Origin of the sequence: Bacteroides sp. OM05-10AA (genome assembly GCF_003439055.1) — a bacterium.
Classification (GTDB): Bacteria; Bacteroidota; Bacteroidia; order Bacteroidales; family Bacteroidaceae; genus Bacteroides; species Bacteroides intestinigallinarum.
In genome coordinates this window covers 1-49299 of record NZ_QSUR01000041.1, presented here as the reverse complement: position 1 = coordinate 49299, position 49299 = coordinate 1, and the positions used below count along the sequence as shown (strand labels likewise).

Genomic DNA, 49299 nt, shown 5'->3' with positions numbered 1-49299 from the left:
CCGGTGAAATAAAAAAGAGATTACCACCAAATTTGACGAAGAACCTGATTTAGCAATTTCATTTCTCATATTCTCATAAAATTTAATTAATATTCTACTAATCAACAACATATAATATGAGAAATACTTTTCAACAAGGTATTTCTCATATTATTTTGCCTGAAAAGTCGTAAATAACCGGTATTTCTCATACTTATCATCATTCATTTCTCATACCGGAACTGATATTCAATAAACGGAAGCATATACCTTCTTTTTACTTTCATCACAGACTTCCTTTGTCCCATATATTGTGGGAAGAGATTCCCTAGCTGGAGGGAAAAGATTCCCTCATTTTGTGGGAAAGTATTCCCACATTTTATGAGAATACTTTCCCACAATATATGGGACTACCGGAACTAATAGATATCCTTAACCTAGATCATAGTATTCTATGTATTCGTCAAATTGAGGTGATTCAACAACTCCTCTTTTGCGAAAAAGTCCTTGTATGTATTCCTGTTCCTTCGGTTTTATCAATCGTTCTTTGTTGCAGCAACGGTAATAAACAGTCTTGCCGAAATAGGAAATCATCTGTCGTTTAATAATGTTGGCATCAGCAAGCGGCACACGGTCCAATATATGTTTCATTCCCCGTGCAAAAAGCAAAGGCTTTTCATCAATAAAGTAAGTGCAGTCTCCGCCATCGGAAGTGATATGTTCGGGATTGATAACCGTTACAGCAGCCCGTTCTTTCGGCATCCGGAGAGTTACTTGTCGACGCAGACATTTGTCCGCACGCAAACAATGTCCATTCAAGCAATGAGCGAAGCTGACGGGCATAGAATTGTAATCGAAATCTGTTTTCATGTGTGTTATGTTTAGTGGAAAAACAACCCATTCTTTTGATAAGCAGTCACAAATGTATGAAAATTGCTTGATGGCAGGAAATAAATATAACATTTAATTAATTATAGGCAGTTATATACTAGCTGACACCGTATAAGAAAAAGTTATAGCTCGTAGAAATACGAGCTTTTTTATTAATATTTAAAAATTAAAGATTATGGAAAAGAAAGAAGAATTATTAGAAAGATTAGTGAATGAAATTGCAGCGCAAAATAAACTTATTGCGCTGCAAATTGCAAAATCAATGGGAATAGAAAATTTTCATTTTCTAAATGAAGATGAACAACTAAATAGAATTAATAAGAAGGCTAATTCTATATTAAAAATTGTTCATTCATAGAAATATCCCATTTTAATAAGCAACTCTCTTATATCCTCGTGGTTTTCATCTATAATGATAAAATTTTCTTCATCAAATACTATTTTACATTTATTGTAGGGTTGAGGTATAATATAGCGGATTTGGTCTATATTTACGTATGACATAGCATGAATGTTCTGTCCCTTGTCGAATACAGGAAGTGTAATAAATTTGCTCATATTCTTTTGATTTTAAGTTAGTACTCCTGCAAAATTACTGTTTATAGCTTATAAACGGTAATAGTTCTGTATGTTCTGTAAGGATGTTTTTTAGCATCCTTACAGACTAATTTATGGAAAATATGTGGCATATTGCTTGCATATATCGCTGAAATTTAGTATATTTGAATAGCTAAAAAATTGACATTATGAAAACGGAATTTACCCTTTTAACTCTATCTGAAAACTTTCCCGATGAAGAAAGTTGCATCAGATATTTTGAGAAGATGCGATGGGGAGATGAAGTCATTTCGCCTTATGACAGCAATTCTAAGGTTTATAAATGTGGTAATGGTAAATATAAATGCAAGAATACCGGAAGATACTTTGATGTCAAAACTGGTACTGCATTTGCAAATACAAAGTTGCCTATGCAAGTTTGGTTTTACGCCATGATGCTATGTTTGTCTCATAAAAGGGGCATTTCGTCTTGTCAATTAGCGAGAGATTTAGGTATAACTCAAAAAACAGCGTGGAAGATGCTCCATAAGATTAGACAATACATGGCGATGGAGAATAACCATACTTTATCCGGTGAGGTTGAAATTGATGAAGCGTTTGTAGGAGGAAAAAACAAGAACAGGCATAAGGATAAGAAAGTAGAGAAATGTCAAGGACGTAGCTATAAGGATAAAGTTCCTGTATTTGGAATACTTGAAAGAGGTGGTAAGGTTATTGCCAAAGTTGTTCCCAATACACAAGCTAAGACTATAGTTCCGATTATCAAAGAAAAAGTTGAATTAGGTAGTGTTGTTTATACTGATGGTTGGGATTACAGTGGACTACATGGGAAGTATGTACAAAGGTCAGTAGATCATGAAAAACATTTCTATGGTACGACCTATGTTACCGATGAAGGTGAGATTATCGTTGTTAGTACGAACGGTATCGAAAATGTATGGTCACATTTCAAAAGAATGATATTTGGAATATACTATCATGTAAGCAAGAAATATATGCAGAGGTATATTGATGAATATATTTTTCGATTTAACACTCGGAATTATAGCGATTCTCAAAGATTTAATTTACTTTTGCGCAACGTGGCTTAATTATGGGAAAGAAAAAGAAACAAGAAATAGATCTAAGTAACATTAAAACAGTGAGGTTAGAGATTAACTTTTCTGTTCCTAAAGAACAGTTCGATGAACTGCTCCGAAAGATGGCACACATTGCGGAAGAGAAAATACCGGATCAAGTCGAAGAAAAGAAAGAGGAAGATAAGACGAAAAAGAAGAAGGACTAACAGTTTGTAATTTATGAAGTTATTCTTATATTTGCAGCGTATCATCGAATAGATGGTACGCTTTTTATGTATATAATAGCTCAATCGTCCCTGAATCACCACCTCGAGAATGAACGAGTTATATATTACACACGTTGAGGAATCCGCATAGACGCAGATTTCTTGCTCGGTGTGTAATGGCTTGTGGTGAGCCAAGGGACGTGGAGCAATTATCTGCGTCTTTTCATATACTGGCGTATGGTTATTGCTAATAGACTGGAAACATTATTATTTAGTATTAACCAATAAACACGCAAATGTTATGAAGAAATTGAAATTATTTTCTCTTTTAATGCTATTAGTACTTAGTGCTTGTCAGCAAATGACTGTGGAACAAAAAATTGAGAAACAATTCAAAATGTATGTAAAAGAAAATTTTGACACCCCTTCATCTCTGAAAGAAATAGTATCTATTAAATTGCACAACATTATAAGCATGGATAGTATAGTTCAAGAAGCAATAGAGACTATAAATATTAGTGATGTTGTTGATTCAATCTCTCCATTGATAACAGATAATGATTTCATAGAATACTTAAAATTCATTGAACCTCATAATCCTAATTTTAGACTTAAAATAGAAGAAATGAAAAATGCTTTGAGAAATCTAAAAGCATTTGATAACTTAGCATATTCAACTACTAAACTTACTCTAAAAACAGAGCTTAAAGATTCTATTGAAAGTGATACAGTCTATACATATAAGATTAAATATAGAGTAAAAACAAAAGATGAAACAAACCTAGAAGAGCTATATGCTGTTGTGGATAAACGCAATAATATAAAGGTTTGCGAATCTTTTGAAATATCTAATGCTTTCCCTGCTAAGATGAAAAAAATCAGTGATAATGTAAACACTTTAAATAGCAAATCAAATGATAAATTTGTGCTAGAACAAGATTTAGCAGACATATTGGAAGCTATTAGAGAAAAGGATTATTAGTAACTAAATTCAAAAAAAGTATGAAACAGAAGTATAAAAATGAAAAATAATTGCTATCTTAGCAGTCGAAAAAGAAACAGACTCTTCCCAGTTATAGCCGACTAGGAAGAGTTTTTTTATAACTAAAAGTTATAACGACAGGGCTAGGTGTTGAGTCGTATATAACTGCCTAATTATATTGATTAAATCCATATATTTGTCTCCAACATCAACACAGGAACTTATACAACTATATCTCTCCTGCTAAACTATAAAACAGAATAATCATGAAAACAAAACATTTACTTGGAGCGCTACTATCATTTCTTTATACCATTTTTCTTTTTAGTTGCGGTAATGACGATGAAAAAGAAATATATCCTTTATCTTTCGAAAAAGAATATTATGAACGCCCCTTGCTAAGAGCAGCCGATATTATGATTAGAGGCGGAAACAGAGACTACACTGTAACTGTCGAAAAAACTGAAATTTTAAGTATAGATGTAGATTTATCCAGTTCAATAGGAATGGGGAGTTTAAAAATCTACCCTAAAAAGAAAGGAGAAACAAAAGTAAGCGTAAAAGACAACATCACCAACGAAACTGTCGATTTAAAAATTAAAATTACAGACGGATATCTGGCGTATTCAATAAAAGAAAGCAATCATCCGGCACTTTCCAATGGTATTGCGATCTATCTGATCAACAATGAAGCAAAAGACTGTTATTTCTTCCGTTATATTTACGCTCAACACAAACTATCCCCTACTCCGATAGCCAAAGGAACATACGATTTTTCAGTCAAATTAGAAAATGGCTCCGGCAACTCATCACCTACGTATGCCATACCTTATTTAACATTAAATTATGCATCCGATGAACAAGGGAATTTCACAGATGCATCAATCTCTCCCACCCTTCACAAATTAAGATTTGAACTATTTGATGGAGTTACAAACGCAAATGCTGTTGTCAATCTTATACAAAGATATTTAAAGGTAGATTGGGAGCAACTTATTAACAATGCTCCTACTAGAAGTGACTATTTGATCATACCATCGCTGAAGACAACAATAGATAACACGGATTATACCATTATAGGCACTCTTGATACCCGTCCGGAAATACCAGAAAATATTTTAGAGTGACCCATAAAAGATATGAGGCGGAAAATAATGCAAAGCATAGAACGTATGAAAAAATAGCGTATATTTGCGGGCAAAAAATACAAAATGACTACTTACAAGCTTCGCATATTACCGCTATTTTTACTTGTTATTGGGCTTACAACGCTTACTTCAAGCTGCAAAAAGAAAGACATGTCACTGAAATTGAACAAGCCGCACAACATTCGTGGCGTTGCCAGTTACAAACGTTCTTTCCCTGATTTGAACGATGCACATCTGGAAGTCGCTAAAAAGATAGGTATCAGCCCGCTGGCAGACCGAGAGGAAGCGGAAGCAATGAAAGAAAAGCTGACTCATATCACTGATAATGAATTTTATGCAGTGGATTCATTGACACATTCCATTCCCTACCTCGTTCCACGTGCCAGCGCATTGCTCGATACAATCGGCTCCAACTTCCTCGATTCATTGGCTGCCAAAGGTCTGAATCCCAACCAGGTAATCATCACCTCCGTACTACGTACTGAAAACGATGTGAAACGTCTCCGCCGTCGCAATGGAAATGCCTCCGCCAACTCGGCACATTGTTTCGGAGCTACTTTTGATGTTAGTTGGAAACGTTTTAAGAAAGTGGAAGATAAAGACGGTCGCCCTATGCAGGACGTGAGTGCCGACACACTGAAGCTTGTTCTATCCGAAGTTTTAAGAGATCTACGACAAGCTGAAAAATGCTATATCAAATACGAACTGAAACAAGGTTGTTTCCATATTACTGCCCGATAAACGGAAGATGAATGTAAATTGCAGTAAAATTCACCTCTAAACAATCAGAGAATCCAAAACGTTTGATTAAATTTGCAGAAATTTTTCTTTAATACGACTTAATGATAGAGAAACTGATTGTTCTTGAGGACATTGATCCGGTTATTTTTTACGGCGTAAACAACGCCAACATACAGTTAATTAAAGCTTTATATCCAAAGCTACGCATAGTTGCCCGAGGCAATGTCATCAAAGTGCTGGGCGACGAGGAAGAAATGTGTGCCTTCGAAGAAAATATCACCAAACTTGAAAAGTACTGCGCCGAATATAATTCACTGAAAGAAGAAGTTATCATTGACATTATAAAAGGAAATGCGCCGCAAGCGGAACAGACAGGAAACGTGATTGTGTTCAGCGTCACGGGAAAACCTATCATCCCCCGAAGCGAAAACCAGTTGAAACTGGTAGAAGGATTCGCCAAGAATGATATGGTATTCGCCATCGGTCCGGCAGGTTCGGGAAAGACATACACCGCTATCGCTCTCGCCGTACGTGCATTGAAGAATAAAGAAATCAAAAAAATTATCCTTAGCCGCCCCGCCGTAGAAGCCGGAGAAAAGCTTGGTTTCCTGCCCGGCGACATGAAAGATAAGATCGACCCATACCTGCAACCTTTATACGATGCCCTGCAAGATATGATACCTGCTGCCAAGTTAAAGGAATACATGGAATTGAACATTATCCAAATTGCCCCGTTAGCCTTTATGCGCGGACGCACGCTGAATGATGCGGTCGTCATTTTGGACGAAGCCCAGAATACCACCACACAGCAAATCAAAATGTTCCTCACCCGTATGGGTATGAACACCAAGATGATCGTGACGGGAGACATGACACAGATTGACCTCCCCGCTTCACAAACATCGGGATTGGTGCAAGCTCTCCGCATCTTGAAGGGAGTGAAAGGTATCAGTTTTGTTGAACTGAATAAAAAAGATATCGTACGCCATAAACTGGTGGAACGTATCGTGGATGCTTACGAAAAATTCGACAAAGAAGCGAAAGCCGAACGGGAGAAACGGAAAAACGAACAACTGGTTATCAACGGCGAACGTCCGGTGAAACTAGCCAAAGACTAATCGTCTTTAGATTCGGAATCCTATTGCGACTTGTTATTTGTAACTTGTAATTTGTAATTATAATAAAGACAATGAAAGCATTAACAAAAACAGATTTCAACTTTCCGGGACAGAAAAGCGTGTACCACGGAAAAGTGCGCGATGTGTACAACATCAACGGCGAAAAACTCGTCATGGTAGCAACCGACCGTATTTCGGCCTTTGACGTAGTACTTCCTGAAGGTATTCCTTACAAAGGACAAATGCTGAACCAGATTGCAGCTAAATTCCTCGATGCCACTACTGACATCTGTCCGAACTGGAAAATGGCTACTCCGGACCCAATGGTAACGGTAGGCGTATTGTGTGAAGGTTTTCCGGTAGAAATGATTGTACGCGGTTACCTGTGTGGTAGCGCATGGCGTACTTACAAAAGCGGTGTACGCGAAATTTGCGGCGTGAAGTTGCCGGACGGAATGCGCGAAAACCAGAAATTCCCGGAACCCATCGTTACTCCGACTACGAAAGCTGAAATGGGATTGCACGACGAAGACATCTCTAAGGAAGAAATCCTGAAACAAGGACTGGCTACTCCGGAAGAGTATGAAATTCTCGAAAAATATACATTAGCTCTCTTCAAACGCGGTACTGAAATCGCAGCAGAGCGCGGACTGATCCTCGTAGATACAAAATACGAATTCGGTAAGCACAATGGCACTATCTACCTGATGGACGAAATCCACACTCCGGATTCAAGCCGCTATTTCTACTCTGAAGGTTATCAGGAACGTTTCGAAAAAGGCGAACCGCAGAAACAACTTTCTAAAGAATTCGTTCGTGAATGGTTGATGGAAAACGGTTTCCAGGGCAAAGACGGTCAGAAAGTACCGGAAATGACTCCGGCTATCGTACAAAGCATCAGTGACCGTTACATCGAATTGTTTGAAAACATCACCGGTGAGAAATTTGTGAAAGAAGATACTAGCAATATCGCTGAACGTATATTCAAAAACGTCGAAACTTTTTTGAATAGCTGATAAGCGATAAATGACAGATAATAAATGATAGTTGATAGATGATAAATGATAGTTAATATGCAGCTTATCGCATATAACTATTAACTCTGTCATCTTCCAACTATCATTTATCATCTATCAACTATCAACTATCATTTATCAACTATCAACTAAAAAATGGATTACCCGCAACAACATATCAAGCCTTACGACGAAGAAGGAAAAAAGACCGAGCAAGTGGAACGTATGTTCGACAACATCGCACATGCCTACGACAAGCTGAACCATACCTTATCTTTAGGTATCGACCGCAGCTGGCGCAAAAAAGCTATTGCCTGGTTACGCCCTTTTCAACCGCAGCGAATGATGGATGTAGCGACCGGTACAGGGGATTTTGCCATCCTCGCCTGCCGCAAACTGCAACCTGCCGAACTAATCGGCACGGACATCTCGGAAGGTATGATGAATGTGGGACGTGAAAAAGTAAAAAAGGAAGGACTGTCGGATAAAATATCTTTTGCCCGAGAGGACTGCACTTCACTCTCTTTTGCCGACAATGATTTTGACGCTATTACTGTAGCTTTCGGTATCCGCAACTTCGAAGACCTCGACAAAGGGCTCTCCGAGATGTGCCGCGTACTGAAACCGGGCGGTCATCTTGTAATTCTGGAACTTACCACTCCGGACCGCTTCCCGATGAAACAACTGTTTTCCATCTACTCTAAAGTCGTCATTCCATTATTGGGCAAGCTTCTCTCCAAAGACAACAGTGCCTACCACTATCTGCCGGACACGATCAAAGTATTTCCTCAAGGGGAAGTCATGAAAGGAGTCATCGCACGAGCCGGATTTAGCGAAGTCAACTTCAAACGGCTGACCTTTGGCATTTGCACTCTTTATACCGCGACAAAATAACCTAATAAATTAACCTTATGAAAACAACAAAATCAATTGGACTATTTCTACTCTGCATTTTTTGTTGTATCAATTTCACCTCTTGTGATCCGGCAAACAACGGAGAAGATGATCTAATATGGGATTTCTCTCCCATAGTTCTTTACATTTCAGTACAGGATGCTCAAGGCAATGACTTACTGAATCCACTCACCAAAGGCTCTATTGCCAACCAAGGAATAAAAGCGATCTACAAAGGGGAGACTTACGAAAAAGATGCTCCGCTAAACGAACGCACCAGAGCTTATATGGCCTATTTCACAGGCCTGCAAACAGGAGTAAGCAAAGACGGAAAATATTATCTGACTTTCGGAGAATTCAATGGCGACCATACATTCGACAATGAGAAAGTAGAAATAGACTGGAATGATGGAAAAGAACCATCTGTCATCACTTTTTCCAGTAAACTGACCTGGAAATCAAAGAAAGAACCCGTATTCGACCGGAAATTCTGCCTGAACGGACAAGAAATTGACCAGAAGCAAGGTTTCGTAATTACCAGAACCCCCTCTCAATCTGAACAGAAATTCGATATCGTTGCCGTAGAATATGGCATAGATGTAGAAACGGACGAAATTAAAGAAAAAATAAAAGCCGATTTAGAGAGTAAATCTCCCTATACCAATGAAGAATCATACAGTATATCTATTCAGGAAAAGAACTCAGGTACATATACATTACTCAACTCTGATGGCTTTCCTATAACAAAAAAGGAATTCGCAATCGAAGAAGCAGAAGCTCACGGTATGTATGGAATAACAACTGAAATAGCCAAAACTTGCAGACTTATTCCTCCTGACGACCAAATATACAACCATATAAAATTGAAATTAGGCATTGACGGCGAGAAGTCATCTAACACTTTCAATATCTTTATCGGCCGCCCTTATAATTTCTGGATATACGAAGATTTGACGGAATACTATAAAGACAAATACCCTGACGGTAAAGTAAAAGAAATAGTACGTCTCCTAAAAAGTAAACCCAATAACCCAACTAAGCAATAAATGATTATGGAAAAATATGGTTTAATCGGCTACCCTCTGCGACATTCTTTTTCTATCGGATACTTTAATGAGAAATTCAAATCCGAAGGTATCAATGCAGAGTATGTGAATTTTGAAATTCCCAGCATTAATAACTTCATGGAAGTTATCGAAGAGAATCCCAATTTATGCGGGCTTAATGTGACTATCCCCTACAAAGAACAAGTGATTCCTTTTTTGGATGAACTCGACCGTGATACCGCAAAGATAGGTGCAGTGAATGTCATTAAAATCATCCGCCAGCAGAAAGGAAAAGTCAAACTGGTTGGCTACAACTCCGACATCATCGGATTTACTCAATCCATTCAACCTTTATTGCAGCCTCATCACCAAAAAGCATTGATTCTGGGTACTGGCGGAGCTTCCAAAGCCGTCTACCACGGGCTGAAAAACCTGGGTATTGAAAGTATATTCGTATCACGTACCCACAAAGCCGATGATATGCTGACTTATGAGGAGCTGACTCCCGAAATTATGGCAGAATATACAATCATCGTCAACTGTACTCCCGTAGGTATGTTTCCTAAGGTAGATTTCTGCCCTAATATTCCTTATGAGCTACTGACTCCAAACCATTTGCTCTACGATTTGTTATATAATCCGAATGTTACGCTGTTCATGAAAAAAGGAGAAGCACAAGGGGCTGTTGTTAAAAACGGTCTGGAAATGCTGCTGCTCCAGGCATTTGCCGCATGGGAGATATGGCATAAATAAGGATTAGAGAGAGTTTTTATGAGGAGAAAAGTTGTATATAGCATCATTATTATCATGCTGGCATTGACCGGCTGCACCATCGGAGGAAGTTTTTATATGTTAAACTTTTCATTGACTCCGAATGCCAAGATTTTGTCTAAAGATGCTGACTCTTATCCCTTCATGTATAGAAACTACCCTTTCCTGCGTCCATGGGTGGACAGCCTGAAACAAGTGGATGCATTGAAAGATACTTTCATCATCAATCCGCACGGAATACAACTTCATGCGTATTATGTTGCTGCTCCCCAACCCACCAGTAAGACAGCAGTCATTGTGCATGGACATACAGATAATGCTATCCGTATGTTTATGATTGGTTATCTGTATAATCGAGATTTAGGATATAACATATTACTTCCCGACCTGCAACATCAGGGAGAAAGTGAAGGCCCGGCCATCCAGATGGGATGGAAAGACCGTTGGGACGTATTGCAATGGATGAACATTGCCAATGAAATTTTCGGAGATAGTACACAAATGGTTGTACACGGCATTTCAATGGGAGGTGCGACAACCATGATGGTGTCCGGTGAGGAACAGAAGCCATTTGTTAAATGTTTTGTTGAGGATTGCGGCTACACCAGCGTATGGAACGAATTCTCACATGAGCTTAAAGCCAGTTTCCACCTTCCTCCTTTTCCACTAATGTATACCACAAGTTGGCTCTGCGAAAAGAAATATGGATGGAATTTCAAAGAGGCTTCCTCACTGAAACAAGTAGCCAAATCACAGCTTCCGATGCTGTTTATTCATGGGGATAAAGATACGTATGTACCCACCTGGATGGCATATTCGCTCTACGAAGCCAAACCGGAACCCAAAGAACTATGGATTGTGCCGGGAGCGGCTCATGCTGTTTCATACAAAGAGAATAAACAGGAGTACACCGACCGAGTCCGTGCATTCGTCGGGCAATACATTCATTAAACCTATTATAACAAGGAGTTTTAGATTCATAACAGAAAAAGTTTCTATATTTGCAAACGTAAAATAATCGTTATGAAATCAATATTGACTTTTATACTAGCTACTTTTCTTCTGTTCCCACTACAAGCTCAAGAGAAAGTATACACGGTGGACAACCTCCCGAAAGTTCACCTGCAAAACAAAATGCAATATGTTTGCAACCCGGCCGGCATACTTTCACAGGCTGCTTGTGACAGTATAGACTCCATGCTTTATGCCTTGGAACAACAAACAGGAATTGAAACGGTGGTTGCCGTAGTTCCTTCAATCGGAGAAGAAGATTGTTTCAACTTCTGCCACCAGCTACTCAACCAATGGGGTGTTGGGAAAAAAGGCAAAGATAATGGATTGGTCATTTTGTTGGTCACAGATCAACGTTGTATCCAGTTTTATACCGGTTATGGTCTGGAAGGAGTGCTCCCCGATGCGATCTGCAAAAGGATTCAAACCAAATATATGATTCCTTACCTGAAAGATGGAAATTGGAATGCAGGAATGGTGGCTGGTCTTAAAGCAACTTGCCAGCGTCTTGACGATTCCATGGAAAACGATGCCCTCTCCGATTCGAACGACGGTGGTTCCTTTGATTTTGTTCTTGCCATCCTTTGCTTTATTGTCATCGGTGGAGGTCTTGCTTTCTTTTCTGCACGCAGGCAAAGCCGTTGTCCGAAATGCGGTAAACACCAATTACAAAGAACCGGAAGTGCAGTCGTATCCCGGATTAACGGAGTGAAAACTGAAGATGTCACCTATACATGTAGAAACTGCGGACATACCATCATACGTCGTCAACAAAGTTATGATAGCGACTACCATCACCGGGGAGGTGGCGGAGGCGGTCCATTTATCGGCGGCTTTGGCGGAGGTAGTTTAGGAGGCGGAGGCGGTTTCGGTGAAGGCAGCTTTGGCGGAGGAATGGGAGGCGGTGGCGGTGCCGGCTCACGTTTCTAAAAAAAATGTTGTACAATGTCCTAGTTTCGAAATAAATTAGTAACTTTACTCAATGATTAAGACTGGAAAAAATGAAAGAGAACAAGGAATATCAAGAAAAACAAGAACAAGAAAAAGTTGTCCATGAGCCAGCTGCTTCTTACGGCATGGATGCCGTCACCATGAGGCAGAAAATTATGGAACGGGTAATGCTCATGGAAGATAACCAGCTCAAAGAGATGCTTCGGTTCTCCAACGAACTGGAACAAAAATCATGGTTACTACCACATACTCAAGAAGAATTAGAGACTGCAATCAATAGAAGTATGGAAGATGTCAAAGCTGGAAGGGTTGTTTCACACGAGGATGTTCTCAAATATTATATGAAATGACAAATATTGTTTGGACTCAATCCGCTTTACAAACGCTAGAATTAGTTTATTTACAAACATTACAATATACAAAAAACGAACGTATAGCTGCTAAATTGCATAATAAACTTATCAAAGAAGCAGAGACACTTAGAACTTTCCCGAATGCGGGAAGCATTCTAAACACTTCAGAAAGAGTTACACTCTGTTACAGAGCATTAGTAGTAGATACTAGTTATAAACTTATTTATTACGTTGATGCTAATAAGGATGTAATCATTGTGACAGTCTGGGACGTTCGTCAAAACCCCGATAAATTAACAAAAACTATAGAATAATTAACAACATGAAGAAGTCAATTATTATCATCTTAGCCGTTGTGGCTATCCTTGTCATATGGGCAGTAAGTGTATATAACGGTCTGGTTACTATGGACGAGAACGTAAGTGGTCAATGGGCAAATGTAGAGACTCAATACCAACGCCGTGCCGACTTGATACCTAATTTGGTAAATACCGTGAAAGGATATGCGACACATGAAAAGGAAACATTAGAGGGAGTTGTTGCCGCACGTAGCCAGGCAACTCAAATTAAAGTGGACGCCGCCGATCTGACACCGGAAAAGCTGGCGCAATATCAAAAGGCACAAGGTGCTGTAACATCAGCACTGGGCAAGTTATTAGCTATTACCGAGAATTATCCGGACTTAAAAGCTAATCAGAACTTCCTGGAATTACAGGCTCAACTGGAAGGAACTGAAAACCGTATCAATGTAGCACGCAAAAATTTCAATGATGCTGCACAGGCTTATAACACCAATATCCGCCGTTTCCCAAAGAATATCTTTGCAGGAATGTTCGGTTTTGATAAGAAAGCATATTTTGAAGCAGAAGAAGGAAGTGAGAAGGCTCCGAAAGTAGAATTCTAAAAAAGATTTGATAAAGCCCTTACATATTAAGAGTTAAAATCACAGTTCTCATTACTATGATTTTAACTCTTAATTTTCTATTATTATTCTCCTTTTCAAGAGAATATTCTAAAGTAAAATAGTTAATGATTAACATTTGCCAGTACCTAGTTGGCTGTACCAAAAAAAAGCTGTACTTTTGCAGCCGTATACAATATAATTCTATAACTCATGAGTAATCAACGATACATGATGCGTGGAGTAAGCGCATCAAAAGAAGATGTGCACAACGCCATCAAGAACATCGACAAAGGAATTTTCCCGAAAGCATTTTGCAAAATTATCCCCGATATATTGGGAGGTGACCCGGACTATTGCAACATTATGCACGCCGACGGTGCCGGAACCAAATCATCTCTTGCTTATATGTACTGGAAAGAAACGGGTGATTTGTCCGTTTGGAAAGGTATTGCACAGGATGCATTGATTATGAATATCGACGACCTGCTTTGTGTAGGTGCCGTAGACAATATTCTTGTCTCTTCTACCATTGGACGTAATAAACTGTTGATTCCCGGAGAAGTAATCTCCGCCATCATCAATGGAACAGATGAATTGCTGGCCGAACTCCGTGAAATGGGTGTAGGGGTATACGCAACCGGTGGTGAAACTGCTGATGTCGGCGACTTGGTTCGTACGATCATCGTTGACTCGACCGTAACTTGTCGCATGAAGCGTTCAGACGTTATCGACAATGCCAATATTCGTCCGGGTGACGTGATCGTCGGTCTGGCTTCTTACGGACAAGCTACTTACGAAAAAGAATACAATGGCGGTATGGGCAGTAATGGTTTGACAAGTGCCCGTCACGATGTATTCGGAAAATATCTTGCTGAAAAATATCCGGAAAGCTACGATGCTGCCGTTCCTGAAGAATTAGTTTACTCCGGCAAGTTAAAACTGACAGACAGTGTAGAAGATTCTCCAATTGATGCAGGTAAGTTAGTACTCTCCCCTACTCGTACATACGCACCAGTAGTGAAGAAATTACTCGATGCACTGCGCCCGGAAATCCACGGAATGGTACACTGCTCCGGTGGTGCACAAACCAAAGTTTTACACTTTGTTGAAAACGTTCGTGTAGTAAAAGATAATCTTTTCCCTGTTCCTCCCTTATTCAAAACTATTCAAGAACAAAGCGGTACGGACTGGGCAGAAATGTACAAGGTATTCAATATGGGACATCGCCTCGAAGTCTACTTGTCACCGGAACATGCAGAAGAAGTAATTGCTATTTCCGAGTCATTCGGTATCCCGGCACAGATTGTAGGACGTGTTGAAGCATGTGAGCAAACAGAATTAATCATTAAGAGCGAATTCGGAGAATTTAGATATTAAAGAATGGCAGATAACAGTACCATATTAGAAAAATTAGACGGACTCGTAGCCCGTTTTGAAGAAATATCTACCCTTATCACAGACCCGGCAGTGATTGCCGATCAGAAACGTTACGTCAAGTTGACTAAAGAATATAAGGAATTAGACGACTTGATGAAAGCAAGGAAAGAATATATCCAATTACTGGGTAATATTGAAGAAGCTAAAAATATCCTTGCTAATGAATCGGACGCCGAAATGCGCGAGATGGCGAAAGAAGAAATGGACAATAGTCAAGAGCGCCTTCCGGTATTGGAAGAAGAAATCAAACTGATGCTTGTCCCTGCCGATCCGCAAGACAGCAAAAACGCAATTCTTGAAATCCGTGGTGGTGCAGGAGGTGATGAAGCAGCTATCTTTGCCGGTGACCTCTTTCGCATGTATGCCAAATTCTGTGAAACCAAAGGTTGGAAGATGGAAGTCTCCAATGCAAACGAAGGGACAGCAGGAGGATTCAAAGAAGTTGTTTGTAGCGTTACAGGTGATAATGTATACGGAATTTTAAAATATGAATCGGGAGTACACCGCGTACAGCGTGTTCCTGCTACCGAAACACAAGGACGTGTTCATACTTCTGCCGCATCAGTGGCGGTACTTCCCGAAGCTGAAGAATTCGATGTAGTCATCAACGAAGGAGAAATCAAATGGGATACTTTCCGAAGTGGTGGTGCCGGTGGACAAAATGTAAATAAGGTAGAATCCGGAGTACGTCTGCGTTATATCTGGAAGAACCCGAATACAGGCATTGCCGAAGAAATACTTATTGAATGTACCGAAACACGTGACCAACCGAAAAATAAAGAACGTGCTTTGGCCCGTCTCCGTACATTTATCTATGACAAGGAACATCAGAAATACATCGATGACATTGCCTCCAAACGTAAAACAATGGTATCGACCGGAGACCGTTCTGCTAAAATCCGCACCTACAACTATCCACAGGGACGAATCACCGATCATCGCATCAATTACACGATTTATAATCTTGCTGCATTCATGGATGGGGATATTCAAGACTGTATCGACCACCTGATCGTAGCAGAAAACGCGGAACGCTTGAAAGAAAGCGAACTTTAGAAAAATGAAGAGTTGATAGTTGAGAATGATTTCTTAGAAATAGTCAATAGTAAATTGTATAATAGTAAATAATAAGATGGATAAGCAACAATTATTTGAAAACATAAAGCGCAAAAAATCATTCCTTTGTGTAGGACTTGATACTGACATCAAGAAAATCCCAGAGCATCTGTTGAAAGAAGAAGATCCGATCTTTGCATTCAACAAAGCCATCATTGACGCGACAGCTGATTTGTGCATCGCCTATAAGCCTAATCTGGCTTTCTATGAAAGCATGGGCGTAAAAGGATGGATCGCATTCGAAAAGACAGTAAAATACATCAAAGATAACTATCCGGATCAATTCATCATCGCTGACGCAAAGCGTGGTGACATCGGAAATACTTCTGCAATGTACGCCCGCACCTTCTTTGAAGAACTTAATATCGACTCTGTAACGGTAGCTCCTTATATGGGCGAAGACAGCGTTACTCCGTTCCTTACCTATGAAGGTAAATGGGTGATTCTGTTGGCATTGACTTCCAACAAAGGTTCACATGACTTCCAACTAACAGAAGATGTAAACGGCGAACGTCTGTTCGAGAAAGTATTACGTAAATCACAAGAATGGGCTAGTGACGACCGTATGATGTATGTGGTAGGTGCCACTCAAGGACGTGCTTTCGAAGATATTCGTAAAATTGTTCCGAACCATTTCCTTCTCGTACCAGGTGTAGGAGCACAAGGCGGCTCGCTCGAAGAAGTTTGTAAATACGGAATGAACAGTACATGCGGATTAATTGTTAATTCCTCACGTGGTATCATCTACGTAGATAAAACAGAGAAATTTGCAGAAGCTGCCCGCACCGCCGCACAAGAAGTACAGGCGCAAATGGCTGAACAACTCAAAGCAATTCTCTGAAAAGAGAAAAAGGATCTCTAAAGAAAACGAATGCCTTACGAAAGAAAGATAATTAACGACCCCGTATTCGGGTTCATCAATATTCCAAAGGGGTTACTGTACGATATAGTACGGCATCCCCTTTTGCAGCGTCTTACCCGCATCAAGCAGGTAGGATTATCATCTGTTGTATACCCCGGTGCGCAACACACCCGCTTCCAACACTCTTTAGGTGCTTTTCACTTGATGAGTGAAGCTATCACCCAACTGGCTTCTAAAGGTAATTTTATCTTTGACAGCGAAGCGGAAGCTGTACAGGCGGCCATCCTGTTACATGATATAGGACATGGTCCCTTCTCACATGTACTGGAAGATACTATAGTAAAAGGAGTCTCCCACGAAGAGATTTCCCTCATGCTGATGGAACGGATGAACAAAGAGATGAACGGTCAGCTTAGTCTTGCCATTCAAATCTTCAAAGACGAATATCCCAAACGCTTTCTCCATCAACTTGTAAGTGGTCAGCTGGATATGGACAGATTGGATTATCTTCGCCGCGACAGCTTTTACACAGGCGTGACAGAAGGAAATATCGGTTCCGCACGAATTATAAAAATGCTTGATGTAGCGGACGACCGCCTGGTTATCGAATCCAAAGGGATCTACTCTATTGAGAATTTCCTTACGGCACGTCGCCTGATGTACTGGCAAGTATATCTGCATAAGACGTCCGTCGCATACGAAAAAATGCTTATCAGTACCCTATTACGTGCTAAAGAACTGGCATCACAAGGAGTGGAACTGTTCGCATCACCCGCATTACGTTTTTTCCTTTACAATGATATCAATCCTACGGAGTTCTATAATAATCCCGACTGTCTGGAGAATTTTATTCAACTGGACGACAATGATATATGGACAGCCTTGAAAGTGTGGAGCACCCATGCAGACAAGGTACTTTCTACTTTAAGCACGGGAATGATAAACCGAAATATCTTTAAAGTAGAAATTTCATCGGAACCGATTAGTGAGGACAGAAAAAAAGAATTAACTTTGCACATCAGCCAGCAATTAGGTATAACCCTTTCCGAAGCGAACTATTTTGTCTCTACCCCCAGCATCGAAAAGAATATGTATGACCCGGCAGATGACAGTATTGACATTATCTACAAAGACGGCACTATCAAAAATATTGCCGAAGCATCGGACATGCTGAACATCTCATTATTGTCCAAAAAGGTAAAGAAATACTATCTCTGCTATCAGAGATTACACAGATAAGTATAAAATATTCATGCAATAACACGGAAATCTGAAAAAAAAATCCGTTATTTGTGAACTAATTAAATTTTAAATTAAAGACATGGAGTTCTCGGCTAAGCAAATTGCAGCATTTATCCAAGGGGAAATCATTGGAGACGAAAACGCTACGGTACACACATTCGCTAAAATTGAAGAGGGAATGCCCGGAGCAATTTCTTTCCTGTCAAATCCCAAATATACACCTTACATCTACGAGACACAATCAAGCATTGTCCTGGTTAATAAGGACTTCACTCCCGAGCACGAAATTAAAACTACTCTGATAAAAGTAGACAATGCATATGAAAGTCTGGCTAAATTACTCAATCTTTATGAGATGAGCAAGCCTAAGAAACAAGGTATAGATTCATTAGCTTTCGTTGCACCCAGCGCCAAAATTGGTGAGAACGTATACATCGGTGCATTTGCCTATATCGGTGAAAATACCGTGATCGGAGATAATACCCAAATTTATCCACACACTTTTGTTGGAGATGGCGTGAAGATAGGCAACAGTTGCTTGCTTTACTCTAATGTAAATGTTTATCATGATTGCCGCATAGGTAACGAATGTATTCTACACTCGGGTGCAGTGATCGGAGCTGACGGATTTGGTTTTGCTCCCACCCCGAACGGATACGATAAGATTCCGCAAATCGGAATTGTTATTCTGGAAGATAAAGTAGATATAGGTGCTAATACTTGTGTAGACCGTGCTACAATGGGAGCTACGGTAGTGCATAGTGGTGTCAAATTAGACAATCTGATACAAATAGCACATAATGATGAAATAGGTTCGCATACCGTAATGGCTGCACAAGCCGGAATTGCCGGTTCTACCAAAATTGGTGAATGGTGTATGATAGGAGGTCAGGTAGGTATTGCAGGACATTCCAAAATAGGAGACAAAGTTGGTTTAGGTGCACAGTCAGGTGTACCCGGAGATATTAAATCCGGTAGCCAGCTTATCGGAACTCCTCCTATGGAACTGAAGCAATACTTCAAAGCATCCGTCGCACAAAGAAGCTTACCGGATATGCAGAAAGAATTGCGTAATTTGCGCAAAGAAATAGAAGAATTAAAACAACTATTAAATAAGTAAATAAGTAACCAATGCTGAAACAAAAAACGCTGAAAGATAGCTTTTCACTGAGCGGGAAAGGTCTTCACACTGGACTTGATCTCACTGTAACATTTAATCCTGCTCCGGACAATCATGGATATAAAATCCAGCGCATTGACGTAGAAGGACAACCAACTATCGATGCAGTAGCCGACAATGTGACAGAAACCACTCGTGGTACTGTATTGTCGAAGAATGGAGTCAAAGTAAGCACCGTTGAACATGGTATGGCAGCCCTCTACGCATTGGGCATTGATAACTGCCTTATTCAGGTTAACGGACCGGAATTTCCTATTTTAGATGGTAGTGCACAATATTATGTACAAGAAATAGAACGTGTAGGAACAGTAGAACAAAATGCCGTCAAAGACTTTTATATTATCAAGTCTAAAATTGAGTTCCGGGATGAAACGACTGGTTCTTCTATCATCGTACTTCCTGACGAGAATTTCAGTCTGAATGTACTGGTTTCTTACGATTCAACCATTATCCCGAATCAGTTTGCTACACTTGAGGATATGCATAATTTCAAAGACGAAGTGGCTGCCAGCCGTACTTTCGTCTTTGTTCGCGAAATAGAACCGCTGCTCTCCGCCGGATTGATTAAAGGGGGTGACCTGGACAATGCAATCGTCATCTACGAGCGTAAAATGTCACAGGAAAGTTTCGACAAGTTGGCAGATGTGATGAGAGTACCTCACATGGACGCTGAACAATTAGGCTATATCAATCACAAACCGTTGGTTTGGGCAAACGAATGTGCCCGCCACAAATTGTTGGATGTAATCGGTGACCTTGCTTTAATCGGTAAACCGATAAAAGGCCGGATCATTGCTACCCGTCCCGGACATACTATCAATAATAAGTTTGCACGCCAAATGCGGAAAGAAATCCGTTTGCACGAAATACAGGCGCCAAGTTACGACTGTAACCGTGAGCCGGTAATGGATGTAAACCGTATCCGCGAATTGTTGCCACACCGCTATCCTTTCCAACTGGTTGACAAAGTGATTGAGATTGGTGCTAATTACATTGTAGGTATCAAAAATATCACAGCTAACGAACCTTTCTTTCAGGGACATTTCCCACAAGAACCTGTTATGCCGGGAGTACTTCAAGTAGAAGCAATGGCACAAGTCGGTGGTTTACTTGTCTTAAATTCAGTAGACGAACCTGAACGTTATTCTACCTATTTCATGAAAATAGATGGAGTAAAATTTCGCCAGAAAGTAGTGCCGGGAGATACTATTATCTTCCGTGTAGAAATGCTGGCACCTATCCGCCGTGGCATCTCTACTATGAAAGGATATGCATTTGTTGGCGAGAAAGTTGTTTGCGAAGCAGAGTTCATGGCACAAATAGTGAAAAATAAGTAATAATTGATATATTAAAAGCATGATAAGTCCTTTAGCGTATATTCATCCCGAAGCTAAAATTGGGGAAAATGTAGAAATTGCGCCTTTTGTATTTATAGATAAGAACGTAGTTATCGGCGACAACAATAAAATTATGGCTAACGCCAATATTTTATATGGTTCACGTATTGGTAACGGAAACACTATTTTTCCGGGTGCCGTAATCGGAGCCATTCCGCAGGACCTTAAGTTTCGCGGTGAGGAATCAACAGCCGAAATCGGGGATAATAATCTGATTCGTGAAAATGTAACAATCAACCGTGGTACAGCAGCTAAAGGGCGCACGATTGTAGGAAATAACAATTTACTGATGGAGGGTGTACACGTGGCACACGACGCATTAGTTGGTAATGGATGTATCATCGGTAACTCTACCAAGATGGCAGGTGAAATCATTATTGATGATAATGCGATTGTCAGCGCCAATGTATTGATGCACCAATTCTGTCATGTAGGGAGTCATGTAATGATTCAGGGCGGATGCCGCTTCAGTAAAGATATTCCTCCTTACATCATCGCAGGACGCGAACCGATTGCTTTTAGTGGAATCAACATCATCGGCCTGCGTCGTCGTGGTTTTGCCAATGAAGTGATCGAAAGTATTCACAATGCATATCGTATCATTTATCAAAGTGGTTTGAACACGACAGAAGCATTGAAAAAAATAGAAGATGAATTTGAAAAAAGTCCGGAAATTGACTATATTATCGATTTCATCCGTAATTCAGAACGTGGTATCATTAAATAAACAGTTCAAAATAGTCATATTATGATATACAGATTTACTATCATATCTGATGAAGTTGACGATTTTGTCAGAGAAATACAAATTGATCCGGAAGCTACTTTTTATGACTTCCATGAAGCAATACTGAAATCAGTAGGGTACAAAAACGACCAGATGACTTCTTTCTTTATCTGCGATGACGATTGGGAAAAAGGAAAAGAAGTAACCTTGGAAGAAATGGACGACAATCCGGAAATGGATAGCTGGGTAATGAAAGAGACTGCTATCAGTGAACTGGTAGAAGATGAAAAACAGAAACTGCTATATGTATTCGATTACATAACAGAACGTTGTTTCTTCATCGAACTATCCGAAATTATCACCGGAAAAGATATGGATGGCGCCAAATGTACCAAGAAATCAGGAGATGCTCCTAAACAAACGGTAGATTTTGAAGAAATGGCCGCTGCCAGCGGTTCTCTTGATCTGGATGAAAACTTCTATGGAGACCAAGATTTCGACATGGAAGACTTCGATCAGGAAGGATTCGACATAGGCGGCGACGCAAGTACTCCATACGAAGAAGAAAAATTCTAAGTATTAAGTACTAGGTATTAGGTATTAATTGCTATGCAGCGCCAGGCAGTTAATACCTAATATTTTTTAGTTCCGCACACATCTTAATACTCAATACTTAATACTTAAAAGCCCAATGCCTACTCTCATCGTTCTTATAGGTCCTACAGGTGTAGGGAAAACGGAATTGAGCCTGCGCTTAGCAGAAACTTTTCAGACAAGTATTGTATCTGCCGATTCAAGACAGCTTTATGCCGAATTAAAAATAGGCACGGCAGCTCCTACTCCCGATCAACTTAAACGTGTCCCTCATCAATTGGTTGGTACACTCCACCTTACAGACTATTACAGCGCCGCCCAATATGAAATAGAAGCGTTGGAAATTCTCGAGAAATTATTTACGCAACACGAGGTCGTGATTCTCACAGGTGGCTCAATGATGTATGTAGATGCTATCTGTAAAGGTATCGACGATATTCCTACCGTTGATGCGGAAACCCGTCAACTCATGCTACAGAAATATGAGGAGGAAGGACTTGAACAACTCTGTGCAGAACTTCGCCTGCTAGATCCGGAATATTATCGGATAGTGGATCTAAAGAATCCCAAACGGGTAATTCATGCATTGGAAATTTGCTATATGACCGGACGCACTTATACCTCTTTTCGCACCCAACAAAAAAAGCAACGTCCTTTCCGCATTCTAAAAATCGGTCTGACTCGCGACCGGGAAGAATTGTATGACCGTATTAACCGTCGGGTAGATCAGATGATAGAGGAAGGATTACTGGAAGAAGTACGCTCGGTACTTCCCTATCGCCACCTCAATTCGCTCAATACAGTAGGTTATAAAGAACTGTTCAAGTATCTGGATGGAGAATGGGAACTCCCCTTTGCCATAGATAAAATCAAGCAAAACTCCCGCATTTATTCGCGTAAACAGATGACTTGGTTCAAAAGAGATGAAGAAATACAATGGTTCCATCCGGAACAAGAAACGGAGATACTAGCGTACCTCCGTCAATTCTTATCATAATGTATTTTGACCGTATTTGAAAATAGAGAGTATTTGAAAATCCGCTGTTATTCTTCGGATACGGTTATTTTTATTGTTGAAGTTACTGTATCATTCACAGTACGAATAGGAATCTGACGGACTTGATACTCCTCCTTTACTAAAAGATTCACCTCAATCACTCCATTCTTCCCCTTATCACCATAAGCCGCCAAAGCATTCTTATCTTTCAATACAGATATACTTCTAATACGATCAGGAGATATATTTGCCAAAGGATCATCACCAGAAGCCTCTTTGCCATCAATAATAATCAAAGGCTTCCCTCCAGTAGCAGAATGAAACGTAACACCCCAATTCTTAGCCCCACTATTCAATGCGTCTAACCTTGTTTTATTAAGACTTCCTACTTCTATCTTTTTCGGTTTAAACTTCTTTTCCGAATATAGCTTTATATCCATCAATCCATCCTTGGCCTTTTCCCCATAAATCTTGATAGCCTTTTCAGCACCTATAACCGAGATACTCTCAATACGTTCCGGATTCAAAGCATTTACCACTTCATAATCCGACTCCTTCCCATTAATAATAACTAAAGGTTTTTCTTCACCTGAAACTTCCCGCACCGAAAGAGCCACCTTCTTTTCTCCAGATGTTAAGACAGAATCTTTCTTTTCTGCACGATACCCTACTACTATCACCTTATTTTTAGCAGTATCAGCCGGTTCCTTAACAACATTTTCTTCACTCTTTTTTTCTACAATTGCTGCCAAATCATTAACTTTGGCAACAGAAATCTCTTCCATTTTTTCAGAGATTTCAGGACGGGCAAAAGCAGTTACTGCAATAGCTGCCAACGGAAGTACATACAAATACTTCAACCGTGCCCACGGATTCGATTTTTCTTTTAACATCATAGTGATACGTTTTTTAAGTTTACTGTGATTAAAGCTGTTGGCCATAGAGTAGAGCCTTGTGCCAACAGCTTTTTTTATTAATAATAGTTGATATTCCTTCGCGTTTACACCCTCATTGATTACAGTCTCATCCGCTTCGTACTCATGAATATTCTGCAACTCCTGTTTCAACAACCATGCACCGGGATTGAACCATTGGAAAAAGATACAAATATCCGCCACCAATAAGTCAACTGAATGACGATGGTGAATATGAGCCATTTCATGAATAAGGATTTCCCTCCCGTTTTCCTTCAGGTCTTTCCGGCTGATGACAATATACTTCATCCAACTGAACGGAGCTATCTCCTGATTGTGCACCACAAGTGTAACCCCTTTCTCCAACTTCTCATGTTTACCGGAATGTATCAACCGGAAGAGACAAATCAAAGAATAGATATTGCGACAGGCAAGAAACAGAATGCCCGCCAAATAAACCAGCAGAACCACCTGTACCCAAGATATAGCCGACGTCTCCTGCACTACATCAGCATCAACAGGGGTAGCTTCCAACTCTGCCATCAGTAGCAACTGCTCGATGGAAAGCATAGCCTGTTGCACCTCAACCTGATGCCGGGTAGTTACTTCGATACAAGGAATGAGTAATGAAAAGAACAACACTCCCAATAAAGCCATTCGATTGAAACGATGAAAAGTTTCCTTGCTAAGCAATAACCTGAAAAACAGGTAAAACAAAACAAGACAAACTGACGATTTTAATATATAGATGAAGAAAACTCCCATAGCATAGATTTTCGTTAAAAAGATTAGTGTTTCTTATCAGCCTGTTCCACTTCGTGAATGAGTTGTTTCAATTCATCCAGCGAAATATCTTCCTCCTTAACCAAAGAAGAAACAGCATTCAGATAAGAATTATTAAAATACTTGCTAATCACATTCCGCAACGTTCCTTTACGAAAATCCTCTTCGCTGACTACGGGATAGTATTGATAAGTATTCCCAAAAGTATAGTGAGCTAAAAAGCCTTTTTCTTCCAGCCCACGCACAATCGTAGATAATGTATTAAAATGCGGCTTGGGCTCTTCATAGAAAGCCAACATTTCTTTCACGAACAAGGGGCCTTTTTCCCAGAAAAAGCCCATGATTTCTTCTTCTTTTGCTGTTAATCCTTTCATATCTGCAACTTTGTTTGCTGCAAATAACGAAAAGTTTTAGTTCATAAACTAATTTATCTAGTTAAAGTAAACTAAAAGATATAGTTAAGAAGAAAATCTTACTATTAAATACCTGTGAAGCAGAATTTCTACTAATCCTTTAGCCCCACAGTTTATTCACAATAAAGTTGCCGATATAAAATAAGTCGCCCATAAAAACAATACTGAATACCAGAAAAGTGAAACAAGTACTCCACCGGGCTCCTCCATCCTCTTCGCCGCGTTTGATACGGAGCAGGGAACTATGCAAACAATCACCTGCTATGAACAGCACAAACAAACTCGGTATCAAGTCACCCCACGATACCAACCACAGATTATCCCCCTTCCCCAACAGGAATGTCAATGCTACGGCCAATAAGAAGACAGAAGCATATTGCAAGTCTTTTCTTTTTGAATTCATAGTGGTAATGTTTAAAGTCCTTTTCACAAAGATATTGAATCTCACCCAATAATCCTTATCAAATCTATATAAAAATCGGTCAGGCTTTGTTGAATCTAAGTTTATTGTTACTTTTGCAAGTACGAATTAAAACCAAAACCGATTATAAAAGCAGATGAAAAAGATCAGCATCACTTTATTACTCTGCCTTCTCTGTCTGACCGGAATGGCACAAGGACAAAAGGCACTCGATTTAAAAGATATCACCTCCGGACGTTTCCGCCCGGAAAATATCCAGGGAGTAATCCCCATGCCTGATGGCGAACACTACACGCAGATGAACGCCGACGGCACGCAAATCATTAAATACTCTTTCAAAACAGGCGAGAAAGTAGAAGTGATTTTCGATGTAAGCACTACACGCGAATGTGACTTCAAGAACTTCGACAGTTACCAGTTCTCGCCCGACGGTCAGAAATTACTGATTGCTACTAAAACGACACCTATATATAGGCATTCATACACAGCTGTACATTACATTTACCCTTTGAAACGAAATGATAAGGGCGTTACGACAAACAACATTATTGAACGGCTGTCTGACGGTGGACCTCAACAGGTCCCCGTCTTTTCTCCAGACGGTACAATGATTGCTTTTGTCCGCAACAATAACATATTTCTTGTTAAGCTGCTTTATGGCAACAGTGAAAGCCAAATTACGGAGGATGGCAAACAGAACTCTGTAATCAACGGCATCCCCGACTGGGTGTATGAAGAAGAGTTCGGTTTCGACCGTGCTTTGGAATTCAGCGCTGATAATACACTGATCGCTTTCATCCGCTTCGATGAGTCAGAAGTTCCCTCCTACTCTTTTCCGGTATTTGCCGGACAGGCACCCCGTATTGATGCCTTAAAAGATTATCCGGGTGAATATACCTACAAGTATCCGAAAGCCGGATACCCGAATTCGAAAGTAGAAGTACGCACGTATGACATCAAGTCACACGTCACCCGTACGATGAAACTCCCGTTGGATGCAGATGGATACATTCCACGCATCCGTTTCACAAAGGATGCCAACAAATTGGCTATCATGACATTAAACCGTCATCAAGACCGTTTCGACCTCTACTTTGCCGATCCTCGCTCAACACTTTGCAAACTAATGCTCCGTGATGAATCTCCTTATTACATAAAGGAGAATATTTTCGATAACATCCAGTTCTATCCCGAATATTTCAGCATGCTTAGCGAACGTGACGGTTACAGTCATCTCTATTGGTATAGCATGGGAGGTAACTTGATTAAAAAGGTTACTAACGGTAAGTTCGAAGTGAAAGATTTTCTGGGATATGATGAAGAAGATGGTTCTTTCTATTATACCAGCAACGAAGAGAGTCCTCTGCGCAAGGCTGTCTATAAAATAGATAAGAAAGGCAAAAAGACCAAATTGTCTCAACAGGCAGGAACCAATACGCCTCTCTTCAGCAAATCGATGAAGTATTATATGAACAAGTTCTCCAGCTTGGATACTCCTATGTTGGTTACCTTGAACGATAATTCAGGCAAAACGCTCAAAACGCTTATTACAAATGATGCGTTGAAACAAACATTGTCCGGATATGCAGTACCACAAAAAGAGTTCTTTACTTTCCAGACTACAGATGGCGTGAAGTTGAACGGCTGGATGATGAAACCGGTTAATTTCTCCGCATCCAAAAAATATCCGGTACTGATGTATCAATATAGTGGCCCGGGTTCCCAACAGGTATTGGATACTTGGGGAATCAGCTGGGAGACATACATGGCAAGCCTCGGTTATATCGTGGTATGTGTAGATGGTCGTGGCACTGGAGGCCGTGGAGAAGCTTTTGAGAAATGTACCTATTTGAAAATCGGAGTCAAAGAAGCCAAAGACCAGGTGGAAACAGCGCTTTACCTAGGCAAACAAGCGTATGTGGACAAAGACCGCATTGGTATCTGGGGTTGGAGTTATGGCGGATATATGACTCTTATGAGCATGAGCGAGGGAACTCCTGTATTCAAAGCCGGAGTAGCCGTAGCCGCACCGACCGACTGGCGTTTCTATGATACGATTTACACCGAACGTTTCATGCGCACTCCCAAAGAAAATGCGGAAGGATATAAGGAATCATCAGCTTTCACCCGTGCCGACAAACTTCATGGAAACTTGTTGCTGGTACATGGTATGGCAGACGACAATGTTCACTTCCAGAACTGTGCAGAATATGCCGAGCAGTTAGTCCAGCTTGGAAAACAATTTGATATGCAAGTGTACACGAACCGTAATCATGGAATATATGGTGGCAACACCCGCCAACACCTGTACACACGGTTGACCAACTTCTTCTTGAACAACTTATAATGACGGATAGAGTACGTAAGCCCGAATGGCTGAAAATTAATATCGGTGCCAACGAACGATACACCGAAACAAAGCGAATTGTCGACTCCCACTGCTTGCACACGATATGCAGCAGTGGGCGTTGCCCTAATATGGGGGAATGTTGGGGAAAAGGAACAGCCACCTTCATGATTGGCGGTGACATCTGCACGCGTAGCTGTAAATTTTGCAACACACAGACAGGACGTCCCCATCCGTTAGATGCAAACGAGCCTACCCATGTAGCAGAATCCATCGCACTGATGAAACTGGATCATGCCGTCATCACCTCTGTAGACCGGGATGATTTACCTGATTTGGGAGCAGAACATTGGGCACGTACCATCCGGGAAATAAAACGGTTGAATCCACAGACAACCATTGAAGTACTGATTCCGGATTTTCAAGGCAGAATGGAGTTGGTAGATTTAGTAATTGACGCCCGCCCCGACATCATATCACACAATATGGAAACTGTGCGCCGCATTAGTCCACTAGTCCGCAGTGCAGCAAATTATGATACAAGCTTACAGGTTATCAGACACATTTCCGAAAAGGGAGTCAAATCTAAAAGCGGCATAATGGTCGGACTGGGTGAAACTCCGGAGGAAGTCGAAACATTGATGGACGATCTGTTAGCAACCGGTTGCCAGATTCTTACCATAGGGCAATACCTGCAACCGAGTCATCGGCATTATCCCGTTGCGGCATACATCACTCCGCTGCAATTCACGAAATATAAAACAGTTGGTTTAGAGAAAGGATTCAACATCGTAGAGAGTGCTCCCCTTGTTCGTTCCTCCTACCATGCAGAGAAACATATTCGTTAGCAAACAAAACACATACACTATTTGTTTTATAGATAAAACCGACAAATAAACATAAATATAGAGATGGATCATAAAGGAATACTTTCTTCCGCATTTAACATGTCGCTGGGTTTTATCCCCGTTATTATTTCCATTTTATTGTGTGAACTTATAACGCAAGACACGGCTATTTACATCGGTACAGGTATAGGTATTATAGGAATATACCTTTCTTATCGACGTAAAGGATTGTTAATTCCTAATTTTATCCTCTATATAGCGACCGGAGTGCTGGCACTATTATCCGTAGCAGCTCTCATTCCCGGTGATTATGTTCCCCCCGGTGCACTCCCGCTTACTCTGGAAGTCAGTATTCTCATTCCAATGCTAAGTCTTTATATGCATAAGAAAAGGTTTATCAACCACTTCTTAAAACAGATAGGTTCTTGCAACAAACGTTTATATGCTCAGGGAGCAGAAGCCGCCGTTGTATCTGCCCGCATTGCCTTGATTTTCGGAATACTGCATTTTATTATAATCAGCATCACCGTCATTTTCCAAAACCCACTAAGTAAGACAAGTCTGTTTGTACTCTATAAAGTGTTACCTCCTACTGTCTTTCTTATGAGCATCCTGTTCAACCAGATCGCTATCCGTTTCTTCAATCACCTAATGTCTCACACGGAATATGTTCCTATTGTGAATACAAAAGGAGACGTGATCGGGAAAACCCCTGCGATAGAAGCTGTTAATTATAAGAACGCATACATCAATCCGGTGATAAGAATTGCCATATCCACTCATGGAATGCTGTTCCTTTGCGACAGACCGTCAACAGCCATTTTGGACAAAGGAAAAGTGGACATTCCCATGGAATGTTATCTCCGTTATGGAGAATCTTTAGAGGCAGGTGCCACCCGCTTGATTAACAATGCTTTCCCGCATGAGAAAGATATCAAACCAGAGTTCAATATCGTTTATCACTTTGAGAATGAAGTAACCAATCGTCTTATCTACTTATTCATCGTTGATATCAAGGATGATTCCATCCTTTGTACCCCTCGCTTTAAAAACAGTAAGCTATGGAGCTTCAAACAGATAGAGGAAAACTTGGGAAAAGGCTTCTTCAGTAGCTGTTTCGAAGATGAATATGAACACCTGAAAGGCGTTATTTATATAAGAGAAAAATACAGGGAATCTTAGACAATTCAGGCACATGTCCCTTCCAGTCCTTCACTGTACGCGTCTGTATATACTCTCCTTCACATGTAATATCGGCAGCAATACAAAGCTTTGTTTGAGGACGGCAGTTTAACAAAATATCTTCTACCATCTTATGATTCCGGTAAGGCGTCTCAATGAAAAGTTGTGTCTGATTTTCAGCATACACACGCTGCTCCAATGTTTTCAGTTTCTTGGCACGTTCCCCCGGTTCAATCGGCAGATAACCATGAAACGCAAAGCTCTGCCCGTTAAAGCCCGAAGCCATCACGGAAAGAATAATTGAAGAGGGTCCAACCAAAGGAACTACCTTCAGTTTTTTACGTTGTGCGATGGCAACTACATCCGCTCCCGGATCAGCTACCGCCGGACAACCGGCTTCGGAGATAACTCCCATTGAAGCTCCGCCTACCAAAGGTTGCAGATAACCGGAAATATCTTCAGGTGAAGTATGTTTGTTCAACGGATAAAATGTCAACGCATCAATATCAATCTCCCGGTCCACCTTTTTCAGGAAACGACGGGCAGAACGAACATCTTCGACTATAAAATACCGGATACCGGAAATAATTTCCTTATTATAAGAAGGCAACACCTTTTCAATAGGTGTATCGCCTAAAGTCACGGGCAACAAATAAAGGGCAGTTTCCACTTATTAAATTGAGAATTGAAAATTAAAAATTGAGAAATAAGAAAGAGAAACGATTCAGGAAGCCAGGTAGTTGGATTCACTTAACATTTCGTGGTAATCAGTAAATTCCAGAAGATCTTTCAGCTTCATATCCTTATGCTTTTTCATGTAAGAAGCAATGATTCTTGCTCCCATCCATGTACCTATCAATGCCGGAGCTTGAGCACCCAACATATCAACAGCAGGAGCAGGCTTCATATAATAGCGGATCACCATCGGGTCACGAGCATGCAGATGATCGTTGGTACAGATATAATTCCATATCTCCTTTTCATTATCCTTGCACCAGTCGCTTTCCTCCTTAGAATACCCCATTGCTTCACCAATATCACTATATCCCAATAAGTTTTGCACTACGTAATTGATCTTCCCCGTATGCATCATCAAGTCAATCAGACAAGTACCTTCATGATAGTTCATACCGTAACGGCTCAAAAGATAAAAAGCAAAACAATCCGGCACAATCCGTTCCGGGCGCATCGAGCGACACTGATAATCGTAATAGAAACGCTTATAAAGAGGATAATCTTCCCCCATATATTTATCAAGACTGATTCCCAATAAAGAATCCACTAAAATAATAGATTCGTTGAAAGCGGATACTTGCGAATAGATAAACGGCACTTTCGTATCAGGCACTTCCTTTTTCAGTTTCCGAAATCCTTTGCTAAGTCCTTTTTCCACTTCATCCAGATTAGGATATTTTGCTTCTACATCGCTAAGCAAACGAACCAAAGTCGTATCCGAATAGAATTTTTGCAGACGTTGCGAGATGGTATCATCTTTCACCGTACCGATAGACAATACATCCTCAATCAGGATTTTCGTCGGCATACGGTAGTCCATCGTCAACTTCTGCATAGCAGAAAAGCTGTTGGAGCGAACATATTCGCTCAACAGCTTATCATATCTCAGAACAGAAATCTCTTCTTCCTTCTGCTCCGTACCCTTTCCTGTGCTTATCCCGCAGGAGGTGAAAAGCATACTCATTAATATAATAAGAAGAGAGATCCGTAGTTTCATAATCTTTTATCCGTAAATGATGTTACCATTTTCGTCCATGTACTCATCGAGTCCTTTCTCGTAAGTAGCCATGGCACGAAGACTCATACCTACGCTGGAGAATCCACCGTCATGGAATAAGTTCTGCATAGTCACCTTACGGGTAAGATCGGAGAACATCACGATACAATAATCGGCACATTCGTCAGCCGTTGCATTTCCGAGCGGAGACATACGGTTGGAGAAGTCGAACAGTTTGTCCATACCCTTCACGCCCGAACCGGCAGTAGTAAATGTAGGCGACTGTGAAATCGTGTTCACACGTACGCTATGTTCGCGTCCGTAAATGTAACCGAAGCTGCGAGCAATAGACTCCAACAAAGCCTTTGCATCTGCCATATCATTATAGCCATAGAAAGTACGCTGTGCGGCTACGTAGCTCAAAGCAACGATAGAGCCATAATCAGCAATAGCATTCAGTTTCTTGGCCGACTGAATCATTTTGTGGAATGAAACAGCTGAAATATCCAATGTCTTATCCAACATTCCATAGTCAAGGTCATCGTAAGTACGTTTCTTGCGCACGTTGGGAGACATACCGATAGAGTGGAGTACAAAATCAATTTGTCCACCCAGTATATCCATGGAGGTCTTGAATACATTCTCCAAATCTTCTACGCTAGTGGCGTCTGCCGGAACAACTTGGCAATTTAATTTTTGGGCCAAAGCATCGACTTCTCCCATACGGATAGCCATCGGAGTATTTGATAATGTAATGGTTGCACCTTCTTCTACGGCACGCTCTGCCACTTTCCAGGCAATAGACTGATCGTTCAAAGCACCGAAGATAATACCTCTTTTTCCTTTCAACAAGTTGTAACTCATATCTTTTAATAGTTAAATTTTGTGCAAAGATAGGAACTTTCTGCATAAAAACACGAGAAGTGTGCAAATAATAGACAGAAATGACAAAAAATACACGTAATCTATCAATTAGTCCACATCGCCTTAGGCTTTCCCACCTATCTTTGCAATCGATAATTAAGAGGTTTTTTCATAATATTTATTTAAGGTTAGAATTAGGTTAACATGAATTCGTCTTATTCCTCTCCTGCAGGCTGCCTGCGACAGATCGCCTGCGGAAGGACATAAGAATTATGAAATCATCCTTATTAATCATCAACCAACTACCAAGAAAAACAATAGATGTATAACCCTATAGAAATTAAGTTACTAAATGAACACATTGACAAAAAGACTCTTCTGGATGGCCGTATGCTGTTTACCGTTTATCTCATCGGGATGTAAACAAAGCGAGACTGCTGTAAAAGAAAGCTCAATCAGTGACGCTCTTTACCAGAATTTACCTTTTGAAATGCCGAAAGTACAGCAACCGGTTTTCCCTGCTTACGAAGTAAACATTGAGAAATTCGGAGCCAAAGGAGACGGTCTGTTCCTGAATACCAAAGCTATCAACGATGCTATTAAAGACGTGAATCAACGCGGAGGGGGTAAAGTGATTATCCCGGAAGGTGTCTGGTTGACTGGTCCGATCGAACTGTTGAGCAATGTAAATCTATATACGGAACAAAATGCACTGGTACTTTTTACCGGTGATTTTGAAGCATATCCTATCATTGCCACTTCTTTCGAAGGACTTGAGACTCGTCGTTGCCAATCGCCGATTTCAGCACGCAATGCAGAAAATATCGCTATCACCGGACATGGTACATTTGACGGAAACGGTGACTGCTGGCGTCCGGTAAAAAAAGGAAAGCTGACTGCTTCACAATGGAAAAAGCTGGTAAACTCGGGAGGTGTTCTCGACGAGAAACAAGAGATATGGTATCCCACTGCCGGCTCACTGAAAGGTGCAATGGCTTGCAAAGACTTCAATGTCCCCGAAGGTATCAACACAGATGAAGAATGGGCAGAAATCCGTCCGTGGTTGCGTCCGGTACTGTTGAGTATCGTTAAAAGTAAAAAGGTACTGTTGGAAGGCGTTACTTTCAAAAACTCACCAAGCTGGTGTCTGCACCCCTTGTCTTGCGAAGATTTCACAGTAAATAATATCATGGTCATCAACCCCTGGTATTCTCAAAACGGTGATGCTATCGACTTGGAATCTTGTAAAAACGCTCTGATTATCAATAGTGTGTTTGATGCGGGAGATGATGCCATCTGTATCAAATCCGGTAAAGACGAAGATGGACGCCGTCGTGGAGAACCTTGCCAGAACGTTATCGTGAAAAACAATACAGTATTGCACGGACATGGTGGATTCGTGGTAGGTAGTGAAATGTCCGGCGGTGTGAAGAATATCTATGTAGAGGACTGCACATTTATGGGTACAGATGTAGGTTTACGTTTCAAGAGTACCCGCGGACGTGGCGGTGTGGTAGAAAACATCTACATTAACAATATCAATATGATTAATATTCCGAATGAACCCTTATTGTTCGACTTGTTCTACGGTGGAAAAGGTGCCGGTGAAGAATCGGAAGAAGACCTGTTGAGCCGTATGAAAACTGCCATTCCTCCGGTGACAGAAGAAACACCTGCTTTCCGCAATATTCATATTTCCAATATTGTTTGCAGAGGTTCGGGACGTGCCATGTTCTTCAACGGACTGCCGGAAATGCCCATCAGCAATATTACCGTTAAAAACGTTGTGATGACGGAAGCTACGGATGGAGTTGTTATCAGCCAGGTGGACGGAGTTACTTTGGAAAATATTTATGTAGAATCTTCTAAAGGCAACAATATATTAAACGTTAAGAATGCCAAGAATCTGACTATAGACGGAAAGGTTTATGAGGAATTAGGTGCAAAAGAGGAGATTTTAAGTCTCAAATAAAAACTCATTGCCATTCTGTAATGCAAAATAGAAACCACAATATCATTATATAGAGTAAAAAGCTCAAATAGCAGACTATAATCTCCTCAAAAGAGACACAGTCTGCTATTTTTTCTGCTATTTTTGCAAGGAGAAATACGACGTATAATTTCAGCCTTAGAAACATGAAGAAGAATCTTTTTATTATTACTTTCTTTTTAGGAGCTTTCAGTCTGTCTGCCCAAGCGCAGAAACAGGAGAAAACCATCACAGTTGAAGTGCAGAACAACTGGAATCAGGCAAAAACGGACGCTCCGATTGTCATCAATTTGCATGAACTGCACGCAGGTTTCAAAGTAAAGTCTGCCATTGTCATGGAAGGGACCAAGGAAATAGCTTCCCAGTTGGACGATCTGAACAGAGACCGTAAGATGGACGAACTGGCTTTTGTTGCCGATCTTCCTGCTCATGGTAGAAAAACATTCCAGATTACACTTTCTTCAGAAAAGAGTACAAAGACTTATCCTGAACGAGTTTATGCCGATATGTTTATCGTAGACAACAAGAAAGGAAAGCATCAGCGGGTACAAGCTATCACAGTTCCCGGCACTAGTAATATATACAGTATGGTACGTCCTCACGGTCCGGTATTGGAATCAGAACTGGTAGGATACCGCCTTTATTTCAATGAGAAACAGACACCGGATATTTATGGCAAGTTCAACAAAGGGCTGGAAATCAAAGAATCGCAGTTCTATCCGACAGATGAGCAGTTAGCTAAAGGATTCGGAGATGACGTACTCCGTGTGTTCGACAGTTGCGGACCGGGCGCGTTGAAAGGTTGGGACGGACAGCAAGCTACCCACATCACTCCGGTGGATACCCGCACGGAACGTATCATTTCTTACGGACCGGTACGTGTAATTGCTGAAATTGAAGTGACCGGATGGAAATATCAGGATACGGAACTGAATATGATGACACGCTACACGCTCTATGCAGGACATCGCGATCTTCATATTGAAGCATTCTTTGACGAACCGCTCAATAAAGAAGTTTTCTGCACAGGTGTACAAGACATTGTAAGTACTTCCCAATCTTTCTCCGATCATAAAGGGCTTGTAGGAAGCTGGGGAACGGACTGGCCTGTAAACGATACAGTGAAATATGCTAAAGAAACCGTAGGACTGGGCACTTGCATTCCTCAACGTTATGTGAAATCGGAAGAAAAGGATAAAGCTAACTTCCTTTATACGATTGCCGCTCCGGGAAATAAATATTTCCAGTATCATACGACTTTTACTTCGATGAAAGAAACTTTCGGATATAAAACACCGGAAGCATGGTTTGCCTATCTCCGTGAATGGAAAGAAGAGTTGGCTCACCCGGTAACTGTAAAGGTGATAAGGTAGATACATATACAACTAAACAAAAATTACGAGGTTTCTACCAATTTTTCTATGACTCTGCACAAATATTCCTCCTTGTGCAGAGTCTTTTTTTCTACCTTTGTCACCAGATAAAACCAGCAAATCACTTATATAAATATAATCTATAACATGAAACGATTGACACAGACTTTAGCTTTTTGCCTATTAACGGTCTTCACCGCAGTAGCACAAAAAAACTATGTATCTGAGGTATGGGTTTCCGACCTCGGAAACGGTAAATACAAAAATCCGGTACTTTATGCCGATTACTCCGATCCTGACGCTTGCCGCGTAGGAGATGATTTCTATATGACTTCATCCAGTTTCAACTGTTTACCCGGATTACAAATCCTACATTCCAAGGACTTGGTGAACTGGACGATTATCGGTGCCGCCGTCCCCAATGCCCTCTCTCCCATTGAAACTCCGGAACGGCCGGAACATGGCAACCGTGTCTGGGCTCCAGCCATTCGCCATCACAACGGAGAGTTCTATATCTTTTGGGGGGATCCTGACCAGGGAGCTTTTATGGTGAAAGCCAAAGACCCGAAAGGTCCGTGGAGCGAACCAGTCTTGGTGAAACCGGGAAAAGGAATTATTGACACCTGCCCGTTTTGGGATGAAGACGGGAAAGTGTATATGGTACATGCATACGCAGGAAGTCGTGCCGGGCTGAAAAGTGTAATCACCATCTGCGAACTAAATGCAGAAGCAACAAAAGCCATCACTCCTTCACGCATAATCTTCGATGGTCATGAAGCACATCAGACTTGCGAAGGTCCTAAAATGTATAAGAGAAATGACTATTATTATATCTTCCATCCGGCCGGTGGCGTACCAACAGGCTGGCAGGTTGTACTACGTTCTAAAAACATCTATGGTCCCTACGAATGGAAAACCGTACTTGCGCAAGGTAACTCTCCTGTCAACGGTCCTCATCAGGGTGCATGGATAGATACTCCTACCGGAGAAGATTGGTTCCTTCACTTTCAGGATGTGGGTGCTTACGGACGTATCATGCATCTTCAGCCTATGAAATGGATAAACGACTGGCCTGTGATCGGCATAGACAAAGACGGTGACGGCTGTGGCGAACCTGTTCTGACTTATAAAAAGCCGAATGTAGGTAAAACATATCCTATCTGCACTCCGCAGGAAAGTGACGAGTTCGACGGATATACCCTCTCTCCACAATGGCAATGGCATGCCAACATCAATGAAAAATGGGCATACTATGCAGGTGATAAGAGCTATGTAAGATTATACTCCTATCCGGTTTTGAATGACTATAAAAATCTGTGGGATGTAGCCAACCTGCTTCTACAGAAAACGCCTTCTGACAATTTCACTGCAACAATGAAACTTACGTTTACCCCTAATCCTAAAAATAAAGGTGAACGCACCGGACTGGTTGTAATGGGTAGAGATTATGCCGGAATCATTCTGGAAAATACAGATAAAGGTCTGGTCCTGTCTCAAGTTGAATGTAAAAAAGCAGATAAAGGAAAACCGGAACAGGCAAATGCTTCTGTGGATCTTTCTCAAAATACTGTTTATCTGAAAGTTCGTTTCAGCTATGACGGCAAGAAGATCAAAGGCAGCGAAGGCGGACACGATCTCATTGTGATGTGTAACTTCAGCTACAGCCTTGACGGAAAGAAATATCAGCCACTAGGCAATCCTTTCCAGGCAAGAGAAGGACAATGGATTGGCACAAAGGTCGGAATGTTCTGCACACGACCGGCTATCGTCACTAACGACGGAGGATGGGCAGATGTAGACTGGTTCCGGATTACTAAGAAGTAATCAATGTTTATATAATGATAAAGAAGATTGTCCCACTACTTTCCAACAGAAGTAGGACAATCTTCTTTATCATTATATAAACTCACATACAAGCCCAACCAAATTTGCGAACAAGCTCCGCTAGCAGGCTACGGTCTCTCATTGGCAAATTAATAACCACATTCTCTCGCTTCTCTCCAGACAAAACATATCCCTCAGCCGGCAATTTATCTTCCGACAAGGTACTTTCCTTTAATAGCGTTTTCTGGTATTCACCCGATTGAAACACAACATCGTAATACTCATGTTCACTTTCAGGCTGCAGATAGAGCAAACGCAAATCCGCTTCACCCACTAAAAAAGATTCAAGCCTACGTGTAGAGATACGAATTCCCGTATAGCGATAAACCGTCTCATCATCGTACAAAAGGCAAAGATACAGTGTATCAAAGGCATCTCTTGCCACAAAAAGTTGCGGCACATCACAGAAATCCAATATCCTGTCTATCCTTAATACATCTTCCATAATCAGACTATTTTAGCTTGTAAAACATTAAATTCCTTTGTTCTCCACCAAGAATAATGTGCTATACCGAAGGTTTTCTTTAACACTCCATCTTTTGGTTCTAAGGCGACTAAAGCAATACTTGCCTTCCTAAACTTAGGAAGTTTCAATCTCTTCTCCGCTTCTTCCCTTTCTGAAAATAGAGAGACTGCCCTTGTTACGCATTCATCTATTCCTAATCCCTTAAAGACTTTATCCGGCTGCATTTTTCTTTGTGAAAAGAAATCTTCTGTTGTAGCAGGATTACCATTTGCAATTCTATAATAATAGCCTTCGCACTGCTCCGCATCCGTAGGAGGGCATTGTTCGGGCAGTGTCTCAAACCATTCTGCATTCATTATTCTTTAGTTTCTCGCAAAGTTAAGCCAATCCGGTAAAATAACAAATATATTTCCAGCTTTGTTTGTCATTGGATATTCTCTAAACAATTGCTCCACTCTTCCCTATCTCACTTTTTTAGTATACCTTTGCAAATCGGGAGATTTAAGTATAAGATTAACAATAAACCAAAAACTCAATGAAGAAACTAGTTATATTTGACCTGGATGGAACATTGCTGAATACCATCGCCGACCTTGCCCACAGCACCAATTATGCTTTAAATAAATTAGGATACCCCACTCATGAAATAGAAAAGTACAACTTCATGGTAGGCAATGGTATCAATAAACTCTTTGAACGCGCATTGCCCGAAGGTGAAAAGACGGAAGAAAATGTACTTCGTGTACGCAATGAGTTCGTTCCTTATTACGATATTCACAATGCAGATGATAGCCGACCTTATCCGGATATTCCGGAACTGTTATCCTATCTGCAGTCTGCAGGCATCCAAATTGCCGTAGCATCCAACAAATATCAGGCTGCCACAGAAAAGCTGGTTGCCCACTACTTTCCCGGTATTCACTTTACAGCAGTTTTCGGCCAACGGGAAGGAATAAATGTCAAACCCGATCCGGCAGTTGTTTTTGATATATTAAAACTAGCCAATGTACAAAAGGAAGATGTTCTTTATGTAGGCGATTCCGGTGTAGATATGCAAACGGCTGCCAATGCAGGAGTTACCGCTTGCGGAGTGACATGGGGATTTCGTCCACGCACGGAGCTGGAAGAGTTTGCTCCTCAACACATCATAGATATTGCTGAAGAGATAAAACAGTTCCTCTCGGCCGGTAAAGTCTAATATTACATATTTTCCGTACAAATTTCAATATTACTTTCCTTACAATGCATTTTCTTTGCAACAGGTAAAGAAAGGTTCACTTTTGTGCACCTAAATCTAAGAACAGTAGTAATTTAATTTATTATACAATGAAAAAGCATCTTATACTATTTTTTATCGGAGTAATATTGAGTTATGGGAACATAAAAGCACAGACAGTTCCCGATAAAAAAGAAATTCTCAAAGTAACCCTCCAGGTAAACGACTATTTTATGAAGAAATATGCTGATTATCGCACCCCTTCTTTTGTCAAAAAAATGGTTCGTCCTAGTAATATCTGGACACGGAGTGTGTATTACGAGGGTCTAATGGCACTCTATTCCATCTATCCTGCAGACGAATATTACCTCTATGCCAAGGAATGGGCAGATTATCACCAATGGGGATTCCACCGGGGAACAACCACCCGTAATGCTGATAACTACTGCGCCAGCCAAATCTATCTTGATTTATACAACATTTGCCCTGATCCTGAAAAAATACGGAAAACGAAAGCCAATATGGATATGCTGGTCAACACTCCACAAGTAAATGACTGGTGGTGGATAGATGCCATCCAGATGGGGATGCCGATATTTGCCAAAATGGGAAAACTTACGGGCGAACAGAAATACTTTGATAAGATGTGGGACATGTATGAATATACCCGCAACCAGCATGGAGAAAACGGAATGTTCAACCCCAAAGACGGTTTATGGTGGCGAGATCATAATTTCGATCCTCCATACAAAGAACCGAATGGTAAAGACTGTTACTGGAGCCGTGGAAACGGATGGGTATATGCAGCTTTAGTACGAGTTATGAATGAAATTCCATCCGATGAAAAACATCGTCAGGATTACATCAATGATTTTCTGACTATGAGCAAAGCACTGAAACAATGTCAGCGTGAAGACGGCTTTTGGAATGTCAGCCTCCACGACCCGACAAACTTTGGAGGCAAAGAAACTTCCGGTACAGCCCTTTTCGTATACGGCATGTCCTGGGGGATACGTAACGGGCTATTGGATAAAAAGACATATCTGCCTGTAATCATAAAAGCATGGAATGCCATGGTGAAAGATGCAGTTCACCCAAATGGTTTTCTTGGCTATGTACAGGGAACCGGCAAAGAACCGAAAGACAGTCAGCCTGTCACTTATGATAAAGTTCCTGATTTTGAAGATTTCGGTACAGGCTGCTTCCTGCTTGCCGGAAGTGAAATCTACAAATTAGACCTCCATATATAGTTGATAAACAATCTTGCGTTGAATCCGGTCTGTGAAAAGTAGACCGGATTCAAGGTAAGCAATAATATCATACCGACTAACGGACTACCAGATAGACATTCCCGATAATCCCTGATGGAACCAAAGTATCTTTTGAAGTCGCAATCGCAGGATAAGCATAGGTAAACCGTTCATTTTGTGGTAATGATGCATCACCAATCATTCTGTTCATTAATGAATTTACCACATGTATCTCTAAAGAATTCTCCCCTTTAACTGCCCAACGAGTCAAATCCGCTTCCCAAGGTGAACACCACAAAGTTGAAACTTCATGTCCATTCAGATAAATCCTGGCCAGCGAACCTAACCGATCAAAACGCAACAATATCTGTTTACCCTTTTCTTTTTTGTCTATATGGATGTTCTTTTTATAAACAGCCGTCCCCGAATAGTAAACGATGCCCGGCTCTTTTGCCTTACTCCAATCAGTCAATTGTGTAAAGTTTACTTCGCCCGGTCCACCCCATCTCGGATCAAAGTAAACTTTCCAATCTCCATTAACAATATACTTCTTTGCTTTATCTGTTGTAAACCCTTTCGCAGGCAAAGAATCATTCTTTCTATCCGAAACTATAATAAACCCGGATTCGCGAGCAGCAAGTGATAATCTTAATGACAAGCTATTTCCTCCAAGTATAACAGGAAGTGAATAACACTCTCCCGAAACCGGATCCCAATATTCTGCATATCTCCTGTCTGTCCGTAAATGAATAGAATCACTAAACACATTCTCACTATGATTATTTACAAAATAAATATCAACATCCGGCAAATGACGATGAGTGAAATATATCCTGTCTTCCGGTTCATTTCCACTCTTTAAAGTAATGTCCGGACGGATTTCTTCCTCCCGTAAAGCCTCTTCCAAAGTCATCCCCCAATACACATGTCCTTTCCCTAAAGAGTGGACTCCACTTTCCTTTTCTCCAGTTCCCCACAAGGCATTTACCATCTTATCATATTCATTATCATGCATCCGTTCGGCCAAAGATACAGGATATGCAGGACGCTCACCATATAACGGAACTCCCTGCTTCACCAAAGCAGCAATATGCCGAAGGGCAGCCAATGTCATTTTACAATCCTTCTGCAGGACCAACATACGATATTTCATACCATCCGGCAGTACAATATCCCCATTCAAAGCTTTAGTTCTATTAATCAGGGCATCCGTGGTACACACGTCAAAGTTATATCCCTCGGGCATCTCCGGCAAACGATGAGAAAGTAATTTCACAGGCGGATTATCGCCCAGATAAACACATAAATCGACAATGGAAATACCCTTTCGTAAAAGCCCCGCACATCTCGCCTGATAATCCCAAAACGGACGGCTATAATTCCAGTAAGTGTTATTTCTATTCAGGCAATAGTGCCTGCCACCCCCTGTATTGCCGGGAATTTTATCAGTCCAAGGCTGATAAGCAGATGCACATACCACAAATTCATTACTTCCGAAAGCTAATGCATAATCAGCCAGATTCTTTAAATCAGCTAACGAATGAGAAAATTTAGCGTCCGTAAACGCCTCGGCAGAAGCCACTCTTTTACCGTAAAGATGAGCAGCGGAAGACGCCTCTTTTATATCATAACTTCCTTCGGTCTGATAAGCCCAAAACTCTCCTTGTGGTTTCTGCACCCTGCCTTTTGCCTGAATATTATCGCCAACAATATTCAAAGCATTCCCTATAGCCTGTGCTGTAAAATCAAGGCCAGCATCGAGGCATAGGCTATCTAGCGTACCATAATAACGATCAGATATTAAATCGGCAATAGTACGTCGCATATCATATAGAAAACGGTCTGAAACTTCAGCAGAACCGACAACATATCCCATCAAAGCAGGAAGATAAGGATGAATATCATACCCCTTGCGTTTCATAAATTCCTGTTCGAATCCCGGAGTCCAGTTCTGCGCCCCCGCTTCATGGCTATCCATTATCATTCCGGATGGCGGACAACCTCTGACCGACAATGAATCGTAAATGACTTTAAAATAATTTTTCCACTGAACAATAGCCGCTTCCGCAGACATCTTATCACATTCCAAACCTTTTAACCCGGTACGTCCATGCTTGGTATATCCTCCCTGTGATTCGTGGGCAAATCTCATTATCATCCATTTCCCTTGCGGAACATTCCAGTTCAAAACTCCATTTCCATCGACTTGTTCTGTCAAATCAATAACATCAGCCGGATTTATCGCATCTGTTGAAGGCAAAGATGATCTTTCTTCATTTTCTATAAAGTCCGAATTAAAACCGGCTTTATCCTCGCAATTATTCACTTTTTCTTGTGAAGAGAGCAGTAATCCTCCCATCAATAATTTCGAATATCGATTCTTACTATCTGCCCAATCATGCAGATGAATCCTGAAAAAGCGGCTTTTGACCTCCGGAAAAGTTACCGTATGTTGCCTGCACTTTGTCGACACCCCTTGGTAAACAGGTTTCAAATTACAAACTTTTTTATAATGCAAACCATCATCTGAAGCCTCCAATTCCCCCAGATCGGGCAATGCTTCATACATAGCTCCATAAAACTGATCGGATGAATGACCGGGAATATTCATGGCACATGTACGCGCTTTTCCTCTGGGGTTAGCACTATAAGTAAAACTCCGGGCTGAAAAAGGACTTCCAAAATCCATTTTTATATAAACAGATTCTCCCGGAAGTAGTCTGGGCATCTCAACAAACTTCCCATTCTCAACAAATAGAGATTCAAGAGATACCCCTTCCATATTAGAAGACAATTCCGGTTTCCTGCTCATACTCGTTTCCACAGTTCCAGTAACAGGAAAAGCGATGACTGCAAAATCCCAAAATTCAGATTGTGATGTAGGTAAAGGAAGACGACCGGAAAACCGGCAATTTCCACTGACAACTGTATCGCTGGCAACTACCTTTTGCATACAAAGTTTCTTCGTTATCCAAGGGCCTCCGGCTACATAACCGTTAGATACATTCACCTCAAATGTCAATCCCAACCTTTTAGCCTCGGATGCCGAAAAAATCAGTTTCTCCCACCAGTCTTTCGAAAAAACGGGGGAAGCATCGGCTCCTTTCCCATGTACCTGATCGTAATACACCACTCCTCCGATTCCGGCCTGCTTAAACGCTTCCAGATCAGCAGTTATTCCTTCCTTTGTGGTCTCCGTTTCACCATGAAACCACCATAATTTGGTACGGGCTGAATCATTTGGGAATCTAAATTCCTGCCGTAGCAAATCTATATTTCCCTTCTCTTGCTTAACTGAAGAATGCCCGCACAAAACTAAAAGTCCCCCTAACAACAGGGTCCTGTAAAACATCTTCATATTGTATAATAAATTACTTTTTAGAATCGCCTCTCTCCCCTTTCTGGTAAGCAGAAGGAGATACTCCAAACTGTGCCTTAAAGCATTTGCTAAAATAAAGGGGATCGTTAATACCAACTTTATAAGAGACTTCCGCAACAGTCAGATTCCTTTCGGTCAAAAACAATTCGGCAGCCTTCTTCATTCGGACAACACGTAAATACTCATTCGGTGAGTATCCGGTCACTCCGCGTAATTTCTTATAAAACACCGTTCGTCCCATCCCCATCATTTGTGCAAATTCATCAATAGAAATATTGTATTGAGAATAAATCTTTTCGACTACAGCTACCAACTGGTCTGCAAATTCCTTGTCCCGGTCCGTGTTACATAAAGCAGGACGTACTATTCCCGGTTCACTGGAGAATTTCTTCCGCAACTTTTCGCATTGCTCTATCAGCCGGAACACTTGCGCAAGCAAAAGCTTAAAGCTAAATGGCTTCGCAATATAAATATCCGCTCCCGCCTCAAGACCTTCCAGATGTTTATCCGGCGAGGTCAATGCAGTCAGCAGAATAATAGGGATATGGCTTGTCGCAAAGTCTGCTTTCAATTTCCTGGTTACTTCAAAACCAGTCATTCCGGGCATCAACACATCACAGATAATCAGATCTGCATCATAATTACACGCCTTTTCAAATCCGGATATTCCATCCGCAGCCACTTCTACTTCAAAATAAGCACTTAGTTCCTCTTGCAAGAATCCACGAATATCATTATCGTCTTCAATTACTAGTATTTTATGTTTTCTCGATGAAGTAACATCCTTCTCATGTTCCTGATATTCTTCTGAAAGTTCCTGCAAATGGTGAGCTTGCATATTCGCTTCTTCCAACAGAACATTGCCGGGCACCAGAAAATCTTTTTCCGAATAAACCGTTTTATCGGTTGGAATACATACGATAAATACAGAACCTCCTCCTTCATTATCTTCATATTCAATGGTTCCTTTATGTACCTGCACCAATTCATGGCTCAAATGCAGCCCTACCCCAATGCTATCTCCGGAGAAACTGCTTTGCATAAAGCGCTTAAACAGTTCACTCTGCTTCTCTTTAGGGATGCCTACTCCCGTATCGGCTACCTGAATCTGCAAGCACTTCTTTGCCTCATCCACATTTACAGAGAACAGAATTGTTCCACCCGAAGGAGTGTATTTGAAAGCATTTGAGAGCAAGTTATAAACCACTTTATCCAGGTTTCCTTTATCAATAAACATTTTGTAGGATGGCACTGACGGCAAAAAGCGGAAATCCATATTTTTCTGTTCTGCCACGTCACTGAAACTTAGATATATTTCATACAGGAAAGCAACTACATCTGTTTCCTGCAGAGAAAGAGCCAATTTGTTATTCTGCATCTTCCTGAATTCCAGCAACTGATTAATCAGCCTCAACATGCGCTGGGTACTTTTATCCATCACCTTCAAAGGATGCAATAATGCCTGAGGAATATCGTCTATCCGGTACATTTTCTCCAATGCTCCCTGAATCAACGTAAGCGGAGTACGGAATTCATGAGAGATATTCGTAAAAAATACCAGTTTATATTCCGTCAATTGCTTTTCAACGTTGATGCGGTTGCGCAGTCTATTGAAATTAAAAATGATACGATATGTAAAGTACAAAGCTATTAACATTAGGATGAGATATCCGAGCATAGCCCAATTTGTTTTCCAAAACGGAGGCACGATAACAATCTTCAAAGTTGTTTCGGTATCATTCCAAATACCGGCACCATCACAATATTTCACATGGAAAATGTAACTGCCCGGCTCCAGATATTTATAAGTGGCAAAACTTAAAGAAGACGGAACATTCCATCCCTTGTCATAGTTTTCCAGCCAATACATATACTTGATTTGACCATTATCCGAATAATCAAGAGTAGAAAAATCAAGCATAAAAGAATTCTGGAAATATTTCAATGTAATCTTATCCGAATAGGCTAAAGATTCTTGCAAAGGAGAATCCGGCATATTAGGCTTCACCTGAATTCCATTAACGGACAATCCTGTGATAACAATAGGAGAAAGCAATCTCTCTGTTGGAATCTTCTTCGGGTCAATAATAGTTAATCCATAGTTTGTTCCAAAAATGAGTTTCCCGTCTGCTCCCATACATGCACTGTTTTCGCTATACACATTTCCCAATGTATAGGATGAGAAGAAGTAGTTTTCAAAAGAATGACTGTTCGGGTTGAATCTTGAAATCCCATATTCCGTGGCAATCCATAATTGCCCCGAATGATCTTCCTGAATAGCCTGAACCATATTATTGACCAGTCCTTCTGATATTCCATAATGCGTATATTTCAAAGTTTGGCAATCATCTGTCAGTTCACATAGATTCAAACCGGCCCCCGAGGTTCCTACCCACATACGCCCTTTACTGTCACGAAACAGGCAGCGAATCTCATTGCTACAAAAGTTGCCATCCGTATAGCTAAACAAACGATAGTTGTCTTCATCAGCTATCAATGAATCCGGGTGGAAAATACAAATTCCTTCACTTGTACCCATCCATATCATTCCTTTTTCATCTTCTGCCATCACCCGGACTATCCGCAAACCATATTTTTTTTGTTGGAAGAAACGACGGAACTTATATTGTCCGCCCGCAGTTTGTTCGGCCAGATCTAATCCGCCTCCAAATGTTCCCACCCACATACGGTTCTTTTTATCACGAAGAATGGAATAAATATTAGAATGAGACAAAGCAAAAGGATTAGACGAATCCGGTTTATACCAAGTGTCTCCTACTTTTAGTCCGTCTCCCCGGGTTCCTATCCATATATTCTCCTGACTATCTTCTGAAATCGCATAAATATTATAGGGCAAATAATGATTATCTATCTTAGTTTTCAGATGAGAATCATAATTATACAATCCACCTCTTCGCGTTCCTACCCATATATCTCCATTCGACATTTTAGTCAGTAACCGGATTGTATTCGAACGGTCAAAAACATCCGGTGATTCTGGATAGACATGCGTAATGCCTTTATTTGAAATGGAAATATGAGACAAACCGGAATATTCGGAGCTTACCCATATTCCTCCTGTCCTGTCTTTCATCAAACATAACAAGAAATCTGACCCTATAGGTCCTGCATTCTTCCCTTCGGAAACAAAGTGTTCCAACCGGTCTTCCTGAATATCATAAGTGAAAAGTCCGTTCCCATAAGTCGAAATCCACACTATTCCCCGATCATCACGAACCACATGATAGCGTTCATAATCTATATATTTCATCTTCTCTTCCGGGATCAACTGGAAGTCCTTTATTTCTCCGCTCTTCACGTTTATATAATAAATCCGTCCCGTATTATTGTAAGCCCAACAATCTCCATAATTGTCATGAATAACTTTCCCATTATTTATTTTCAACTTCCGATAAGGAGTTATTTGGATAGTTTGAAAATCAAACTCATACACTCCCTCGTTTGACGTAAATATAACCCATTTGTCTTTTATCAATGAATGTGCACTGACGGATGTATTACCGGCAATCGTAGAAAGAGATGCTAAACAATCTATCTTTTTCGAGCCATTGACACAGCGATAGACATCTCCACCCTTTGTCAAAAAATACATATCCCCTCCATGAGGAAAAGAAGAGGAAAAATTCAGTTCCCTATCTACAATCTCAACTTTCCCTTTATAGACCGATGCAAGTCCATGCATGGTACCAATCCATATTCTGCCACTGGAATCTTCATTGATAAATTTAATTCGATCGTCCGGCAATCTTCCTGACTCTGCGCGGAACTTCACAGAAGTCATGGTACGATTCTCCTTACAAACGATTTGACGCACTCCACTTGCTCTGTGCCAAAGCCACACATCTCCATTAGAAGACATATATATTTCCGAGTAACTCTCTCCATCATCTCCGGTACCGGTAAAATCGACAAAACAAGCTTTTTGCAAGTCATAACAACTGAACAATTCCGGTACTGTCTTTATCCATAGGAAACCATTTTTATCCTCCGCTACCTGTTTTATTCTATTGTCTGCCAAAGAGACCTGATCGTGTTTGCCGGTTTCCAACTGATAGGTAAGAAAAGAATTACCATCATAGCGGGTCAATCCATCTAAAGTGCCCAACCATAAAAATCCTTTACTATCCTGATACATACATCGCACAGAATTACTGGGTAGTCCGTCACTGGTCCTCATTTGTTTGGAACTAAGTTCGATATCGGCATAACTTTCCGACACAAATAAAAACAACAAAGCGAAGAGGGATAATAATTTATTTTTCATACAGTCCTTTAGGTTATTTTGATTGCTGGTTACAAAGATACGTCTTTCCCACTGCAATAAAGAGTACAGCATTATGAAATAATAGAAATTCCATATAAGTTTGTTCCTAATATAATCAGACGACAAACGGACTAGATACACGTTTAGCAAATGACTCTTTTGAAATCTATGTGAACAAAACTAGTTAAAAAGTAAATAAAGTACAAAAAAAGATTCCTACAAATTCCGAATAAGGATTATTATCCATATTTATGTCATTTTTTCCATATACCGAGCTGTACTTTACATGAGCTCAACTCCGGTACAGAAGTAAGCAAACTAATTAGTTTTCTCTAATACCAGCAGTAGTATCTCCCCCAAAAAGAAAGAGTGCCGAAAAACGCTTCACCCTTCACCTTCTCCTGTTCATCGGTGTTATCGGGTGAAGGGCCGCCTTTCACCGAGAGTTCACTTCCGATTTCATTATAGCAAATCTAATTTTCACTATAGCAAATCAGAATATGCTTATAGCTAAATTTATTATGCTCCCGGCAACCAGTTTTTTTCTTCCTAAGATTTGAAACAAACATTAGGATATTCCAAGTGAAAGATGCTAAATGATTGAAACAAACTCTTTGATCTTTAAAAAGCACTGCTTTAAGCAGGCTAAAGCTATGCTTTACTACTTCTAAAGCTTAGCTTTGGATTAAAAAAAACGTATAATATGAAGTAAGCGTCTCCGCGATTCTATATAGTGTATTAAAATAAAAAGG

45 protein-coding genes are annotated in these 49299 nt (G+C 40.7%); 33 read left to right on the top strand and 12 right to left on the bottom strand.

Going from position 1 to position 49299, the window contains the following annotated elements; genetic code table 11:
- Positions 1-411: 411 nt before the first annotated feature.
- The gene (locus tag DXB58_RS23490; RefSeq protein ID WP_122138436.1) at positions 412-849 is read right to left on the bottom strand and encodes a DUF6078 family protein; all 438 of its coding nucleotides are present in this window, start codon (positions 847-849) and stop codon (positions 412-414) included.
- Between the two features lie 196 nt (positions 850-1045).
- Between DXB58_RS23490 and DXB58_RS23485 the strand changes: the two genes are divergently transcribed.
- Positions 1046-1228, top strand: coding sequence for a hypothetical protein (locus DXB58_RS23485; protein WP_122138435.1), 183 nt, complete (start codon positions 1046-1048; stop codon positions 1226-1228).
- Here the strand turns inward: DXB58_RS23485 and DXB58_RS23480 are convergent.
- Entirely contained in the window at positions 1219-1428 is a 210-nt protein-coding gene (locus DXB58_RS23480) for a hypothetical protein (RefSeq protein ID WP_122138434.1), read from the bottom strand. The two genes, DXB58_RS23485 and DXB58_RS23480, sit on opposite strands and share 10 nt — an antisense overlap.
- A gap of 188 nt (positions 1429-1616) precedes the next feature.
- On the opposite strand from DXB58_RS23480, the gene DXB58_RS23475 reads away from it, so the two are divergent.
- The 24 genes from DXB58_RS23475 (at position 1617) to miaA (ending at position 23200) form a co-directional block, all read left to right on the top strand.
- Entirely contained in the window at positions 1617-2519 is a 903-nt protein-coding gene (locus tag DXB58_RS23475) for an IS1595 family transposase (RefSeq protein ID WP_122138433.1), read from the top strand.
- A 2-nt stretch (positions 2520-2521) separates the two neighbouring features.
- Entirely contained in the window at positions 2522-2713 is a 192-nt protein-coding gene (locus DXB58_RS23470; RefSeq protein ID WP_122138432.1) for a hypothetical protein, read from the top strand.
- Between the two features lie 301 nt (positions 2714-3014).
- Complete coding sequence (locus DXB58_RS23465) at positions 3015-3695, top strand: hypothetical protein (RefSeq protein WP_122138431.1); 681 nt, start codon at positions 3015-3017, stop codon at positions 3693-3695.
- Positions 3696-3961: 266 nt separating this feature from the next.
- Entirely contained in the window at positions 3962-4822 is an 861-nt protein-coding gene (locus DXB58_RS23460) for a hypothetical protein (RefSeq protein ID WP_122138430.1), read from the top strand.
- 84 nt (positions 4823-4906) lie between these two features.
- Positions 4907-5584 (top strand): DUF5715 family protein, encoded by a 678-nt coding sequence (locus DXB58_RS23455; protein WP_122138429.1) that lies wholly within the window; start codon positions 4907-4909, stop codon positions 5582-5584.
- Between the two features lie 101 nt (positions 5585-5685).
- Positions 5686-6702, top strand: coding sequence for a PhoH family protein (locus tag DXB58_RS23450; protein WP_004301740.1), 1017 nt, complete (start codon positions 5686-5688; stop codon positions 6700-6702).
- A gap of 71 nt (positions 6703-6773) precedes the next feature.
- Positions 6774-7718, top strand: a complete 945-nt coding sequence (locus tag DXB58_RS23445; protein ID WP_004301731.1) for a phosphoribosylaminoimidazolesuccinocarboxamide synthase — start codon at positions 6774-6776, stop codon at positions 7716-7718.
- Between the two features lie 156 nt (positions 7719-7874).
- The gene (gene ubiE, locus DXB58_RS23440) at positions 7875-8612 is read left to right on the top strand and encodes a bifunctional demethylmenaquinone methyltransferase/2-methoxy-6-polyprenyl-1,4-benzoquinol methylase UbiE (protein WP_117936849.1); all 738 of its coding nucleotides are present in this window, start codon (positions 7875-7877) and stop codon (positions 8610-8612) included.
- 17 nt (positions 8613-8629) lie between these two features.
- A complete protein-coding gene (locus tag DXB58_RS23435; protein ID WP_122138428.1) occupies positions 8630-9658 on the top strand; it encodes a hypothetical protein in 1029 nt (342 codons plus the stop codon).
- A 6-nt stretch (positions 9659-9664) separates the two neighbouring features.
- Positions 9665-10411: a shikimate dehydrogenase gene (locus DXB58_RS23430; RefSeq protein ID WP_004304542.1), complete on the top strand. Its 747-nt coding sequence runs from the start codon at positions 9665-9667 to the stop codon at positions 10409-10411.
- Between the two features lie 18 nt (positions 10412-10429).
- Positions 10430-11380 (top strand): alpha/beta hydrolase, encoded by a 951-nt coding sequence (locus DXB58_RS23425; protein ID WP_199488013.1) that lies wholly within the window; start codon positions 10430-10432, stop codon positions 11378-11380.
- A gap of 72 nt (positions 11381-11452) precedes the next feature.
- Positions 11453-12370 carry a YgcG family protein gene (locus DXB58_RS23420; protein ID WP_122138427.1) on the top strand — a complete coding sequence of 306 codons (918 nt, stop codon included), beginning with the start codon at positions 11453-11455 and terminating at the stop codon, positions 12368-12370.
- Between the two features lie 71 nt (positions 12371-12441).
- Positions 12442-12741, top strand: coding sequence for a hypothetical protein (locus DXB58_RS23415; protein ID WP_122138426.1), 300 nt, complete (start codon positions 12442-12444; stop codon positions 12739-12741).
- On the top strand, positions 12738-13058 hold the full coding sequence (locus tag DXB58_RS23410) for a type II toxin-antitoxin system RelE/ParE family toxin (protein ID WP_122138425.1): 321 nt from the start codon (positions 12738-12740) through the stop codon (positions 13056-13058). Before DXB58_RS23415 ends, DXB58_RS23410 begins: the two co-directional genes overlap by 4 nt.
- A gap of 8 nt (positions 13059-13066) precedes the next feature.
- Positions 13067-13648 (top strand): LemA family protein, encoded by a 582-nt coding sequence (locus DXB58_RS23405; protein ID WP_004304537.1) that lies wholly within the window; start codon positions 13067-13069, stop codon positions 13646-13648.
- A 210-nt stretch (positions 13649-13858) separates the two neighbouring features.
- Entirely contained in the window at positions 13859-15025 is a 1167-nt protein-coding gene (locus DXB58_RS23400; RefSeq protein ID WP_117936853.1) for an AIR synthase-related protein, read from the top strand.
- Positions 15026-15028: 3 nt separating this feature from the next.
- On the top strand, positions 15029-16141 hold the full coding sequence (gene prfA / locus DXB58_RS23395) for a peptide chain release factor 1 (protein ID WP_004304534.1): 1113 nt from the start codon (positions 15029-15031) through the stop codon (positions 16139-16141).
- A 76-nt stretch (positions 16142-16217) separates the two neighbouring features.
- The gene (pyrF, locus tag DXB58_RS23390) at positions 16218-17042 is read left to right on the top strand and encodes an orotidine-5'-phosphate decarboxylase (protein WP_004304532.1); all 825 of its coding nucleotides are present in this window, start codon (positions 16218-16220) and stop codon (positions 17040-17042) included.
- Between the two features lie 30 nt (positions 17043-17072).
- The gene (locus tag DXB58_RS23385; RefSeq protein ID WP_009000507.1) at positions 17073-18302 is read left to right on the top strand and encodes an HD domain-containing protein; all 1230 of its coding nucleotides are present in this window, start codon (positions 17073-17075) and stop codon (positions 18300-18302) included.
- A gap of 82 nt (positions 18303-18384) precedes the next feature.
- Positions 18385-19425: a UDP-3-O-(3-hydroxymyristoyl)glucosamine N-acyltransferase gene (gene lpxD, locus DXB58_RS23380; protein WP_004304530.1), complete on the top strand. Its 1041-nt coding sequence runs from the start codon at positions 18385-18387 to the stop codon at positions 19423-19425.
- An 11-nt stretch (positions 19426-19436) separates the two neighbouring features.
- Positions 19437-20822 carry a bifunctional UDP-3-O-[3-hydroxymyristoyl] N-acetylglucosamine deacetylase/3-hydroxyacyl-ACP dehydratase gene (locus DXB58_RS23375; protein ID WP_004304529.1) on the top strand — a complete coding sequence of 462 codons (1386 nt, stop codon included), beginning with the start codon at positions 19437-19439 and terminating at the stop codon, positions 20820-20822.
- A gap of 19 nt (positions 20823-20841) precedes the next feature.
- On the top strand, positions 20842-21609 hold the full coding sequence (gene lpxA, locus DXB58_RS23370) for an acyl-ACP--UDP-N-acetylglucosamine O-acyltransferase (RefSeq protein WP_004324969.1): 768 nt from the start codon (positions 20842-20844) through the stop codon (positions 21607-21609).
- 21 nt (positions 21610-21630) lie between these two features.
- Positions 21631-22185: a hypothetical protein gene (locus DXB58_RS23365; RefSeq protein WP_122138424.1), complete on the top strand. Its 555-nt coding sequence runs from the start codon at positions 21631-21633 to the stop codon at positions 22183-22185.
- A 115-nt stretch (positions 22186-22300) separates the two neighbouring features.
- Entirely contained in the window at positions 22301-23200 is a 900-nt protein-coding gene (gene miaA / locus DXB58_RS23360) for a tRNA (adenosine(37)-N6)-dimethylallyltransferase MiaA (RefSeq protein WP_122138423.1), read from the top strand.
- 47 nt (positions 23201-23247) lie between these two features.
- On the opposite strand, the gene DXB58_RS23355 is transcribed toward miaA, so the two are convergent.
- The 3 genes from DXB58_RS23355 to DXB58_RS23345 all read right to left on the bottom strand — a co-directional run bounded on the left by DXB58_RS23355 (position 23248) and on the right by DXB58_RS23345 (position 25713).
- Positions 23248-24879: a M56 family metallopeptidase gene (locus DXB58_RS23355; RefSeq protein ID WP_122138422.1), complete on the bottom strand. Its 1632-nt coding sequence runs from the start codon at positions 24877-24879 to the stop codon at positions 23248-23250.
- Between the two features lie 23 nt (positions 24880-24902).
- Entirely contained in the window at positions 24903-25271 is a 369-nt protein-coding gene (locus DXB58_RS23350; protein WP_009000503.1) for a BlaI/MecI/CopY family transcriptional regulator, read from the bottom strand.
- Positions 25272-25410: 139 nt separating this feature from the next.
- A complete protein-coding gene (locus DXB58_RS23345) occupies positions 25411-25713 on the bottom strand; it encodes a hypothetical protein (RefSeq protein ID WP_004304524.1) in 303 nt (100 codons plus the stop codon).
- A 154-nt stretch (positions 25714-25867) separates the two neighbouring features.
- Here DXB58_RS23345 and DXB58_RS23340 point away from each other — a divergent pair, with 154 nt between their 5' ends.
- The 3 genes from DXB58_RS23340 (at position 25868) to DXB58_RS23330 (ending at position 30108) form a co-directional block, all read left to right on the top strand.
- On the top strand, positions 25868-28078 hold the full coding sequence (locus DXB58_RS23340) for a S9 family peptidase (protein WP_055167381.1): 2211 nt from the start codon (positions 25868-25870) through the stop codon (positions 28076-28078).
- Positions 28078-28926 (top strand): lipoyl synthase, encoded by an 849-nt coding sequence (gene lipA, locus DXB58_RS23335; RefSeq protein ID WP_122138421.1) that lies wholly within the window; start codon positions 28078-28080, stop codon positions 28924-28926. Before DXB58_RS23340 ends, lipA begins: the two co-directional genes overlap by 1 nt.
- Positions 28927-28989: 63 nt before the next feature.
- On the top strand, positions 28990-30108 hold the full coding sequence (locus DXB58_RS23330; RefSeq protein ID WP_004304521.1) for a hypothetical protein: 1119 nt from the start codon (positions 28990-28992) through the stop codon (positions 30106-30108).
- On the opposite strand, the gene DXB58_RS23325 is transcribed toward DXB58_RS23330, so the two are convergent.
- The 3 genes from DXB58_RS23325 to DXB58_RS23315 are packed head-to-tail and all read right to left on the bottom strand — an operon-like array spanning position 30074 to position 32704.
- Entirely contained in the window at positions 30074-30778 is a 705-nt protein-coding gene (locus DXB58_RS23325) for an SAM-dependent methyltransferase (RefSeq protein ID WP_122138420.1), read from the bottom strand. The two genes, DXB58_RS23330 and DXB58_RS23325, sit on opposite strands and share 35 nt — an antisense overlap.
- Positions 30779-30832: 54 nt before the next feature.
- Entirely contained in the window at positions 30833-31840 is a 1008-nt protein-coding gene (locus tag DXB58_RS23320; RefSeq protein ID WP_004304519.1) for a hypothetical protein, read from the bottom strand.
- 6 nt (positions 31841-31846) lie between these two features.
- Positions 31847-32704, bottom strand: a complete 858-nt coding sequence (locus tag DXB58_RS23315) for an enoyl-ACP reductase (protein WP_004324962.1) — start codon at positions 32702-32704, stop codon at positions 31847-31849.
- Between the two features lie 352 nt (positions 32705-33056).
- Here DXB58_RS23315 and DXB58_RS23310 point away from each other — a divergent pair, with 352 nt between their 5' ends.
- From DXB58_RS23310 to DXB58_RS23300, 3 genes are all read left to right on the top strand, one after another.
- Entirely contained in the window at positions 33057-34676 is a 1620-nt protein-coding gene (locus DXB58_RS23310) for a glycoside hydrolase family 28 protein (protein ID WP_122138419.1), read from the top strand.
- 164 nt (positions 34677-34840) lie between these two features.
- On the top strand, positions 34841-36067 hold the full coding sequence (locus tag DXB58_RS23305; protein WP_122138418.1) for a DUF4861 domain-containing protein: 1227 nt from the start codon (positions 34841-34843) through the stop codon (positions 36065-36067).
- Between the two features lie 147 nt (positions 36068-36214).
- Complete coding sequence (locus DXB58_RS23300) at positions 36215-37891, top strand: glycoside hydrolase 43 family protein (RefSeq protein ID WP_117936867.1); 1677 nt, start codon at positions 36215-36217, stop codon at positions 37889-37891.
- Positions 37892-37973: 82 nt separating this feature from the next.
- Here the strand turns inward: DXB58_RS23300 and DXB58_RS23295 are convergent, their stop codons facing one another.
- Positions 37974-38402: a DUF6575 domain-containing protein gene (locus DXB58_RS23295; protein WP_117936869.1), complete on the bottom strand. Its 429-nt coding sequence runs from the start codon at positions 38400-38402 to the stop codon at positions 37974-37976.
- Positions 38399-38773, bottom strand: coding sequence for a hypothetical protein (locus tag DXB58_RS23290; RefSeq protein ID WP_117936871.1), 375 nt, complete (start codon positions 38771-38773; stop codon positions 38399-38401). The genes DXB58_RS23295 and DXB58_RS23290 overlap by 4 nt, the downstream gene beginning before the upstream one ends.
- A 179-nt stretch (positions 38774-38952) precedes the next feature.
- Between DXB58_RS23290 and DXB58_RS23285 the strand changes: the two genes are divergently transcribed.
- Together DXB58_RS23285 and DXB58_RS23280 are read left to right on the top strand one after the other, a co-directional pair.
- Positions 38953-39615, top strand: coding sequence for an HAD family hydrolase (locus DXB58_RS23285; protein ID WP_122138417.1), 663 nt, complete (start codon positions 38953-38955; stop codon positions 39613-39615).
- Positions 39616-39743: 128 nt separating this feature from the next.
- The gene (locus tag DXB58_RS23280) at positions 39744-40883 is read left to right on the top strand and encodes a glycoside hydrolase family 88 protein (protein ID WP_122138416.1); all 1140 of its coding nucleotides are present in this window, start codon (positions 39744-39746) and stop codon (positions 40881-40883) included.
- Positions 40884-40959: 76 nt separating this feature from the next.
- Here DXB58_RS23280 and DXB58_RS23275 read toward each other — a convergent pair whose 3' ends face one another.
- Both DXB58_RS23275 and DXB58_RS23270 read right to left on the bottom strand, forming a co-directional pair.
- On the bottom strand, positions 40960-44241 hold the full coding sequence (locus DXB58_RS23275) for a glycosyl hydrolase (protein WP_122138415.1): 3282 nt from the start codon (positions 44239-44241) through the stop codon (positions 40960-40962).
- A 13-nt stretch (positions 44242-44254) separates the two neighbouring features.
- The gene (locus DXB58_RS23270; RefSeq protein WP_122138437.1) at positions 44255-48547 is read right to left on the bottom strand and encodes a two-component regulator propeller domain-containing protein; all 4293 of its coding nucleotides are present in this window, start codon (positions 48545-48547) and stop codon (positions 44255-44257) included.
- Positions 48548-49299 lie beyond the last annotated feature (752 nt).

Coding starts and splice junctions, on each gene's coding strand:
- DXB58_RS23490 (WP_122138436.1), bottom strand. CDS start 849: ATGAAAACAGATTTCGATTACAATTCTATGCCCGTCAGCTTCGCTCAT.
- DXB58_RS23485 (WP_122138435.1), top strand. CDS start 1,046: ATGGAAAAGAAAGAAGAATTATTAGAAAGATTAGTGAATGAAATTGCA.
- DXB58_RS23480 (WP_122138434.1), bottom strand. CDS start 1,428: ATGAGCAAATTTATTACACTTCCTGTATTCGACAAGGGACAGAACATT.
- DXB58_RS23475 (WP_122138433.1), top strand. CDS start 1,617: ATGAAAACGGAATTTACCCTTTTAACTCTATCTGAAAACTTTCCCGAT.
- DXB58_RS23470 (WP_122138432.1), top strand. CDS start 2,522: ATGGGAAAGAAAAAGAAACAAGAAATAGATCTAAGTAACATTAAAACA.
- DXB58_RS23465 (WP_122138431.1), top strand. CDS start 3,015: ATGAAGAAATTGAAATTATTTTCTCTTTTAATGCTATTAGTACTTAGT.
- DXB58_RS23460 (WP_122138430.1), top strand. CDS start 3,962: ATGAAAACAAAACATTTACTTGGAGCGCTACTATCATTTCTTTATACC.
- DXB58_RS23455 (WP_122138429.1), top strand. CDS start 4,907: ATGACTACTTACAAGCTTCGCATATTACCGCTATTTTTACTTGTTATT.
- DXB58_RS23450 (WP_004301740.1), top strand. CDS start 5,686: ATGATAGAGAAACTGATTGTTCTTGAGGACATTGATCCGGTTATTTTT.
- DXB58_RS23445 (WP_004301731.1), top strand. CDS start 6,774: ATGAAAGCATTAACAAAAACAGATTTCAACTTTCCGGGACAGAAAAGC.
- ubiE (WP_117936849.1), top strand. CDS start 7,875: ATGGATTACCCGCAACAACATATCAAGCCTTACGACGAAGAAGGAAAA.
- DXB58_RS23435 (WP_122138428.1), top strand. CDS start 8,630: ATGAAAACAACAAAATCAATTGGACTATTTCTACTCTGCATTTTTTGT.
- DXB58_RS23430 (WP_004304542.1), top strand. CDS start 9,665: ATGGAAAAATATGGTTTAATCGGCTACCCTCTGCGACATTCTTTTTCT.
- DXB58_RS23425 (WP_199488013.1), top strand. CDS start 10,430: ATGAGGAGAAAAGTTGTATATAGCATCATTATTATCATGCTGGCATTG.
- DXB58_RS23420 (WP_122138427.1), top strand. CDS start 11,453: ATGAAATCAATATTGACTTTTATACTAGCTACTTTTCTTCTGTTCCCA.
- DXB58_RS23415 (WP_122138426.1), top strand. CDS start 12,442: ATGAAAGAGAACAAGGAATATCAAGAAAAACAAGAACAAGAAAAAGTT.
- DXB58_RS23410 (WP_122138425.1), top strand. CDS start 12,738: ATGACAAATATTGTTTGGACTCAATCCGCTTTACAAACGCTAGAATTA.
- DXB58_RS23405 (WP_004304537.1), top strand. CDS start 13,067: ATGAAGAAGTCAATTATTATCATCTTAGCCGTTGTGGCTATCCTTGTC.
- DXB58_RS23400 (WP_117936853.1), top strand. CDS start 13,859: ATGAGTAATCAACGATACATGATGCGTGGAGTAAGCGCATCAAAAGAA.
- prfA (WP_004304534.1), top strand. CDS start 15,029: ATGGCAGATAACAGTACCATATTAGAAAAATTAGACGGACTCGTAGCC.
- pyrF (WP_004304532.1), top strand. CDS start 16,218: ATGGATAAGCAACAATTATTTGAAAACATAAAGCGCAAAAAATCATTC.
- DXB58_RS23385 (WP_009000507.1), top strand. CDS start 17,073: ATGCCTTACGAAAGAAAGATAATTAACGACCCCGTATTCGGGTTCATC.
- lpxD (WP_004304530.1), top strand. CDS start 18,385: ATGGAGTTCTCGGCTAAGCAAATTGCAGCATTTATCCAAGGGGAAATC.
- DXB58_RS23375 (WP_004304529.1), top strand. CDS start 19,437: ATGCTGAAACAAAAAACGCTGAAAGATAGCTTTTCACTGAGCGGGAAA.
- lpxA (WP_004324969.1), top strand. CDS start 20,842: ATGATAAGTCCTTTAGCGTATATTCATCCCGAAGCTAAAATTGGGGAA.
- DXB58_RS23365 (WP_122138424.1), top strand. CDS start 21,631: ATGATATACAGATTTACTATCATATCTGATGAAGTTGACGATTTTGTC.
- miaA (WP_122138423.1), top strand. CDS start 22,301: ATGCCTACTCTCATCGTTCTTATAGGTCCTACAGGTGTAGGGAAAACG.
- DXB58_RS23355 (WP_122138422.1), bottom strand. CDS start 24,879: ATGGGAGTTTTCTTCATCTATATATTAAAATCGTCAGTTTGTCTTGTT.
- DXB58_RS23350 (WP_009000503.1), bottom strand. CDS start 25,271: ATGAAAGGATTAACAGCAAAAGAAGAAGAAATCATGGGCTTTTTCTGG.
- DXB58_RS23345 (WP_004304524.1), bottom strand. CDS start 25,713: ATGAATTCAAAAAGAAAAGACTTGCAATATGCTTCTGTCTTCTTATTG.
- DXB58_RS23340 (WP_055167381.1), top strand. CDS start 25,868: ATGAAAAAGATCAGCATCACTTTATTACTCTGCCTTCTCTGTCTGACC.
- lipA (WP_122138421.1), top strand. CDS start 28,078: ATGACGGATAGAGTACGTAAGCCCGAATGGCTGAAAATTAATATCGGT.
- DXB58_RS23330 (WP_004304521.1), top strand. CDS start 28,990: ATGGATCATAAAGGAATACTTTCTTCCGCATTTAACATGTCGCTGGGT.
- DXB58_RS23320 (WP_004304519.1), bottom strand. CDS start 31,840: ATGAAACTACGGATCTCTCTTCTTATTATATTAATGAGTATGCTTTTC.
- DXB58_RS23315 (WP_004324962.1), bottom strand. CDS start 32,704: ATGAGTTACAACTTGTTGAAAGGAAAAAGAGGTATTATCTTCGGTGCT.
- DXB58_RS23310 (WP_122138419.1), top strand. CDS start 33,057: ATGAACACATTGACAAAAAGACTCTTCTGGATGGCCGTATGCTGTTTA.
- DXB58_RS23305 (WP_122138418.1), top strand. CDS start 34,841: ATGAAGAAGAATCTTTTTATTATTACTTTCTTTTTAGGAGCTTTCAGT.
- DXB58_RS23300 (WP_117936867.1), top strand. CDS start 36,215: ATGAAACGATTGACACAGACTTTAGCTTTTTGCCTATTAACGGTCTTC.
- DXB58_RS23290 (WP_117936871.1), bottom strand. CDS start 38,773: ATGAATGCAGAATGGTTTGAGACACTGCCCGAACAATGCCCTCCTACG.
- DXB58_RS23285 (WP_122138417.1), top strand. CDS start 38,953: ATGAAGAAACTAGTTATATTTGACCTGGATGGAACATTGCTGAATACC.
- DXB58_RS23280 (WP_122138416.1), top strand. CDS start 39,744: ATGAAAAAGCATCTTATACTATTTTTTATCGGAGTAATATTGAGTTAT.
- DXB58_RS23275 (WP_122138415.1), bottom strand. CDS start 44,241: ATGAAGATGTTTTACAGGACCCTGTTGTTAGGGGGACTTTTAGTTTTG.
- DXB58_RS23270 (WP_122138437.1), bottom strand. CDS start 48,547: ATGAAAAATAAATTATTATCCCTCTTCGCTTTGTTGTTTTTATTTGTG.